The organism is Rahnella bonaserana (genome assembly GCF_019049675.1).
GTDB classification, from domain to species: domain Bacteria; phylum Pseudomonadota; class Gammaproteobacteria; order Enterobacterales; family Enterobacteriaceae; genus Rahnella; species Rahnella bonaserana.
In genome coordinates this window covers 57672-115342 of sequence record NZ_JAFMOW010000068.1, presented here as the reverse complement: position 1 = coordinate 115342, position 57671 = coordinate 57672, and the positions used below count along the sequence as shown (strand labels likewise).

The following is a 57671-nucleotide window of genomic DNA, read 5'->3' as shown; positions in this document are numbered from 1 at the left end:
ACGTGCGCCTAACGTAAAAACGGCAGGACTTTTTCCAGCAGCAGTTCCGGCTGTTCTTCGGCGATGTAATGTCCGCAAGGCAACGCCTCGCCCTGCACGTTTTCTGCCACCTTTTCCCACTCCGCCAGCGGCGCAAAACATTTTCCTACCGTGCCCTGCTCTCCCCAGAGGACCAAAAGCGGGCACTTCACTTTGCGACCTGCATTCAGATCCACTTCGTCGTGTTGCAGGTCGATACCCGCCGAGGCGCGGTAGTCCTCGCAAATCCCGCGTGCCGTGCCATCCAGTTGCAGACAACGCAGATAATCTGCGTAAGCTTCTTTGGTGAAAGGTTGCATACCGGCGCTGCGGCTGCCCATCACACTGCGCAGATAGAGATCGGGGTCGGCCTTAATTAACGCTTCCGGCAGCGGTGCCGGGCGGATCAGGAAAAACCAGTGCCAGTAAGCGCGGGCGAAGGTTTCAGTCGTCTGGCGATACATAGAAAGGGTCGGGGCGATATCCATCAGCACCAGCCGCTTCACGGCCTGCGGATGGTCCAGCGCCAGCCGGTGCGCCACACGGGCACCGCGATCGTGAGCGACTACGCTGAACTGATTAAAGCCCAGTACCGCCATCAGCTCAAACTGGTCCTTTGCCATTTCGCGCTTGCTGTAGTTCAGATGCTCCGCGTCCGGCTCCGGTTTGCCGCTGTCGCCGTAACCGCGTAAATCGGCAAGTACCACGGTGAACTGAGAAGTCAGATAAGGCGCGACTTTATGCCAGATCGCCTGAGTCTGCGGGTGTCCGTGCAGCAATAACAGCGGTTCGCCCTGACCGGCAATGCGGCAGGCAATTTCGGTGCCGTTAACGGCCATCCGCCTTTGGGTAAAATGTTCAAACATGGGTATCTCCTTTTTTACCCATCTTAGTCGCTGATGAACCGGCAACAAGGCCGCAAGTGGAGATTGCCGCTTCACGGATCGTGTTTTAACGCTCCACACTCAGCCCGTTGCCCGACACGTGTGAGTTTGCGACGCTGACGTTATCCACTTCGTTATCAGGGCAATGCAATGAAGCCAAGAACGCTATACGAAAAACATATCGACAGTCACACCGTGCGCACGCTCGACGATAAAGGCCACGTGTTGTTGTACATCGACCGGCAGGTGATTAACGAATACACCAGCCCGCAGGCCTTCAGCGGATTGCGTGACGCAGGCCGTCGCGTATGGCGTCCGGAAACGTCGCTGGCGGTGGTCGATCACGTCAACCCGACGGCACCCTTGCGTACGCGCCAGATGCCGGACGCCGGTGGCGCGCGTCAGGTTTCCTATCTGGCAGAAAATTGCCAGGAATTTGGCATTGAGCTGTTCGATATTCTCGACAGCCGTCAGGGGATTGAGCACGTTGTCGCCCCCGAACAGGGCTTTATTTTGCCGGGTATGGTGATTGCCGCCGGAGACAGCCACACCACCACATACGGCGCATTAGGCGCGTTCGGATTTGGTATCGGCACCTCGGAAATCGAACACCTTCTGGCGACCCAGACGCTGGTTTATAAACGCCTGAAAACCCTGCGGGTCACCATTAACGGTACGCTCGCCAGAGGTATAACCGCCAAAGACGTGGTCATGGCGCTGGTGGCAAAAATCGGTGCGGCGGGAGCCACCGGCTACGCCATTGAATTTTGCGGTGAAGGCATCGACGCGCTGAGTGTGGAAGGCCGCATGACGATGTGTAATATGGCGGTTGAAGCCGGTGCGCGTGGTGCGTTTATGGCACCTGACGACAAAGTTTTTGATTACCTGAAAGACAAACCGCGTGCGCCGAAAGGCCAGCAATGGACGGCGGCGGTGAATGCCTGGCGTAAGTTACACAGCGATGCGGACGCCGTTTTCGACCGAGAAGTTGAACTGAGCGCCGCAGAAATCGCGCCGATGGTCAGCTGGGGAACCAGCCCGGATCAGGCGCTGGCGATCAGCGGTCAGGTACCGGATCCGCTGGCAGAATCCGATGCCTCGCGCCGCAAGGATTTACAGCGTGCATTGCAATACATGGGACTGCAGGCCGGTCAGCCGCTGAAAAGCATCAGCATCAGTCATGCCTTTATCGGGTCCTGCACCAACGCGCGCATTGAAGATTTACGTGCCGCCGCCGAAGTGGTTCGCGGAAAAACCGTCGCACCTGCCGTTCGCGCGATGATAGTGCCCGGCTCAAGTCAGGTTCGCGCGCAGGCCGAGCAGGAAGGTCTGGCGGAGATCTTCACCCGCGCCGGTTTTGAATGGCGTCAGTCGGGCTGCTCGATGTGTCTGGCGATGAACGACGATGTGCTCTCGCCGGGCGACCGCTGTGCCTCCAGCACCAATCGTAATTTCGAAGGGCGTCAGGGCGCGGGAGCACGTACCCATCTGATGAGCCCGGCGATGGTGGCTGCCGCGGCGATTTCCGGTCATCTGACCGATATCCGGGAACTGTAAGGAGAAAAAATGCAGGCTTTTAACGTATTAACCGGCGTGACTGCGCCGTTACCCGCCGCGAATGTCGATACCGATGTGATCATGCCGAAGCAATTTTTAAAAGGCATCGACCGCAACGGGTTAGACCGCGGGGTATTTTTCGATTTGCGCTTTCTGGCAGACGGTTCACCGGACCCGGCGTTTATCCTCAATCAGCCTGGATGGCAAAACGCCAAATTTCTGCTGGTCGGGCCGAACTTTGGCTGCGGCTCCAGTCGCGAACATGCGGTGTGGGGATTAAAACAGCTGGGGATCCGTGCGCTGATCGGCACGACGTTTGCGGGGATATTCTTCGACAACTGCCAGCGTAACGGCGTACTGACGGTACAGCTCAGTCCTGAACAATGGCAACAGGTCGCGCAGGAAGTGACGCTTGCGGGCAGCAACGAAATCACCGTCGATTTGCCACAGCAAAAGATTGTTTTGCATAGCGGCAAAGTGACTGATTTTGCGATTGATGAACTGAGCAAGCTGTCTTTGCTTAACGGATTAGATGCTGTCGGTAATACGCTGCGGTACAGCGACGACATTCATCAGTTTCAGCAGTCACATCTGCAAAAAAATCCCTGGCTGGCCTGAGTCACAGATTTCATAAGCGCCGTGTAAAAACGGCGCTATGTGAGTAACTGACTGAACCGCTGCTGAAGGAATTCGACGCACACCCGTAATTTGGCGGAATCCGCAAGGCGCGTCGGATAAACCGCCCACACGCTGGCGGGCTGCGAACAGGCTGGCAATATCTGAACCAGTTCACCGCTTTTAAGATACGGCTGCACGTCCCATTGCGACCGCAAAATAATACCGTGATTTTTCAGCGCCCACTGTAAAACCACTTCACCGCTGTTAGAGGAAAGTGCACCTCTTACCCGCACGCGGTGCTCCTGGCCGTCAGCGGTGAGCGGCCAGATGCCAAACAGATTATCGCGCTCTTTGAGCACCAGACACTGATGCTGCGTCAGTTCATCCGGGGTTTGCGGAATACCCTGCGCCGCAAGATACGCCGGTGAGGCACACAAAATACGCTGATGCTGCACCAGCCTCTTGCCGATGTGTTGTTCGGGAATATCGTCACCGACCAGAATTTCGAGATCCACGCCTTCCGCCACCAGATCCACTACCCGGTCGAACAAATCCAGCCGCAGATTCAGCAGCGGATACTGTTCCGCCAGCTCTGCCACCGCCGGTGCAACGTGACAGCGCCCGAGACCGAACGAACTGCAAATGTGCACATTGCCACGCGGTTCAGTACGGGAGTCCGACAGGTCACCGATAAACTGATCGAAGTTATCCAGAATTTGCAGCGCCCAGTGCCGGGCTTTTTCACCCTCGTCCGTTAAGCGCACACCGCGTGTGGAACGGTGCAGCAAACGGGCATTCAGCGACTCTTCGAGGATCTGGATCCGCTTGCTGACATAGGCCGGAGACTGACCGAGTTCTGTGGCCGCGGCAGCAAAACTTTGTTTATTCACCACCGCCAGAAAAACCCGTAAATCTTCCGCCAGCGGCAAACGGTCGCGTTCACTTGTCATCATGATTACCCGCAGACAGGCATGTTGAGTTTTTCCGCCCTGTGCACGTCAGTGCTTTTCACCCCGGCGCTGGCGAGTTTTTCTTCCGCCTCTTCGAGGTCTTCCTCATCAATTTCCAGTGATTCCTGATCCTGGCCCTCACAGGGGGTCAGCGCCAGTTCCACCAGGATCGGGAAATGGTCTGATCCCATAAAACCAAGACGCTGAAGACTGACCAGAGTGAAATCTTTGCTATGGAAAACGTGATCCAGCGGCCAGCGCAGGAACGGATAACTGGCGTGAAAAGTATTGAACATACCCCGGCCACGGCGCGGATCGAGCAGGCCGCTGACTTTCATAAACAGGCGCGTGGTGCGCGACCATGCCACGTCATTCAGATCGCCGGTGACAATCGTCGGATAGGTCGCTTTCGCCGCTGTATGACCGACAGCAACCAGTTCGCCATCGCGGTCAGTGGATTCGTCGGCTTCCGTCGGACTTGGCGGCATCGGATGCAGGCAGTGCAATATCACCTGTTCGCCGGAAGGGAGTTCGGCGCGAAAATGCATCGATGGAATGTCGTCTGCCACCAGGAATTGAATTTTTGCCGAATGCATCGGCAGACGGGAATAGACGTGCATTCCGTAGAGATTATCCAGAGGGCAACGCAGGCTGTGCGGGTAATCCGCATCCAGCACTGCCATCTGATCTTCCCACCACTGATCCGTTTCCAGCAACACCAGAATATCCGGCTGATGCTCGCGGATTTGTGCGATCAGCGGACCGGCCTTACGGTTGGTGGTCAGTACGTTGCTGTTCATGATTTTGATACGTGAATGACTGCCGGAGGCGGTTTTCTTCACCTGCACCCGATAAAAAGGGGTGTAAGGCAAAATCCACCAGCTCTGATAGGCCATACAAGCCACAGTTAAGATAATGATTGTGGTGGATATACCGTCGCTTAACGGCATGATCATCAGCTCAGTCAGCAAAAATAGCAGACATAACGTCGCCATCTGTAAACGTGGAAAATCCCAGACCCGTACCCACCAGCGCTGATTGCGGGAAAAAGGCAGCAGCGTCAGCAAGGTCATGATGACCGTCAGGACACAAAGGGTAATTCGAAAAGCATGCATCGGTTATCGACCCTGATAAAAAATAGCAGAAGAGAAAACTCTCAATACCTTGTTAAGCGATTGTGACTTAAAAAACGGAGGGCGACCAGAAGGATGTCACCGCCCTTTCCATTGATCAGAAAAAGGCGGCATTTTTAGCGGTAATTATTTTGCAGTGGCGGCCTGATCAGGCACGTGGCACCAGTTGTGCTGCTCGACAATCCCGCCATTTGGCGAGGTGTAGCCGATACAGCCCAGAATGGTGTCGTACAGTTTTTCATGGAAAGCGGGTTTCTTTTCAGCAGCCATTTTCTGCAACTGTTCGAATCCTGCTTTGTTCTGATCGTTTGACAGGAATTTGTCTGACGCCCAGACCATGATCGGCACGGTACGTTGCTCAATCGGCGCGTGATCGCGTGGTGTGCCGTGGAAATGCATACTTTTGGAAATCGACTCACCGTGATCGGAGGCATAAAACACAATCGCATTCTTGTCGCGCAGCTGATCAAACACCTGCGACAGGAAATAGTCGGTATACAGCAGCGAGTTGTCGTAAGCGTTGATCATCTCTTCGGTAGAACAGGAATCATCAATGCCCATGCATTCCGGCTTATATTTGGCGAAAGAACGCGGATAACGGTCGGAATAAAGATAATGCGAGCCTTTGGTGTGCAGAATAATCAGGTGCTTACCCTGCGGATGGTTGTTCATCGAATCTTTCATTTCGTCGATGAGCAGCATGTCATCCACCGGTTTACCGGCATTACGCTTCTCAGAAGCAATGTTTTCACGCAGTGAATAATCGTCAGCGCGGGTTTTATTGTAGAACCACGCTTCGCTTTGCATGGAATACAGCTCAGAGCTCCAGCCGTTGCTTTTCAGAACGGAGAACACATTGGCTTCTTTCAGGGTGCGCTGCGGCTCTTCAGAGGCCCCGCCCTCACGGACGAACATGCAGCGCAGGGAAAGTTTGGTGGCGGTATCGCAGGAATATCCCTGCAACGCGACCAGATTTTTCTCTTTGTCGAGATTCGGCGTGTTGTCACGGTCGTAGCCGTACAGACCCATATGGTCACGACGCGCACTTTCACCAATCACAAACACCACATACAAATCTTTGGCATCAGCCGGTGCGGTGTAAGTGAAATGTTTGGCCGGATCGAACAGATTTTTGTTGTCTTCTGCCTTGCTGTAGCTGCTGTAAGTGTATAAACCCAGCGCGGAAAGCCAGTTGGACGGTGAATACGTACCGGCAACCACGCCGCCATAACTCGCCATCATGCGGTTATTGACGATGTCGTGACGATCCTGCACTTTGCCCATCAGACGCAGTGGCATATAACAAATCAGCCCGGAAACCGCGAGCAGCACGGTTCTTACCGCCAGCTTTTTGAAGGTGGTTTGTCTGAGCGCCGCACCCGGCATTTTGCTCAGCCACAGCAGCAGAACGGGGATCAGGCTGACCAGTACCGTCCAGGCGATGAAGTGCGTTCCGACGGATTCTTTTGATAAATCAATGGAGTCCGATGCCAGCGCCGCCGCCAAAATACCGTAACCGATATCGACGTTGAACAGGATCATGTAATAGCTTGCGGCAGCGGAGGAAATAACAATGGCCGTCATCAGCACACGGAAAACGGTTTTTCCGGTATAAGACAGCAGCATACAAAGGAAGTAGACCAGCGCGAAACAGGCGATCGCTTCAACAGCAATGGACAAAGCATTGTCATAATGGAGCTGTTCGAAACGACGGAAGAAGATCGGAAGGTTCAGTAAAATCCCAAGATAAAGTGCAATGAACAAAGAAATGCTCTGTTGCGAAAGTGATCGTAATTTATGCATTAGAAATAAATGGCTCTTTTGTGAGTCTGTTTACGTCGTAAAGACCGCTCGTACCGGAGAATGGAACATGCTCCTTAGGACACTTCAGACCCCGGAACGCCTATAATCGTTCAAAGTGATTCATGACTTCCAATGTGATAATGTTACAAAATTAACGAATTGCTTATGTTTCAATGCAATAGAAATGTGGCTTTCATACTTTTCCGACTCATTTTTTGAAATCTGTTGAGTAATTATTGAGAATGTTTATGACTGGCATCCGGAAATGACAGCGTAAAGCGCGTCTCTCCCTGCGCTGAACTTTCAACACTCACACTGCCCTGATGCAGCGCCATAATGGCCTGAACAATCGATAAACCCAGCCCGCTCGAACTGCCGCCTTCACTGCGCGAGGCATCCGCACGATAGAAACGGTCGAAAAGTTTTGTGAGCTTATCCGCCGGTATCGGATCGCCCTGACTGATAACGTGAATATCCATGCCTTTATCATGAGGTTCGGCGCGCAACACGACCTGGCTCCCTTCGTGGCCATAGCGCACCGCATTGGCAACCAGATTACTCAGCGCACGCTGGAACAAAATGGCATCGGCCTGTAATACACCGCGGCCTTCGCCGTGCAGCGTCATTTCCCGCTCTTCCGCCAGCCCTTCAAAGTATTCCTGAATGCGCGTAATTTCTGATGAAACATCAATACTGGTTATGTTGAGAACCGAACGCGCATCCGAAGCACGCGCCAGGAACAGGATGTTTTCGACCATCCGCGAGATACGTTCCAGTTCTTCCATATTATTAGCCAGCAGCGTTTCATATTCTTCAACCGTTCGCGGCTGATACAAGGCCACCTGACAGTGCCCCATCAGCGCACCCACCGGCGTGCGGATCTCGTGGGCCAGATCGGCGGAAAACTGCGTCAGGCGCTGATAACCTTCTGCCAGCCTCTCCAGCATGTCGTTGAAAGAATGGATAAGTTGCTGTAATTCCTGCGGCGCTTTATCGCTGCTCAGACGTGTCGATAAGCTTGCCGGATGGATTTGCGTCGCCTCCCGCGCCATATTACGCAGCGGCCTCAAACCGCGACGGATAACCAGATAACCCAGCGCCGCAATCAGCAGATACGAAAACAAGACTGCGCCGATAATTTCCCAGCGGAAGGTTTCTAACAGGCGCGATTCTTCGGTCATGAAATGGCCTGCGGTAATTTCAACCGTGCGTCCGTCCTGAATTTTTACCGCAGCACGGGCAAAACGCACCGGCGTGCCATCTGGCGCCTTTTGCCCGTGAACCGTTTTCAGCGTCAGCGGCTGCCCTTCAGGTACCGCTGCAAATGGCGGTAAAACAAGATGTGAGGGATTCACGTTGATTAACGGCGGCTCGCCGGAAAGGCTGAAAGTCAGGATATCGCGCTCATTACCGAGCATATTTTCAAACAGGCCGGGATTGCGGCTCAGTTGTGACAGAGGGAATTCATTCGCCAGCAGATGGCGAAAATACTGCACACGTCCGCTGACCTGATAATCCGCACGGCGCACCAGCTCTTTATCCATTGAATAATAGAGATAAAAGCCCACGGCACTGACCACCAGCGAGGCGAGCAGCGCAAAAAGTAATGTGGCGCGCAGCGTCAGCGACACGGCCCTTACAGGCTTTTTAGCGGATGTAAAATCAGTCATTACGCACTTCACAGACGTAGCCGATGCCGCGCACGGTATGGATCAGTTTCAGCTCAAAGGCGCGGTCAACCTTAGCGCGCAGGCGTTTGATGGCGACATCCACCACGTTAGTGTCACTGTCGAAATTCATATCCCATACCTGCGAGGCAATCATGGTGCGCGACAGCACTTCGCCTTCGCGACGCATCAGCAGCTGCAACAACATGAATTCTTTATTGGTCAGCGCGATAGTCTGATCCTGACGGGTCACGCGACGGCGCAGCACATCCAGATGCAGGTCAGCGACCGAGTAAATATCCGGCTCACGCGCTGCCGGGCGGCGCAGCAACGTGCGGATACGCAATACCAGTTCGGTAAAGGAAAACGGTTTGATCAGATAATCGTCAGCGCCCAGTTCCAGCCCGTGAATGCGGTCCTGTACTTCATCGCGTGCGGTGAGAAACAGCACCGGCACATCGCTTTTCTTGCGCAGAACTTCCATCACCTGCCAGCCGTCGAGGCCGGGCAGCATGACATCGAGGATCACCGTGTCATAGCCCTCTTCCAGCGCCAGAAACAGGCCATCGGCCCCGTTACGCGCCAGATCGACGCTGTAACCGGCTTCGGTCAGCCCTTTTTTCAGGTAATCGCCCGTACTGACATCGTCTTCAATCACCAGTATCCGCATTCAGGCCCTCAGCGCCGCAATACCATTCTCCCAAAGAATGATTCATGGGGAAGTTTATCAGTTTCGCCAGACACCTTTGATGACAATTTTGTCATCAATTTGTCATCAGCCAATCCCGGTTTATCGTCCACTCTTAATGAAGCTATTCATCACTGGCAGGGTCAGTGATTCTTCTAACCAAATGAAATAATGCCGGAAACTGGAGAGTTAATAATGAATACCACCAAACGTCTTGCGGGTCTGTTACTGGGTTCACTGCTGATGAGCAGCACAATGGCATCGGCTTTTGCCGCCGATAACGTGATCAAACCAACACGCGGAACCATTGATTCTGTTAATGACTCATCAGTACAAATCACCACCCGTCAGGGCGAAAAGCTCGACGTTAAGCTGACGGATAAAACCCGTATCAACTCCGTCACCAAAGGCCAGATCAGCGATATCAAAGCCGACAGCTTCATCGGTACGGCGGCAGTACCTCAGGCCAACGGCACACTGAAAGCGCTGGAAGTTCACGTATTTGCGCCAAGCCTGCGCGGCAGCGGCGAAGGTTTCAATCCGTTTGAATCGCCGGACGGCAAAATCAACACCATGACCAACGGCACCGTCGGCAAACTGGTTAACAGCAATGGCCGCACGCTGACTGTGAAATACCATGATGCAGAGAAAACCGTTGTCGTTCCTGACGATGTACCGGTCGTTCTGCTGGCACCGGGTGACCGCAGTCTGCTGAAACCGGGCACCAAAGTCGTGCTGTTCGCGATGAAAGATGACAAAGGCTCCCTGGTTGCACGCGGCATTTCTGCGGGCAAAGACGGCGTTACGCCACCAATGTAATCCGGCCTGACGGCCTTACCGGACAACAGGAGTTTTTCCGTGAAACCTCAGCCCTCTCCACTTCGCAAACGCAGGGTGCATTCCTGGCCGGTGCGCATTTGTCACTGGATTAATCTGCTGGCAATGATCGGCATGGTAATGAGCGGCTGGGGGATTTATAACGCCGACCCGATTTTCTCGTTTACCTTTCCCCAGAGCACGACCCTCGGCGGCTGGCTGGGCGGCAACATCGCCTGGCATCTGGCAGTCATGTGGCTGCTGGCGGCCAATGCCCTTTTCTATGTGCTGTGGGGCATGTTCAGCGGCCATTTCCGCCGCGACTTTTACCCCTTTTCGCCGCGCTCCGTCTGGCGCGATACCGTTCGCGCGCTGACATTCAAACTTCCCCACAAACTCGGGCAGTACAACGCCGTGCAAAAACTGATGTACAGCGGCGTGCTGTTGCTCGGCGTATTGCTTTTGCTTTCCGGTTTGTCCATCTGGAAACCGGTACAGTTCAGCGGTCTGGTGTGGTTGTTTGGCGGTTTTGATATCGCGCGTTATGTGCATTTTTTTGCGATGAGCGGCGTGATGCTGTTCGTCATTATTCACGTACTGATGGTTCTGCTGGTGCCAAAAACCTTCGTGGCGATGCTAACCGGCGGCAAAAAAATAAGTACGGAGGAAAGTGCCGATGAGTGATAAATCACGCCGGCCAAAAATTATTCTTGAGCCCGATCAGCGCAAGCAACTGGTCAATATTCAGCGCCGCATGTTATTGCGTGGCGGTCTCACGCTGGGCGCGGTATCAATGCTCACCGGCTGTAATCTGCAGGACGGTGACGAAGTCGATAAAGTGCTGTGGGCGATGTCACGCTGGAATGACCGCGTGCAAGGCTGGCTGTTCAGCGGACAAAAGCTGGCGCAAACCTATCGCGCTGACCAGATCACCACGCCGTTCCGCTTCAATGCTTATTATCCGGAATACAACGTGCCGGAAATAGACATTCCCAATTACCGGCTTGAAGTCTCCGGTCTGGTTCAAAAGAAAGCCTCGTGGACGCTGGAACAGTTACAGCGACTGCCGCAGGAAAGTCAGATCACCCGTCTGATTTGCATTGAAGGCTGGAGCGCAATTGGTCAGTGGAAAGGCGTGCCGCTGAAAACGTTTTTACAGCACGTCGGCGCAGATCTGACCGCTAAATACGTCGGATTCAAATGTGACGACCGTTATTATTCCAGCATCGATATGGCGACGGCGCTGCATCCGCAAACCATTCTGGCGCTGGATTTTGGCGGCAAACCGTTACCGCCGGATTTCGGTTACCCGTTACGCCTGAGAATGCCCACCAAACTCGGCTTCAAAAACGCCAAACACATCGGCGCGATTTTCGTTACCAACGAATATCCCGGCGGCTACTGGGAAGATCAGGGATATAACTGGTACAGCGGGATTTGAGTTGCCCGCTAAACCCCCTCCCGGCCTTCCCCTCGTAAGCGGGAAAGGTGAAAATAACGGTCGCGTCTCCACTACCCGCTGAAAAAAGTCATAAAAAAACCGCTCAGTTGAGCGGTTTTTGTTTTCGCGGGTGTGTAACGACAAAGCGTTACGCAGGGCGAAGAATTAGAAGCTGTAACCCACGCCTGCGATCCAGGTACCAACATCAACACTGCGGATGCGGGACTGTTCGTAGGACACGTCCAGAGCAACGTTCTGGATTGGGTTGAACTGCAGACCAGCACCGTAAGAGAAGCCGTAATCGCTTGAATCGTATTTTTCACGGCTAGTAGATGCCGCTGATTCGTTGTACTGAGTTTTACCGTAACCCACACCCACAACACCGTAGATGGAAGCCCAGTCATTCAGACGGTAAGCTGGACCAGCAGTCAGACCGTAGTACTGTGCTTTACGGTAGTCGCCAGATGCCGGTGTGCTGTCATCTTCGATGTAGGTGAAAGAACCGATAACGCCCAGTGGGTTGCTATCTTGTTCCCAGCGGTATTTTAAGTTGAAGCCGTTTGCTTTGTTAGCAACGCCTTGCATATCACCCTGAGCATAACCAGCGGTAACGGTGCTGGTGTCAGCGAATGCGCTTGATGCGCCCAGTGCAACTACACAAGCTAATGCGGAAAGACATGCGATTTTTTTCATCATAACCACCTCAAATAAGAAACCAAAGTAACCTTCACGTTCCAAAATATAACAAAAACTAGTGTGAAACTCTGCCTCATTTAAGATGTCCAAAGCATCATATGGTGTAACAGGAAGTTTCCAGCACACCCTATCCATCTAATTTAATTGGGATTTTCGTCAAATTAACTATAAGATAAACTTATTGAACTTTTTGAAATTAGCAGATAATTCCTAATTATCTGGGCAAAAAATGGACACTTTTCAGGCGTTTTTTCGCTTCTTTTAAAAAAACACGTTCTGAAAAAAACTTTTTATCAGGATTTTTTCTGTCCCGCTTTCCCTCTACACTGACCTTGCTTTACCTTTCTTTTCAAAACTATAAATCTAAAAGATTCTGAATTTATGGAATCACCTCAAAAGGCTCAAAGGATGACTCATTCAGGAAAGAACACGCCGGAAACGCAGACGACTCTGCCGCCTGCGACAAATAACAACAGCCCCCCGATCCCGGCGTTACCTAAAAAAGCGTCTCCCCTGGTGGCGATCCTGTTGCTGCTGATCGCCATGCTCTCATTACAGGGCGGCGCGTCACTGGCCAAAACGTTGTTCCCGGTAGTCGGGCCACAAGGCGTCACCGCGCTGCGACTGGGTATCGGCTCGATTCTGTTGCTGCTCTATTTCCGTCCGTGGCGCCTGAAAATGCGCGGCGGCAATCTGCGTTCATTGCTGATGTATGGTCTGGCACTGGGCTGCATGAATTACTCCTTTTATCTGGCACTGCGCACCGTACCGCTGGGCATTGCCGTTGCACTGGAATTTACCGGCCCGCTGGCCGTGGCGATGTTTTCTTCACGCAGACCCGTCGATTTTATCTGGGTCGTGCTGGCCGTCACCGGATTGCTGTTCCTGCTGCCGCTCGGCCAGAGCGCGGGCGGTGTTGATCTCAAAGGCGCGTGTTTTGCGCTGATTGCGGGTGCGTGCTGGGCGATTTATATTCTTGCCGGACAACGAGCTGGCAGCAGCTACGGCCCCGGCACTGCCGCGATGGGCTCGCTGATTGCCGCACTGATCTTCTTCCCTGTCGGTGTCATCCAGGCGAAGACCTCCATATTCAGCTGGGAGATCCTGCCGCTGGGCCTGCTGATCGCCCTGCTCACGTCTGCTATTCCTTATTCACTGGAAATGATGGCGCTGACCAAACTGCCCGCTAAAACTTTCGGCACGCTGATGAGCATGGAACCGGCAATGGCGGCGCTTTCCGGCATTATCTTCCTCGGCGAGTTTCTGACAGGAACGCAGTGGCTTGGGCTGGCGGCAATTATCGCAGCCTCGGCCGGTTCGACGCTGACGATTCAGCGTAAAACAAAAATAGAAACGGTCGATATCGCCGGGAATAATCCTTCCGGTAAATAGCCCTGCGTTTTTCTGTCAAAAAGCCACGTTCATCCGACGTGGCTTTTTCTTTTCTGTTTGTTCTTTTCTGTTTATTCTTTTTTATCAATGCATTGCAAATTACTTTCAATAATTTCGATTTTTTATCGTTTTTCCTGCATCCAAAAGCGGGGGTCCATTCGTATGTATAGATGTGAGGCAAGACCTTACCTACTCAACGACAAAGGACACCATCATGAAAACATTACTCCGTACCGCTATCTGTGCATCTCTTCTGCTGAGCACCGCGTCAATGGCTGCAATGATGTCCCAAAGCACCACCATGGTCGGTGGCGCTGAAATGTATCCTTCTAAAAATATCGTAGAAAACGCCCTGAACTCGAAAGACCACACCACCCTGGTCGCCGCCGTGAAAGCGGCGGGTCTGGTGGATACGTTGCAGGGTAAAGGTCCGTTCACTGTGTTTGCGCCGACCAATGCCGCTTTCGCTAAACTGCCAGCCGGGACTGTCGACAATCTGGTGAAACCGGAAAACAAAGCCACGCTGACCAGCATCCTGACCTACCACGTGGTGGCGGGTAAGTATGAAATGAAAGATCTGGAAAAACTGCTGAAAAAAGGCAACGGCACGGCGGAACTGAAAACCGTCAACGGCCAGCCGCTGTGGATCATGAATAATGGCCCGCACAATATTCAGCTGAAAGATGGCAAAGGGAATGTCGCCAATATCAGTACTTATGACGTCCAGCAGAAGAACGGTGTGATCGACGTCATTGATACCGTCCTGATGCCAAAATAATACCGACTATACTGAGGGCATGATTTCTTTATGAAACAGCACCTCAGTAAGTCAGGACGGGCGAATGCATGACAATTTTTTAGTTAAGCCAACACCAGAGAAAGCACAGGAAGTACAGCGTGAACTGATGAGCGCCATGGCCGTTGGCGACCGACAGGCATTTGAGCAATTGTACCGTCTGACGTCCCCCCGGCTGTTTGCCGTCGCGCTGAGAATGCTGCGGCGGCATGCCTGGGCAGAAGAAGTGTTGCATGACAGCTATATCACCGCGTGGAACCGCGCCGGATCCTATAATCCGGCGCTCAGTTCCCCGATGACCTGGCTCACCCATATTGTCCGCAACCGCGCTATCGACTGGATGCGCGGGAGCGACAACCAGTTAGATGAACTGGATGACAGCATGGGAGACAACGATGCCAGCGACAACGATGAACCCTTGCAACGGTTGCAGCAGGACAGCGAAGCCAAAATACTGGCCGACTGCCTCGCGCACCTTCCCGCCGAACAAAGACAAAGCCTGACCCTTGCCTATTATCAGGGCCTGTCACACGGTGAGGTGTCATCGCATTTACAACAACCTCTGGGGACGATTAAAAGCTGGATCCGTCGCGCCCTGGAACACTTAAAGAGCTGCGCAGACCTATGAAAAGCAGAAGCCATTATCATGCTGCCCTCGCGGCTGAATATGCGCTCGGCACCTTACGCGGCGCAGCGCGGATTCAGTTCGAGCAAAAAATGCGGGAAGACCCTGAACTGGCGGCTGAAGTCGCCCGCTGGCAGGAAGCTTTCACACAACTGGATAATCAGATTGTCCCGGTCATTCCGCCCGCTTCAGTGTGGAAGCGCATTCAGCACAACCTTGCATTACAACCGGCCAGATTACCGGTTACAGCTAAAAGACCGGTGCGCACATATCTTGGCTGGGCGCTGGCCGCCGGGCTTGCGGCGCTGTTACTCATCCCGCGCCTTCTGGTGCAACCTGAAACCCCGACACCGGTGGCTGTTCTCGCCAGCAGTGCCGGTGCGCAGAACGGGCAATGGGTGGTGAGCGTAGATATGAGTACCCGCAGCCTGATGCTGACGCCGCTTAAGGCGCAAGGTATCGCCGGCGACCATAGCCTGGAACTGTGGGCCATTCCGCCGGGCGGCAAACCCCGCTCACTCGGTCTGCTGAATACACAACAACCGACACAACTGGCACTGGCGGAAAAGATGCCTGATCCGGGTTATACGCTGGCAATCAGTCTGGAACCACGCGGAGGCTCACCGACCGGACAACCGACAGGCGCCGTGCTGTACAGCGGGGCTCTGGCGCTTTGATTCACTGCGGAACCCGGTGACCGGCTTTACGATAATATAAAACGGCAGGCTTTTCCTGCCGTTGTGCTTTCAAAGTAATAATTTATGGCGGTAATTATTTTCAGAGTATAAAAAACGTTCCGTGAACAAATTATTTCAGCCGCACAAACTACATCACAGATATATATCTCCACACTTCAACTTACATTTCATAATATCCATTAGCCGTAATGAAAATTATTATCACTGGCATGTCATAATTTACGCACTAATAAACACCGCTGTTCAGGAGGATTCCTATCCACCTTATAAATCAGCGTGATAAGGTGGTTCCTCGATTCCGAAATTGTCTATTAGACAGATGCTATCAAAACGATAGGAAACGCTGTCCTGCAAAATTTCGATTTATTGCTATACTGAATGCAGTTAAGAAACACGTTTGTAGCAATTAATTTTAATGAAACAAGGAGATATGAATATGAGTACCGCTAAACTGGTCAAAACGAAATCTTCTGAGCTTATTTATACACGCAACGATTTAGATGAAAGCGTCAAACTGAATACTATCAAGGTGCTGAACCGTCTGGTGACTGAATATATTGATCTGTCACTGATTATTAAACAAGCACACTGGAACATGCGTGGCGCAAACTTCATCGCCGTACATGAAATGCTTGATGGATTCCGTACCGCAGTTATCGATCACCAGGACACCATCGCAGAACGTGTGGTGCAGTTAGGTGGCGTGGCGCTGGGTACCGTGCAGGTCGTTAACGATAAAACGCCACTGAAAAGCTACCCGACCAACATCCATACCGTGCAGGAACATCTGAAAGCGCTGGCAGATCGTTTTGCCGTTGTCGCCAACGATACCCGTAAGGCGATTGGTGAAGTTGAAGATGAAGACACCGCAGATATTTTCACCGCCGCATCGCGCGACCTGGATAAATTCCTGTGGTTCATCGAATCAAATATCGAGTAATCAGAATCAGGTAATCCTTATCGGGTAAATGTTGCCCGATACCGCAGAATCAGGCTGCGGAACTCTGAGTGATTAATGCGAAAGGCCAGTGACGAAAGTCGCTGGCTTTTTTATGTCCGCTATCAAGCCCCGCTCCCCTCTTGTGAAAATTTGACTTAAAACCCGCCTCAGCCAGTAACTTTGCATCAGAATTTAATAATACCCCTGATGAATAGTTACAATTTCAACTAAATCTGCAACTTAAGTCAATGGAACCGGTTTCAATATCCCACTGAAAAACCAAGACTTTATTTATCCCCTCAGAGAATTCTTAAACCAATAGGCCGTATGAATGATTTAATACAAATTAATAGTTCAAAGCAATTTTACATAGGTGTGGTCACCCCTGAAACTTGCTGAAATATTTTTTCGCAACCTTTGCATTTTTGTGAAAAGGGTATCTCACTCTAACCTGATAAAAAATAGAGATATTTACCAGGGATGTTCCCCCGGCATCAGTCCTCTATACGCAACTTATGGATAAGTGACTCCCCCGCTCCTGACACATCTTTGATGTGTTATGCACAACCGACTCCCCACAATCCGACCCGTTCCTGAGCGCATTGGCTGCTGTAAGCCAGGGGCGGTAGCGTGGAAAAGTAAAATACTGGAAAAATCCGATGGCACGTAGTGGCTTAGAAGTTCAGAAAGCGGCGGTAAAAGCGCTGTTTTTGAGGGAAATTAAGACTCGTTTTGGTAAGTACCGGTTAGGGTATCTGTGGGCAGCACTGGAGCCGATGGCACATATGCTGATTATGCTGGCCATATTTGGTTATTTCATGCACAGAACAATGCCAGATATATCATTTCCAGTTTTTTTGATTAATGGCATTATTCCTTTCTTTGTTTTCAGCAATATTACCAACCGATCTATAGGCGCTATTGAAGCCAATCAAGGGTTGTTTAACTATCGACCTGTACGCCCAATTGATACTATCCTCGCCAGAGCAATCTTAGAAACCTTGATATACGCCGTGGTTTACATATTGCTAATGGCCATAGTAGGTTTGCTGGGTGAACAATTTGAAGTCACTAAGCTTATTACTCTGATTCTGGTCTGGGTACTGTTAGTTTTATTCTCTTGTGGAGTCGGGCTGATATTCATGGTTGTCGGGAAGTCATTCCCTGAAACCGAAAAGTTCTTACCTATTTTGATTAAACCGCTCTATTTTGTTTCCTGCATTATGTTTTCGCTGCACAACATCCCGAAAGAATACTGGCCGTATTTGCTATGGAACCCTATCGTTCACGTCGTAGAACTTTGCCGTGAATCCGTTGTTCCGGGTTATATCAGCGAAGGCGTCAGCCTGAATTATCTGGCCGCCTGTACTCTGGTTGTATTATTCATCGGATTAGCCCTCTACCGAAACCGTGAAGAGGCGATGCTGACATCATGATAAAAATCGAGAACCTGACTAAATCCTACCGCACACCTAAAGGCCGCCATTACGTTTTCAAAGATCTGAACGTTGAACTGCCCTCAGGCAAAAGTGTGGCGTTGATTGGGCGAAATGGCGCCGGTAAATCGACATTATTACGCGTTATCGGCGGCATTGACCGCCCCGATTCCGGCAAGATTCACACTGATAAAACCATATCGTGGCCGGTCGGTTTGGCCGGTGGCTTTCAGGGCAGTCTGACCGGACGGGAAAATGTAAAATTCGTTGCCCGCCTCTATTCCACACCAGACCAGTTACGCGAAAAAGTCGCCTTCGTCGAAGAGTTTGCCGAACTGGGTAAATACTTTGATATGCCAATCAAAACCTATTCCTCCGGCATGAAATCCCGCCTGGGTTTTGGTCTGAGCATGGCATTCAAATTTGATTACTATCTTGTCGATGAAGTGACAGCGGTCGGGGATGCCAGATTCAAACAGAAATGTGCCGACTTGTTTAAAGCACGTCATGAAGAAGCCAGCTTTTTGATGGTGTCGCACAGTCTGGGATCACTGAAAGAGTTTTGCGATGTAGCTTTGTTTATCGGAAGGGATAACAAAGTGAAGTACTTCGAATCGGTGGATGAAGCCATAACTACTTATAAGAATGATGAAGGGATCTGAATCCGGTTGTGTTTCTCCTCACAACGTAATAGCCCCGTCAGAGTGAAGTTGCGCAGCATATTGCTGACAGAAAAGAGTCGTTGCTTTATCCCTTAGGATTTTTTATCGAATGAAAAAAATCAAAAAATTTATGAAAAGTCCTGGAATTTTTTTCCGGGATTATTTTAACAAAAAATACCCGATTATCAGAAATGAAATTCAGTGCCCTGAGTTAGAAGAAAGTATTTTAATCAGGCATGATCTCGCGATCGAAAAGCTGCTGCACATTAATTTCCCCATCGATGTGGTATTTACCTGGGTTGATGACTCAGACCCGCAGTGGAAAGAAAAGTATTTGCGTTTCAAAGCTGAGATTGGTGCAGAAACTTTAGGCAATTTTGCTACCGATGATGCAAGATTTAGTAACCATGATGAACTGCGTTATTCAATTAAAAGTATCGAACGTTATATTCCCTGGGTAAGAAATATTTTTATTATCACTGATAATCAAAAACCCAAATGGTGTGAAGCGAACGACAAGATAAAAATCATTGATCATAAAGAAATCATAGATGATAAATACCTCCCAACTTTTAACTCACACGTCATAGAAGCAAACTTACATAAGATCCCAGGCCTTGCAGAGCATTTCATTTATTTTAATGATGACGTATTTGTCGCAAGAGAACTTCCACCGGGACACTTCTTCAAAAGTAATGGCATTTCATCTTTGTTCTTGTCACAGAAAAGCCTGACGGCAATGCAGGCACGGGGCACCAACACCCCCACCTTATCAGCATCTCAAAGGGCCTGTGGAATTTTCAAAGATGACTTTGAGTCCCTTATCGATACACCCTTAGTTCATACTTATGTACCGCTCAGAAAAAGTGTTTTCGAAGAAGCCTGGCGCGTATATGAGTCTGAAATAACATGTTTTTTGCCTAATAAGTTCCGCACCAATCAGGATATAAATTTAGCCACATTCTTTGTACCCTGGCTAAGTTATATTACAGGTAAAGCAACCCCATCACGGGATATTTGCTACTACTTTAATATCCGTTCAACAGCGGCGCGAAGTTATTTCAAAGCACTTAAAAAAGCAAAACAGGACGATGCCTCGCCTCATTCTTTTTGTGCAAATGATTTTAATACGCAAAAAGCATCGCTTGAAAATTATCAATTCCTTTTAAGTACCGCACTTAAATATCACTTTGAATCAGAGATTGAAAATGCTTAACAGAAAAGTAAAAAAACTAATTCGCGATCCTAAATTATTTTTCTCTGATATGGTAAAAAAACAGAAGAAAAAAATAAATAGCATACAACCTAAAGAATACAACGGCAATTATCAGTATACTGTTGTAACAGCTGTTTATAATGTTGGAAGATATCTTGATGAATATTTCAATAGCATGGTTAAACAACGCCTAGATTTTAAAAAACATATTAATCTAATTCTAGTAGATGATGGTTCTACTGATGAATCGGTGGAGATAATAAAATCGTGGAAAAAAAAGTACCCCAAAAATATCACCTATCTTTATAAAAGCAACGGTGGACAAGCTTCAGCAAGGAATATGGGGCTTCAGTATGTTAATACTGATTGGGTTACATTCATTGATCCTGATGACTTTTTAGATGTTAATTATTTCAAAGCAGTAGATAGTTTTGCAAAAACAAATGAAAAGAAGAAGCTTGATTTAGTGTCGTGCAATTTCATTTTCTATTTTGACGAAGTTAAATTGTATAAAGACACTCACCCATTAAAATATAGGTATAGTCAAGGTGATAAATTATTTGCTGCAAATAACCTTGGTAACCAATTGCAATTATCTGCAAGCACCGCATTTTTCAAAACCAATGTTATCTTGGATAATAAAATAAACTTCGACTCAAGGGTAAAACCAAGTTTTGAAGATGCCCATTTTGTAGCGCAATATTTAATACATTGTAAAGAAAGTAATATTGGATTTCTAAAATCTGCTAAATACTTCTACCGAAAAAGAGGTGACGGAACGTCTACTTTAGATAGTGCCTGGGAACACCCTGGATTATATGACTCGGTGCTGGAGCATGGATGCCTTGACATATTAAAAAAACATAGAGATTTGACCAGCGAAATTCCAAAAAATGTACAAATTACTATCCTTTATCATTTAATTTGGTATATTAAATCAATTGTAAACCATCCACAAAAGATTGCTTTCTTGACTGAGGAACAACAAGTAAGATTTATTTCTTTGGTTAAAGAAATATTCTCTTATATCGACACACAGACAATTATGGAATTCGGATTAGGTGGATGTTGGTTCTACCACCGCGTAGGATTGCTTTCACAGTTCAAAAATGAAAGACCTCCATTCCAAATAATTTATATCGAATCCTACGATCATAATAAAGGTCTTATCGAATTAAGATACTTTACTGGAACAAATGAGCTAGAGCATATATCAGAAAATAACAATGACATTATTCCTTATTTTGCTAAAACAATGGTACACACTCTGACGTCTGAAACATTTGTAAAAGAAAGAAGGATTTGGGTGCCTATTTCTGAAAAATCTAAGTTTAATGTTAAAATATCTGACATCCCCACACGAATATCATTTCAAGGTAAACAATACAAATCAGGCATCGATACTAATACCATTGTTAAAGGATTTCTTGGACAAATACCTAAATATAACAAAGTCAATGAATTTAAGAAATCTTGGTTATTGATGGATCGTGATAGTCAGGCCGATGACAATGCTGAACATCTCTACAACTATATTCAAAAACACCATCCTGAACAAAGTATTTATTTTGCATTAAGAAGGAATTCACACGATTGGGATAGATTGTTAGATAAAGGTTTTAATTTAGTTGAGTTTGGAAGTAAACGGCATGAAGAAATATTAAAAAGCTGTTCAAAGGTTATAAGTTCACATGTTGACAAATACATAACGAATTTACTAGGCCCGAAAATGCTAACGGGTAGGCATTTTGTATTCTTACAACATGGCGTAACTAAAGATGACATTTCTAATTGGGTAAACCAAAAAGAGAATATAGATGTTTTCGTAACTGCCTCAACAGCAGAATATAATTCCATAGTATCTAATGAGTCTCATTATAAATTCACTAAAAAAAATGTTAAGCTAACTGGATTTCCACGTTACGATAATCTTAACCAACCTCAAAGTGAGTTATATAAAAAGTCGATATTAATAATGCCAACTTGGCGGTCAAATATCGTCGGAACTACAAAAGGTGAAGGTAATAGTAGAGAAGTATCATCAGAGTTTATGAAGACAGAGTTTGCAAAACACTGGCGAGGTGTTTTACATTCGCCTTATCTCAAAAAAATATCAGAAAAATATAACTTTGAAGTTATATTTTTCCCTCATGCTAATATTTCACCATACATTGATTTGTTCGATGTTCCAAAATTCATAAAAATTTCGGATCATACAAAAGGCAGCATCCAAAACTTGTTTAAATCATCATCTATGATGATTACCGATTATTCGTCAGTTGCCTTTGATATGGCTATTCAGGGAAAACAAACTTTATACTATCAATTTGATGAAAAAGAAGTATTTTCCGGAGGCCATTTTTACAAGAAGGGATATTTTGATTATCGAGAAGATGGATTTGGCCCAGTAGTTGTAAAAGAATCAGAGTTCTTTTATGAATTAGAAAAAATAATTAAGGACGATGCATCTCCTGCCCCAAAATACCAAAGTAGAATAGATAAAACATTCCCTATTCGAGACACAAATAATTGTAAAAGAACTTATGAAGCTATTTGCGAGTTAGATAATCCTCTTGTTGATGGATATTGTGATCTGGAAATTCTTGAAGACTATGCAAGAAAAGCAACTTCCCATAGAAAATGGGGGATAGCAATATCTCGCTGGAAAATGCTTTTAGAGTTTGGTAATAGCCAACAAAAGCAGATTGCAAGATTGCGATTGATTCAAGCATGTCGTGAAGATGGAAAAATCAATGATGCAATCAATCTGCTCCAGCAATGGTCTGGTGTTGAGCATTCAACATATTTTAATGAATATAATATTGAATATGCACGAATATACATGGCATGCCAGCAATGGGGCCAGGCAATCGCTATCTGGAATAGTGTAGAAATAGATAATACTGAGGATGAAATTAATTATTATCGCTGTCTTGCTGAGATAGAAAACACTCAAGCATTAGATAACCTAAATGTTAATAAATATTCATTCTCTGATACACAACGAACAATAATCATGGCATATCAACTTGTTGCGCATAAAGACTGGGAAGCAGCAATTGAGCTAATTTTGGAAAAAATTAATACTTTTAATCAAAATGAATTACATGTTCTTAAATGTGAATTAATTCTTGCTCGATGCTATAGAGAAATCGGAAATTCTGAACAGTGTCATAATTATCTCAAAAGCTATGAGGTTTACGCGAAAAAGGATACCGAACTTAAATATGAAATTGGAAAACTTTCTTTTGATACATGCAAATGGTCAAAAGTAATTTCTCAATTTGATTCCGCAAATATAAAATTAAATCTGCTTTCAAATGATTTGGCTTTGATTTATGTTAGATCACTACGTTATCAAGGGCACTCATCAAAAGCTTTGTCATTCCTTGATGAAATGCAGTCCGATACTCTTCAGCTGATAGATTACAGAATAGAAGTAGGTGAGAATTACCTTTTAGAAAAAGAATGGAATTCAGCAGCTGAGGTTTGGATTGAACTGATCGGCATCACTGATTCAGCCCCCTATCGTCTTGCCTTAGCCTATAGAAAGCTTGGCATGATAGAGGAAGGGTTATCAGTATTATTTACGGATGGGATTCGTAGTCCAAAAGAATTAGAAGAGTGGATGCTCAGGGCTGAACTATCTCAGCTCTCAGGAAATTGGTCAGAAGCAAAGCATTGCTGGTCTTCAATTCTTCGCTATTATTCAGATATTGCACCTCAAGAAAGCTGGAGTCGCTTAAATCATGCGCAACTCATGTCTGCAATATATTCAACACAAAAATTAGAAAATGCTATGTGATTTTTTAATACGGATTAGTTGGGTAGGTCATCCATTTAGACCTACCTAACAATTAATACATGTAATAGTTAATTATGCTACCCAATTTTCTTTGAAACGATGATCACTAATATGTTCCCAAACTGGAAGTATTTCTCTATATAACACATTGGCAATATCTTCTTTACCAGCCATTTTGCAAGCTAGGTATGCATAGGCTCCACAAATGTAATTCTTCCTATCACTCATCTCAAAGCATCTTTGTAGGATATCAGCTAACAGTTCAATGGATATCAACTTGTTATTTATGAAGAAGTCAAAAACGTTTTTTTCTTTGAACTTAGAAATAAGAATAGATCTAGCCAAGTAATAAAAAATGAAATAATTACTGCCATCCATCTTAACCCAATATTCGATATACTTTCCTGCCATATCTATAACTTTTTTGTGTTCAAATGAAGTTGCACAAGCACGGAAGTCTGCTAAGGAAAAATTATCATCAAACTTAATTAAGTTATTCTGTTTTAATGACCTAGTCCAGCAAACATTAGATTTAACAACTCTTGCCGGATTTCCCACAATTAAGGATTTTTTTTCATAAAACCCGCTAGTGATAGCCCCCGCACCAACAACTGAATCACACTCTATATTTGTTCCTTTTAATATTAAGCAATCCGTTGCAAGCCATACTCTATTTCCGATCAATACATCCTTAGCTTTATTTAAACGTTGGCCAGTATCATCAGAAAATATCGAATGCATATCAGAATTAAAAATTTTCGGATTCGCGAAGAGGCAATCATTACCAATTGTTACTTTGCCATACTCTGCGATTTGAATTTTGATAGCATCATTACAGCTTAAACCATGCCCTATTTCTAAGGTGCAACCTTCACCAACAATTATCCGCCCCCTAATTTCACAAAAATTACCTATAGTTAATCTTCCGCCTTCCATAATCGTAACGTGCGCATTTACAAGCTTAGTATTTTCGCCGATAGAAAAATACGACAATTCATCACTTAACTCCAATGTGGAGGAAACCATGGATATCGATTTATTTAATTCATACTTACTCAAAAGAGTTTCAGTCAGCTTATCAAATTTAACCATTTTCATACGGCCTTATTATTAATTTTAGATATAATAATCTATCTATTTTGTATAAAAGATTAAATTAACTATTTGGAATCATAATATCTGTTTATATAATTGGCTTTTCCATCGTCAACCACTTTCGCGCTGACTCCTTCAAACTTATTCCCCTCCACCACATTATTATCCGCATAATCGTTAAAGTATTTACCGGAACTGTCCCTCGGTTTATCCCCGCAATCAAATCCTGATAAGTCCCGGTTCTGCCGGGATGCCAGCCAGATGCCAACGGGTTCATTCACAAAGGTATTGTTGCGAATGACGTTGTGGTCGCTGTGCTGCCAGCGGATCACGGATTTGCCTGTGCTGAAATGCTCGCCGCAGTTCTTATACAGAAACACGCCCCCTGCCCCGTTAGATTCGAACCGGTTGCCTTCGATAAGATTGTACGCCGACGAGTCTACCGCTAATCCTTCACGCTTTCCCTTGCCGAAACTCTCATGGCCGTTGCTGATGATCTGGTTATTGACGATTTTGTTATTGCGCGATGAATGTTCCAGGTAGATACCCGACATATACGAGTCGCGGACAATCGAGTGGCTCAGTGTGGAGTGGGTGACGTAATCGTCAAAGTAAATTCCCACGCGTCCGCTGCCGGTGACTTCAACGTTCTCGAGCGTTATCCGCGTGGGTGTCCGGCGGTAGTTCTCTTCGTGGTTTGGGCTGAGTTTGCTGGCTGCGATATCAGAAGTGATACGGATGCCGCTGCGGGTAAAGTGTCGCACTTTGCAGTTGCGGACAGTGACATCGGATAACGGCTTACCTCTGCTGTTGATCATTATGCCAAAAGGGCGTTCATTGTCCCCCTCCAGCACCGCTCCGTGGCAATCTAACGTCGTGTTGCTGCTGGTAATGATGACCGCTTCTTTATAAACGCAGTGAGGGGATAACGAAGTATTACCGCGCACCTCAGGCAATTCGCACTCATGAGAGTGCATCGAAGGAACGGCACCGGCGCAGCCGGAAAGAATTAAGGGGAGCAGTACAGGTAATGAGAAATATGCACAGAGTTTAATCAATAAACATTTTCGCATCTGAGCATATTCCTCAAAGGTGATCGTTATGAAGGCTGTTGTTTGATGTAATTCATAATCAGTTTCTGACTGATAAACACGGGCTGATACTGGGTATCTGCGGCGGTCGCGATGTCCACTTTATTGCCACCATAATACACCGCATTAATCTGCGTATTCTTCAGCAAGTATAGACGGAACTGTTTGAAAAGCTTCATGTCCGGCTTAAATCCTGAGGTCCAGAACTGGTTCAGATGTCCCTGATAGGTTATGCCTTTGATGTCATACAGCGCCCTGCCCATCACCTTCAGCGGCTTATTATGAATAAGCGCAGAGATCCCGGCGGTGCTGTTAATCGTGACCACAGCTTTTGAGTGGGTCAGCAGTTCAGGCATAGGCAGGTCGTGGACGTAAATCACCCGGTTATTGATGCCGTATTTTTTACCCAGCTGGCGGATAAGCGGTCCGTATAGACGGTGTCCTCTGTCCATCGGGTGATGCTTAATCACCAGAAACTCCGTTGACGGCGCTTTCTTCGCGAACGAGTGCATCACTTCATTGATGTAATCACGCACGTCTTTATACGGGCTGTGATTACGGATCTGGCTGTCGTTGTACACCTGTAAGATCGCCAGAAAATAGCGCTGATCCAGATCCGTCTGCAGTTGCTGCAACACATTGCGCTGGCGGAAGGCGTACAGTTTTTTACGCCACGCAGCACGGGTCCAGCAGCGCGCCTCATACCACGGCGAGAAGGATTTGTGATGTCGATACTTCGGGAAGTCATGGCGATAGCGCCAGCCGGCCAGATAGTACGTTATGGCATGACGGACGCGCTGCCAGCCTGAAGGTTTCAGGTGCTCGATTTCCGGCATGGTCATCGGTGGCAGGCTGCGGTAAAACTCAGCATCGCGCGGCAGGCTGGAATAGGCGTTCACGCCGTTCTGTTCCAGCGTGATGTAATGCGGGCGCAGATAGCCCTCTTCAAACGCGAGGAAGCGCACACCTTTAGCCTGCGCCCAGCGTTTAGCGGCCTGATGCAGCGGACGACAATCCCCGAAACACACGATGGTGTCGAAGTCGTATTCCTGCCAGGTGGCTTTCAGCCAGGTCGGAAACTCTTCAGGCGTCTGCTGGTACAAGCGGTATTCACGCTTACGCGAATACAGCCTGTCTCCGCCGTTGAAAACGACGTTCACCGCTTCCCGCCCCAGAGACTCAAGCCACTGCGCTAAATCGCTGAAGAAAGGTCCCATCGGGCCCTGCAACAGCAAATATTTTTTTCCAGAAAGTAATGTTGTAAGCGCCTTACTGTCCATTTCTGTCCGATTCCGTCAACGCCATTGGCATTTAGTAAGAAGCTGTTCTCAGGTGCTTAATGTCACCCGGATCAGCATGAGCAGTTTTCTGTAATAACGGACTATCCTGCCCGCTTTTATTCTTGTGAATTGCATTTTTGCCCGTGGGGTCGCAGCGAGAAGTTCAACCGCCTGCTCCGCCAAAATGGGCTCCCGACTTTGCGGGTCGATATACGACGGGTACGCGATCAGCGCCTGGTAAACCACGTCGTCTAAACTGAGGCTGCGCAGCCGGCGTGAACAACGGTGCTCATCCTGCGTCAGTCCCCATCCGGCATAAAACGGCATGCCGTAACACGTCACTTTTTTGCCATGTAATAAGGCTTCAAAACCTGACAACGACGTCAGGGTGTGCAGCTCATCAGCGGCCTGAATGCACTGAATAATGTCTGCATCCAGTGCCTGACTGTCGGCCCAGCGGCTGACATCTTCCGCAGGAATATGTCCCTGACGGTTGCCCACCAGAACATCCGGGTGCGGCTTATAAATGATGTAGGCGTCGGGATTGCGCTCCCGCACCGTGCGCAGCAAATCACTGTTGGTGCAAATCGACATCGTTCCCGTCAGGATCGACGCGTCATCTTCCACCTGTCCCGGCACCAGAATGACTGTTTTACCCGCCGCGCCGGCTGGCAAGGTAAACGCAGCGCCGAGGTTATATTTACTGACTTTACTGGCGACCAGTCGCTGATGCAGCGCGGCGGCACGTTGTTGCTGAAATGCCGTCAGCTGGCTGTGGTTCAGCAAGTGCTCAAGGTCGCTCGGACGCGTGGCATCGTAATAAATGCCCGATTTATCCAGCACCAGCGACAAAGGCGGATGCAGGTCAGAACCCAGACCGGCCGAGCGCAGAAAGCCGTCTTCCATACGCCATTGCGGGATCTGCTGTTGCGCGGTCTGCGCACCCCAGCGTGATTCGCCTTTGATCCCCCACACCACGCAGGCGATTTCACCGGCATAGCGTTTACTGAAATTCACTTTGTTGCTTCTGGTTCGCAGAAACGGCGCCAGTATGCTGCGCTTCCACAGCGTCAGCCCCGGCGACCATAAGCGTCCTGCCCGCTGCTGGTGATGACGTCGTTGCATCAAAAGCCAGCTCAGCACATCAAACAACGTGCCACTCTTGCCATTCACCGGATTGATGTACCGGCTGTAACGCAAACAGGCGGCGCTGAACAGGTCTTCCAGACTGGCTGTGCCACGCCGTGCTCTGAGCGATTCCGATTGCGCGTGACGGTCGTCGGTGACTCCCCAGCCCGCATACCACGGCTGACCAAACACGCTGACCGGTTTTCCTGCGATCAGCGCCTCAAAGCCATAATTGGACGTCACCACATACACGCGATCGACCAGACGCAGCAAAGATTGCGGACTGACGTTTTCCGCCAGTAGTTTGATCCGCGGCTCCTGTTGCGCCAGTCTGGCAATCTGCGTGAAATAGCCCGCTTTCTTACCGTGCAAAACGTCCGGGTGGATCTTCACCCAAATCTCAGACTGCGGATTGTCAGCTATCGCCGACCGCAGCATGTCATCAAACTGTTCAGCGCCGGCATTACCGTAAACCACCGCCATATCGCCGAAGGTCTGATCGACCACCAGCACCGCGCCCTGTTCCGGACGGGTCAACGTACACGCCGGTGCCTGGTTGTATTTCGACAGGTCACCGTCAACAATCATCTGCATGGCCTGACGCGCAGTGTCATGCAGTTGCAGGTTTTCTTCCCGCTGATGGATCAGCCGCTCAAGCGTGCTGGGTTGCGAGGCGTCGTAATACATGCCCTCTGTATCCAGCACCATCGAAAGCGGTGCAGCGCCGGTAACGCCCAGTTCGAGAGAACGGATAAATCCGTCCTCGAGGCGCAATACCGGCAGGCCAGATTTTGCGGCCAGCGCGACGGCTTTATCACCGGTTGGCCGGTATCCCCACACGGCAATCTGCGTGATGTCTTCCGGCACCGGCCGCAGCAGAGAAAGCTTGCGGCACGGCTGACCGAGAAACTCATCCAGATGCGGGATGCGCTGAATTCCCGCAGAAAAGATCCCAATCATTAAATTGTCAGAACCACTTTCGCGGCAACGGCCAGCTGATACAGGATCGTTGAAATACCGCGTGTAACTTCGATGTTCTTCGATTCGTATTTCGGCAGCACCATCAGCTCATCGCCAGGTTGCAGCGTTTTCACGTCTTCTGCGTTAATCGCTTCGCCGTTCTGTTTAATCAGGATGACTTTCGAGTTACCCGCTTTCTGCGTGTAACCGCCGACTTTCTCGATGTAATCCTCCGGGCTGAGACCTTTCTGCCAGCTCACCGCATTCGGGAACAGCACTTCGCCGTGGATCATCACCAGCGAGGTCTTCTCAGGAATATTGATGACGTCGCCGTCTTCGAGGATCACCTGATTGAGGTTAGTTTCGCTCAGAACCACTTCACCTTTTGGCACCACCTGACGGGCTTTCGCCACGAAACGGCTCACCAGCTGGGCTTCCTGCGCACGCAGACGCCCTTCTTCCTGCGTCGAGGATTGTGCGGACAGAGATGCTTCTTCCAGTTTCTGCAACGTCAGATCCAGCATCTCTTTCTGACGCAATGCGACAGAACGGCGATAAAGCTGGATGGAGTTAATTTGCGACATAGAGTTGGTGCGGATTTTCGGCAACAGCTGGCTCATGGTGGCGCCATACGGCAGCACGACGGCGTGTTCACCGGAATGCGCGCCTTCGATGCGCACCTGAATGGTGCCCGCGTAACGGTCAGAGCTGACAATCAGTTTGTCGCCATCCTGCAATGAGCGACCCGGCGCGGAGCCCAGCGGATAATACTCGCTGCGTTTCATGCTGCCCTGCTGGCGGATAATGGTCATGTGCGTCGCGCCCGGCTTCGGACGCGCCCAGCTCAGGGCTTCGCTGACCGGGATCGTGCTGTCACGGAATTCAAAGTCGTAGCTGTTAAAGACATCGCCTTCCACGCTGAACGTGTGTTGACGCGGCCCGACCACGATGGTATCGCCATCCGAGAACTGCGACAGGCGCAGGTCGCCGTTGAGCAGGAAATCGTACAGATTGATGCGCGAACGTACGCGGTCATTGTGTTTCACCACGATGTCGACGTAGCTGCCGCGTTCGGTATCCACGCCACCGGCTTTGCTCAGGTAAGAAAGCAGTGAGTCAGATGCCACGCCGCCGTACAGGCCAGGATTGGTGACATAACCGGTGACAAACACTTTCACCGGCTGCGCCTGAAGCAGCGAGGCGTACACGTTCACGTTGGCCTGATAAACCTGTTTCACTTTGGTGGTGATCACGCTGTTCAGCTGGCTGTTAGACACACCGGCGACTTTCAGCGGACCGACGTTCGGCAGGAAGATATTGCCTTTCGGGTCAACGGTCAGCGCGCCATCAAAATTGAATGCGCCCCACAGACGGATTTGTACCTGATCGCCCAGGCCGACAATGTAATTCGGGTTGAAACCGATGCTCGCCGCGTTATCAGCCGCCGCGCTGCCGGTAAATAACTGTGCACCAAACATACGGCTCATGACCGCAGGCACCGGAGGCGGCGGTGAATCATCAAAACCGGTATCAGAACCGGTCTGCTGTGTCTGCCCGGTTAAAAACGTCGGCAGCGGCGCTGCGCCGGTCATGTTCGGATCGGCGTTGATCCCGATGGCATTTGCCTGGGTAAGCTGGCAGGCCAGCAAAATTAAAACGGACTTCAATAATTTCATAACAAGCTCTGTGTGCGATTCTTCAGGCAAAAAGGGACAGCGGTACAAACCACATCAATCTTTATGGTCATCGATAACGGCCAGCAATAATTTAATCGTTCCGAATAACAGGCAGCACACCAGCAGCCAGCTGGCGATCATATAAGGGATATTCGGGAACGTGGTTTCTTGCGGGAGCTGCGGTGAGCTGATCACCGAGAGCACTTTCAGTTTTCGTGCCGCTTCAACACGGGTTTTCTCAACCGATGCCAGCGTGAGTTTGTAGAGTTCGGTATCAAACTCGACTTTCGATTTTATGCTTTCGAAATCCACCGCCATGCTGTTCAGCTGATGGCCGTCCGGCGCGGTGATTTTGCTTTTTTCCTGATCGATCTGCTTGCCCAGAGAAGTAATGGCGTTCTGAGCACTGATCACCTGCGGCGCATCTTCACGCAGGTAGGTCAGCAGGTTGCGCAGTTCCGCTTCCATCTGGATTTTTTGCCCCATCAGCGTATTCACCAGCGTGGTCGCTGCAATCGCCTGAGCCTGCGGATCGAGAATATTGTTGTGGTTCTGATACGCCAGCAGCTGGGTTTTACTTTCATCCAGACGGGCGCGGGCTTCACGCATTTCGTTTTCAGCAAAAGCCTGCTGGTCACGGGCAATCTTATGCGTGATTTCGTTGATGAAACGTTCGGATTCTTTGAGAACCGCCTGGTTAAACTTCTCGGCAAATTCCGGGGTAAAGCCCTGCGTGCCGATGGTCAGCATGCCGGATTTATCGTCATACGTGACGGCAATGCGGTCGCGGTAGTAATTCAGGAACTGCTCACTGCTCGCATCTTTTGGCAGGTGATACAGAAAATCCAGACCGCTTTTACCGAAAACGGAACGGAAATCGAGTTGCTTATCCAGCACAGCCAGCATGTCAGGCGAGTTGATGTATTCTTTTAAATACATGGCGTCCTGAGCGGTGCCGGGATTTCCGGCGCCCAGCAGCAGGCCAACGTTCAGGCTGGAACCGCTGATATCGTTAGAACTTTTGATCGCGACGGTTGATTCGCTGAGATAGCGCGGACGGCTGAAGATCACCAGATAGATGATCAGCAACGCCATCGGCAGACCGATCACAATTTTGCCCAAATTGCGGTTCAGCGTGGCCATATTAAAATGAGGAGATCGACGAACCCGGGCAATGTGTTCCCCCGGCCATGCGGACTTCAATTTTTCAATAAACATTTATTATCATCATGACAAACAGCACGTTTTTAGTGTCGTGCTTTATTAAAAGTACCGTGAAAACCTCATTTCCCTCGCGTAAGGATCACGGTGCGCAAAGTGTTTAATCGTGCTTTATCGTCAGTCGAAGATACGAACCAGTCCTGCGACGTTCTTTTCTTTATCCGTCACCAGCAGCACTGAAACGCGGTGCTTTTGCATCAGCATTTCAGCATCCGTAATCATCATGTCAGCCGGTAAGGTCAGCGGCGAACGGGTCATCATGTCTCTGGCACAGGCGCTGTCGAGCTGCGCATTCTTTTCCATATAACGACGTAAATCGCCATCGGTAATGATGCCGGCCAGCTGGTTCTGCGCATCATTCACCGCCACCATGCCCTGACAACCACAGGTGATCGCCGAGATAACCTGACGGAACTCAGTGTCTTCACTAATGGTCGGCACATTTGCCTGCATCACGTCGGAAACGCGGGTCAGCAAACGACGTCCCAGTGAGCCGCCAGGATGGTAACGGGCGAAATCCGTCGGCAGGAATTTACGCTGGTGGATAAGCGCCACCGCCAGCGCATCGCCGATCGCCATAGTCAGCGTGGTCGATGTCGTCGGTGCCAGATTATTCGGGCAGCTTTCGCTCTCCATCATCAGTTCAAGCGTGGCATCAGCGTGTTTAGCCAGCGTTGATTCGCAGCGATTGGTGATCGCAATAATGCGGTTACCAAACTGACGTAATGAAGGAATAAGCTTAAGAATTTCGTCGGTTTCCCCGCTGGCTGAAATCAGGATCAGCAGGTCGTACGGCGTAATCATCCCCAGATCGCCGTGGAAGGCTTCTGCAGGATGAATAAAGAAACTGGGGGTTCCGGTTGAAGCCAGCGTCGCAGAAATTTTGCGTCCGACATGTCCGGACTTGCCCATTCCGGAGAGGATCACGTGGCCTTTGCATTCCACCATCAGCTTCAGCGCTTGCTGGTACTGAACGCTGTCGAGGTGTGAAGAGAGACGATGTAAGGCGTCAGCCTGTTCAGAAAGCGTACTGCGCACCGAATCAATCAGACCGGGCTGTAGAGGTGCAAGACCCGAGCTTCCAACTACCTGATTATCTGCCACTTTAATACCCTGAATACCCTGTCCGGGATAAAACTCACTCAGCGACTACACTATAAGAGTGGTTATTTATTTTGGTTAGCCGATCAAGTAAATGCGCGGAGACGAATTCCATTTCCTGGTCTGGCCGGTCGACGCTGCCTGGCAGCTGGAGGGAATTGAATGAGAACAGCGAAAACCTGAGCAATGCAGAGGCTCGCGAGCAAAATTTGAAGTTACAAACACGCGAAAATTGAAACAGATTCACATGGGTTATTGATAACCGAAACACATTCATTCAATTCACGCGTTTTTTTAACATAGGGCACGAAATAACACAAACTGTATCGGACTCGTCTTAGGAATTTGTGACATTTCGCTATTTCGTTTTGACAAATAAAAATTATCAACCCCATGTTTTATAACCATTTACACTTAGCTAGCACGATTAATCATAGTGAATTAGCACTATAAGCAGCCTATTATTAACCAATAGAAATTTAGCCGTAAATTAATGTTTCAAATGTGTGTTTTAAATTAATGTTTCGTGGAGGAAATTATGGCAAGCGGATGGGCACAGGATGGCGCGGTACAAGATCAGATTGATTCAACAGTGAACGACGCGGTTGAACGTGCACGTCAGTCGCTCGGCCACGGCGAAAGTGCGCATTATTGTAAGGAATGCGGTGAACCTATTCCTCAGGCACGCCGGGAAGCACTTCAGGGTGTGCAATATTGTGTGAAATGCCAGGCGGAGATAGACAAAAAACAGCAGGATCATGCCGGATACAATCGTCGCGGCAGCAAAGACAGTCAGTTGCGTTAGCACTTTCCCTTATGACCCATTGCACCATTTTGGTTCAACCCCACCCTCTTTCGGCCAGAATTTCCTTATTCTCTCCGTAACATCTGCTTCAAAACTGAGCACTGGTTTTGCTCAGGTTCTAATAAAGTTAGAGCAAGTTATCATTTGCGCAGCACAGTTGTTAATTAATGATTGTTTAAAATACAACATCTGGTTAATGATGACGCCATGCACCATCAGAGAACATTTCAATATGTAACAATGCACCAAAATGGTGCCTGTGAACATTAAAATGCCGCTTGATCGGTTCAGCAGCGCGATAACTTATTGAATTCTAATATGCATAAAGTCTTGCATAAATTCTGGCATAAATTTTGCATTAAAGCGCCGTAACTCCATGCCGTTCCCATAATATGTACAAAGGAAATTCACTGATGAAGTCACTGTTAAAAGTTTCCCTGGCCGCGTTGACTCTGGCCTTTGCCGTTAGCTCCCACGCAGCAGACAAAAAACTGATCGTAGCTACCGACACTGCGTTTGTACCGTTTGAATTCAAACAAGGCGACAAGTACGTCGGCTTCGACATTGACCTCTGGGACGCGGTCGCCAAAGAGATGAAAGTCTCTTATGAACTGAAACCAATGGATTTCGGCGGCATCATTCCTGCCCTGCAAACACACAACATCGACCTGGCACTGGCCGGTATCACCATCACCCCGGAACGTAAAAAAGCCATCGACTTCTCTGATGGTTATTACAACAGCGGCCTGATGGTAATGGTTAAGAGCAATAACGACGCCATCAAAAGCGTTGCTGACCTGAAAGGTAAAACGGTTGCAGTGAAAAGCGGCACCAGCTCCGTTGATTACATGAAAGCCAACGTGCAGACCAAAGATCTGCGTCAGTTCCCGAACATCGACAGCGCTTACATGGAACTGGGCACTGGCCGTGCTGATGCGGTAATGCATGACACGCCGAACATCCTGTACTTCATCAAAACTGCCGGTAAAGGTCAGTTCAAAGCGGTCGGCGATTCACTGGCTGGCCAGCAATACGGTATCGCATTCCCGCAAGGCAGTGACCTGCGTGAGAAAGCCAACGCCGCGCTGAAAACCATCAAAGAGAATGGTACTTACGCAGCAATCTACAAAAAATGGTTCGATACCGAACCTAAATAAGCCGTTTTCAATTTAAGTCGTTCCTTTATTAAGAAAGAGCACTTGATAAGAAGCGCCTGTCAGAGGCATATCTGCACAGGCGCAGTTTGTTGTTTTACCAGGAGATAATCCATGCAGTTTGACTGGAGCGTAATTTGGCCCGCTCTGCCTATCCTGCTCGAAGGCGCTAAAATGACCCTGTGGATTTCGGTCCTCGGTCTGGTTGGCGGTCTGATTATTGGTGTGATTGCGGGTTTTGCCCGCGCGTTTGGTGGCTGGTTTAGCAGCAACATCGCACTGGTCTTTATCGAGCTCATTCGCGGTACGCCTATCGTCGTACAGGTAATGTTCATTTATTTCGCACTGCCGATGATGGTTCCCGATCTGCGTATCGACCCGTTCAGCGCGGCGGTGGTAACAATCATCATCAACTCCGGTGCTTATATCGCTGAAATTACGCGTGGCGCGGTGTTGTCGATTCACAACGGTTTCCGTGAAGCGGGTCTGGCGCTGGGTCTTTCGCGCCGTGCGACGCTGCGTTATATCATCATGCCGCTGGCGTTGCGCCGCATGTTGCCACCGCTGGGTAACCAGTGGATCGTCAGCATCAAAGATACCTCGCTGTTTATCGTTATCGGTGTCGCCGAACTGACCCGTCAGGGTCAGGAAATCATCGCCGGCAACTTCCGCGCCATGGAAATCTGGAGTGCGGTTGCTGTTATCTATCTGATCATCACGCTGGCTCTGAGCTTTGTTCTGCGCCGCTTAGAACGCAAACTGAAAATTATATGATTGAATTCAAGAACGTCTCAAAACACTTTGGTAAAACCCAGGTGCTCCACGACATCGATCTGAACATTTCTCAGGGTGAAGTCGTGGTTATCATCGGGCCATCCGGCTCCGGTAAATCCACACTGCTGCGTTGCATCAACAAACTGGAAGAAATTACCTCCGGCGAGCTGATTGTTGATGGCCTGAAAGTGAATGACCCGAAAGTCGATGAACGTCTGATCCGTCAGGAAGCGGGCATGGTGTTCCAGCAGTTTTATCTGTTCCCGCACATGACCGCACTGGAAAACGTGGCGTTTGGCCCGATCCGTGTGCGTGGTGCGTCGAAAGATGAAGCCAATAAACTGGCGAAAGAGCTGCTGGCGAAAGTCGGTCTTTCCGAGCGCGGTAATCACTATCCGTCAGAGCTTTCCGGTGGACAGCAGCAACGCGTGGCCATCGCCCGTGCGCTGGCCGTTAAACCCAAACTGATGCTGTTTGATGAGCCCACCTCTGCGCTGGATCCTGAACTGCGTCATGAAGTGCTGACGGTGATGAAGCAACTGGCAGAAGAAGGCATGACGATGGTTATCGTGACCCACGAAGTCGGCTTTGCCGAAAAAGTGGCTTCGCGCCTGATCTTCATCGACAAAGGTCGTATCGCCGAAGACGGTAAACCGTCTGACCTGGTGAACAACCCGCCAAGCGAACGTCTGCGCGAGTTCCTGCAACACGTTTCCTGATGCCAAAGGCCGCGGCAAGAGCGGCTTTTAACTCTGACCGGAATTATTTCGGTTTCTCAAGTGCGGTGATCGCTTAACGCGCTGCGCCGAAACCGCCCAAAAGGGGAAAGTGCTTTTCCCCTTTTGGATTCCCCCTCGCCTTTTTACTCCGCGCTTTCGCTTGCTGGCTATGTTCCAGTTACCACCGTGACAGGCTGGAAATCTTGCCGCTACGCGATGCCTTCTCTCGGTCCTGAAGCCTTTGGTCTTCAGGCCGCTCCGTTCAGCAAGATTTCTGAATCGCCCGTGAGTTTCAACACACTCCATCTGCCGATCATTCCCTTATGGCACGTCCCCCCACAACGTTTTGCCACAAATTATCTACAATACGGCCACTTATGCTTTACCCTTAGGCAGCTTTACGCCGATTAATTGCTATTTTTGAGAGAGGAACAATGCCGCATAACGACAGGACTCCGTTGGCTCACCGCATCCAGACAAACGTATATTCCATCTTGCTGTTCATCATGCTGGCCCTGTTCAGCGCCTTCAGTCACGCGGCAGAACAACCTGCCGGTGCCGATCAGCAAAAAGCCTCCTACACCGCACTGGCCGATATTCTTCAGGATGATAAAGCCCGTGCGCAGCTGGTCGCGCATCTGCGTGAAGCGGCAAAAAGTGAAACGCCAGCGCCTGCCGCTGAAAAGAACGAACCCAAGCCTGAACAGCTTTCCCTGATCGACGAACTGGTCGATACCACGCAAGGTACCGTCGCGCAGTTCAGACAGCGCGTAGAAAAACTCAAAGAGACTATCGATTCCGGCCCGCAGCACAGCTTTCGCGCTGACCGTTTTTTTGCGGCGCTGGGTTATTTCCTGCTCACCGTTGCCGTGACCTTTGCGCTGTTTCATCTGATCCGCAAACTGGTGGGTCCGCTGTATGTGCGCCTTGGGCGCTGGGGAAATAACGCGCGGCTGAAACAGGCGCACTGGTATCAGTTGCCCGCCAGTATTCTGGGTGCGTTCGTCATCGATTTAGTTATTTTGCTGCTGACCGTCGCCGCCGGAAATCTGTTCACGCAATATATGAACGGTGGCAGCGCACTGATTGCGCGTCAGCAGGCCTTATTCCTCAGCGCCTTTGCGGTCATTGAATTTTTCAAAGCCGTATTGCGACTGATTTTTGCCCCCGGCTTCAGCTATCTTCGCCCCTTCCCGCTGACTGACATGACCGCCAGATACTGGAATACCCGCCTGGCCTGGGTCAGTGGTCTGATTGGTTATGCGCTGATGGTCGGCGTGCCGGTAGTGGCGACGCAAATCAATTACACCACCGCCGCCGTGGTCAATTTTGTGGTGATGCTGGGGCTGACGGTCTATGCCAGCTGGCTGATCCTGCATAACCGGCGCACTATCCACCGCGAATTCAATCTGCTGGCTGAACGCTCGATGGCATTTTTCAGCGTGATCCTGCGTGCGCTCGGACATGTCTGGCATCTGCTGGCGGTGAGTTATTTCGTGGTGCTGTTTTTCCTGTCACAGTTTGATTTTGCCGGCAGCCTGCGGTTTATGATGACCGCAACGGTGAAAAGTCTGGTGGTGATTGCGCTCGGCGCCCTGATTTCAGGCCTGCTCTCCCGCTGGATCAGCCGCCGCATTACCCTGCCTGACGATGTGAACCGCCGCTATCCGTTGTTGCAAAAACGCATCAACTCGTACATTCCGGCAGGTCTGAAAATCATTCGCGTACTGGTCGTGCTCAGCGTGACTTTGTTCCTGCTCGATGCCTGGCACATCTTCAATCTCAATAAATGGTTCATGACCGAAAATGGCGAGAAGGTCATCAGCGGGCTGGGCCATATCCTGTTTATCCTGTGCTTCGCGATTGTCGGCTGGACGCTGCTTGCCAGCATGATTGAGCATCGTCTGGGGCAGGAACTGAGTAACGGCGCACGGCCAAGTGCCCGCGAGCGGACATTGCTGACGCTGTTCCGCAACGTACTCGCCATTGTGATTTGTACGATCACCGTGATGATCATGCTCTCGCAAATCGGGCTGAATATTGCGCCTCTGCTCGCCGGTGCCGGTGCGCTGGGTCTGGCGGTCAGCTTCGGTGCCCAGACGCTGGTCAAAGACGTCATCACCGGGATTTTCATCCAGTTTGAAAACGGCATGAACACCGGCGAATACGTTACCGTGATGGGGATCACCGGCACGGTCGAAAGCATGACTATCCGCTCGATTGGCCTGCGCGACATTTACGGCGTGTTCCACATCGTGCCTTATTCTTCGATAACCACCCTTTCCAACTACGAGCGCGAGTTCGGCGTGTACCGTGCCAGCTATAACGTCAGCCGCGATGAAGACGTGGATAAAGCCAATGACGTACTGCGTCAGGCGGTGGAAGAGTTGCAGCAGGATGAGAAAATCAAACCACTGCTGCTCGGCGAACCGACCTTCCAGGGCGTCGTGGGATTAGGCGATCAGTTCTTCACCATCCGCGTGCTGGTACGCACCAGAGCGCTGGAGCAATGGACGGTGCAATACGCGCTGGACAGACTGGTGAAAATTCACTTCGAGAAAGCGGGCATGGTGATGCCGAGACAGGCAGTGCAGATATATAAAGATGAAGCTGGCGGTGGGGGCACCTTACCGGTTAGGGCTGAATTGTGAAAATTTCGGTTTCCTCACTCGCCGTGGGGGCTTGATCGAGAATATTTCGGTTTTTTAAGCGCAGCGATCACTTAACGCGCTGCGCCGAAACCGACCAGAGGGGAAAGGCTTTTCCCCTCTGAACTCCCCTCGCTTTTTCAACACGCGCTAACGCTCGCTGGCTATGTTTCAGGTGTCGCAGTGACAGGCTGGAAATCTTGCCGCTGCGCGGTGCCTTCTCTCGGTCCTGAAGCCATAGGTCTTCAGGCCGCTCCGTTCAGCAAGATTTCTGAATCGCCCGCACGATCTTAAATTCAAAAGAAGACTGTTTTCCATCTTTTAAAGATGTGGATTGCCATTTTTGAGCGCGCCATTCGACAAATTCAAAAAACTATTCTCTTGATTTGTCGTGGAGATTTCTTAATGTCTTGCTGATGAGTTGGCCATGCGCATCAAAATAACGACTCGGCCAGATTTGTGCAGGTGAAACATTAAGTGCAGAAGCAATCAGCATTTCGCCTTTCGGCCATGAACGTGACAATGCATTGGAAAGAGTCGAGGAGGACAAACCCGCTGCGCGTGAAACGGCGGCAAGCGTTGTTCCTTGCTTACGCAGTGCGGCAATAATGTCGGCCTGATGCCAGTCAGTGTAGGTTTTCATTGGATACTTCCATGCCAGAGAACAAAGTGACGAAACGATCTCGTTGAACGTTCTTTACCTCCAGTAATCTGGGCCGCAACTCCCAACTGCGGATGAGCCGCAACGAAGTGATCATACCGTAATGACTTACCGCGTGCCAATTGCGAAATGATGAAGTTGAGAACTTGATTCAGAGTAAATTTAAGTCGTTACATGGAGTTACATCAGAGACAGGTTCTTTGCCCAAGGGCGCTTTCAGAAAACTTGCTGAACGGAGCGGCTTCGAGACCTATGGCTCGAAGACCGAGAGAAGGCACCGCGAAGCGGCAAGATTTCGCGCCTGTCGCTGTGATAACTGGAACATAGCCAGCCAGCGATAGCGCGGAGTAAAAAAGCGGGGAGAGATCCAAGAGAGGGGAAGCACTTCCCTCTCTTGGGCGGTTTCGGCGCAGCGCGTTGAGTGATCACAGCACGTGAGAAACCGAAATTTACTCAATCCAACTTTCACGGTGAGTGTAAAAACCGAAATTTTCACAATTCAGCCCTGACGGCGAGTGAATTTTACTTATCCATTGGCCGCCCCGTTGCTGCGGCCTCCTGCAACTAATGCCTCGTCTGCCCCTGATCCCCCGTGATAACGGAAAACTCCGCCATCATCCGTACCAGATCCTGCATACCCAGATTGACCTGATTGATCACATCGCCTGCATTGCGGCTCAGTGCCACGCCGCCGCCTGCGCGGTTAACACAGTTCCCCATGCCATCAATGGCTGCCATCACACCATCGCGGATGCTTTGCGTAAGCTGGTCAATTTCGACAGCGGCTTTGCGGGACTGATCGGCCAGCGAGCGGACTTCTCCGGCGACCACGGCGAATCCCCTGCCCTGTTCGCCGGCATGTGCTGCTTCGATAGTCGCGTTGATGGCCAGCAAATTGGTCTGCGAGGAAATCCGGCGGATGGTGTCCACCATTTCGCCAATACGTTCGGAGGTTTGTCCCAGTTGCCCGATGATCTCAGAGGTCCTGCGCGCCAGCGCTTCCACTTCCTGCATATCTTCCACTGCTTTCTGCACGATGGTGACACCTTCAGCCGCCGTTTTATCGGTGGTCAGGGAAAGCTCATGCACGTGCGTCATCATGCTTTCCTGCTGACGTTGCTGCGCCATCTGGCTGGTAATGTCCTGGGCTATTTTGACAATTTTCACCACTTTGCCATCGTCGTCGATGACCGGGTTGTAACTCGCCTCCAGCCAGATTGCCTGACCACGGCCATTGATACGCTCGAAACGCCCAAGAATAAACTCGCCGTTTCTGAGACGTTGCCAGTGGTTGCGGTAATCGTGCGAATCGCGGTATTGCGGCAGACAAAACATCGAATGGGGATGGCCTTTAATTTGTTGCAGAGAATAACCCATGACTTTCAGGAAGTTATTGTTTGCAGAAATCACGCGACCGTCGGGTGTAAAGGTGATCAGCGCCATTGAACGTTCCAGCGCCTGAAGAATTCCCTGGTGTTCGTGAGATTCATTAATTCTTTCGGAGACGTCACTGGCAATTTTAATTATTTCAGTGACTTTACCTTGTTTATTTTTAACAGGCACATAAGTAGCTTCCAGCCAGATTAAGTTCCCGTTTTTCTGTACGCGTTTAATATTTCCGCTGACCGACTTTCCCTGCCGTAATGCTTCCCAGTGCAAACGATATGCATCGCTGGCAACAAACTCCTGGGTACAGAAAATCCGGTGAGGCTGACCCATCACCTCATCCCTGTTGTATCCCATGCTGCTAAGAAACAGATCGTTGACCTCAAGCACCACGCCTTCCGGAGAGAAAGCGATCATCGGAACAGCCTGCTGAATAGCCGCGAATTTATCACGCCATGCCGTAGTAAACTGATGAGAAAATAATTGCATAGGACAGACACCCTGTGGCTGATAACGTGAATTAATGTGCAATCGCCATTAATTGAAAATAAACACGTGCTAATTCCCGCAGAGTATTAGTAAGGTCACTAATAAACAGCGAGAAATAGTCTGGCCCCTGGGTGGGTGGCAGGATGATTGCTCAGGCAGTCAAAACATTATGCGGTGAAAATATAAGTCACCTGCAAAATCATTACTCTGTTAATTAATCAACTTTCTTATAGTGAATTAAGCATAATTTATTCCGCTGAAAAAGAAAGGGGGACGCGGGAGTATTTTTGCAGCCTGTTTACCCTCAGATGAACAGGCTGAAATCAGGGCAATTTACATCGTGATTAAACTGACCAGCGTTTGATTGCCCAGCTTTTTTGCTGTGAAGGGGTCAGGAATGTCCAGGCAACAAAACGGCTGATCTTGTTACCGTGAACCATTTCGACAGTGCGGACATCTGTCGCACCCTCTTCGCGCAGCGCATCATACAGTAATGGCAATGTCGTTTTTTTAGAAACCAGCACCGTATACCAGAAACAGTTCTGCGCTTTACCGGCGCTCTCTTCCGCCATGCGGACCACAAACGCCTCTTCGCCGCCTTCACACCACAATTCGTTATGCTGACCACCAAAGTTCAGCTCTGCGGTACCGGCACGACGATCCAGACCAAGGTTCTGACGTTTACGCTGACTGCCAGACGCCGCATCTGCCGCCGAAGCATGGAATGGCGGATTACACAGCACCGCGTCATAACGCTCGTCATGACGGATAATGGTGTCGAGAATACGCTGCGGTTTTGCCTGTAAACGGAAACGCACCTGATTGGTCAGCAGCGGGTTGGTCGCGACAATTTTCTTGGCCGCAGCCATAGAAACCGCATCAATCTCACTGGCAGTAAAGCGCCAGCCATATTCACGCAGACCAATAATCGGATAAATACAGTTCGCGCCAACACCAATATCCAGCACGGAAATATCTTTGCCCTGCGGGATCTTGCCGTTGTTGCTGCCAGCCAGTAAATCAGCCAGATGGTGAATATAATCTGCACGCCCCGGAATTGGCGGGCACAGATAGTCGGCCGGAATATCCCAGTTTTCAATCTGATAGCAATCGCGCAGCAAGGCACGGTTCAGGGCTTTAACTGCCTGAGCGTTGGCGAAATCAACGGACAAATCGCCCCATTTATTTTCGACAACAAACGGTGCCAGTTCCGGGCTGCTGGCAATCAGGGCCGGAAAATCATAGCGGCTGCGATGACGATTTCGCGGGTGAAGACCGCTTTTTTCCTGAGGGAAGACTTTCTTTTTTTCCACCTGATTGACTCTCCGAAAGGTGTGCGCGACGCATAAAACATGCGATGGGGCGTTAGATATTCATGAATGGCGCACAAGATACCACAAAGTGCCGCCGCCTGCCGGATGCATCCGGGCTGATGCGGGCACATAAATACGGTCAATACCTGATTAAATCGGGTAATGTACAAATCATAGCCTTTATGAATTATTTGCTGAGGAAAATCATGAGCACTGATGATCGCTACTATTACGAACCGGACAAAGGCCACGGCCTGCCGCACGACCCGCTGAACGCTATTGTCGGCCCGCGCCCGATAGGCTGGATTTCCTCGCGTAATGCCGCCGGACAGCGCAATCTGGCCCCTTACAGCTTCTTCAACTGTTTCAATTACCGTCCGCCGATCATTGGTTTTGCCAGCAGCGGCTGGAAAGACAGCGTGGCGAATATCGTGGAAACCGGCGAATTTGTCTGGAATCTGACGACCCGACCGCTGGCGGTAAAAATGAATGAAAGTTCGGCCTCGCTGGAACATGGTGCAGATGAGTTTGATTTCGCCGGTCTGACGCCGCTACCCGGAACACGGGTCGCTGCCGATCGCGTGCTGGAAAGCCCGGTGAATTTTGAGTGCAAACTGACGCAGTGTATTCAGCTGAAAACCGCCGCCGGTGGCGATATCGATACCTGGCTGGTGCTGGGTGAAGTGGTTGCCGTGCATATCGCGCCGCATCTGCTGGTGGATGGCATTTATCAGACTGCGCTTGCCGAACCCGTCCTGCGCGCCGGTGGTCCTTCCGCTTACTACGGCATCTCTGAAGATCAGCGATTTGATCTTATCCGCCCGGATGCGCGCTGAGTTCAGCTCCTCACCCTGAAAAAAAACCACCGCGCAGTTCACACTGCCGGTGGCTTTTTATTAAGGGGAGTATTGCTGCTGTAACTATTTTCTTCCGTGGTTATTTTTTACCGTAGTTCTGCTCAACAAAATCCGCGAAATCCTGGCACATTGCATCATCACCGTCGCCGCTGTCTGCCAAAATCAACGCCCCATCCACTACGCGAATATGCACATTCAGGTCGAAATCTGCTTCGGGCTGCTCACGTTTTGATGCCCGTTCAATGGTCTGCTGCGCATCCTGCCACGCCGCATCCACCGTCTGATTACAGGCCTGCGCCAGATAATCGGGATTGAATCCCTCGCCGGTCAGGCTGCGCAGCGTATCGTCGTGGCTGACGCTGTTGCCCGGCGTCCAGTAATGCTTTGCCAGATCCGGGCCGATAGCCGGATTGTCGGTCAGATAGCCATCACGTTTCAGGAAGAAGGCACGGGTCTGTTCCACGGCCATCATCGCCAGCAAATAGCCCTGATAAGAACAGGCGGATTCCATGGAAAGCAAATGCGGAATGGCAAGCGTCGGACGCGGACTGCCTGTCACGCCGAGAATATGCGTTTCTACGTCACGCGCCAGCGCGATCATGGCTTCCGGTGTGCGTTTTTCATCCGGCCACTGATAAAGCTGCCACTCGAAATACGGCACCAGCAGAATGTGGCGCTCATTGAACGAACGCATCGGCTGACGGGCCTCGATACTGGCGCGGATCAGTTCGTCCGGCACCGGCTCACCGGCGGTATTTTTCGCGTAACGTTTCAGCCAGTCAGCGTCTTCGAGCAGGCTGTCGCAGAACATGGACTGCGTTTCGGCATACGCCATCGACGTCGGCGGGAACTCCTGTGAGAAGCACGGTGCATTCTGACGGATATTGGCGAAATGCGCCGCATGTCCTCCTTCATGGAACAACGTGTTCAGGCCAGTCGCGCCGCTGCCAGTCTGATCCGGTTTTGCCAGACTGGTGAAGTTAATCACCGCAGGCACCCATTTGCCGTTGTCATAGAACGGCGGCACCGGCCCGTGCATAAACCCGTTCTCGTATTTGCCTTCACGGACCAGCAAATCCAGCTGCATTTCTGCGCCGTTAAAACCGATATTCAGGCGTTTAAAGCTGTCAATCCAGCGACGCAGGGAATCGGCAAACGGGAAGTAAGGATCGAGCTGACGGGTGACGTCACCGGCGCTGGCGAAACGAATATTCCACGGCAGCAGTGCAGCATCACCTTCGCGTGCTACCAGTTCATTGAGACTGCGTGTGTTACTTTCGCGGGTTCGCTCTTCGAACCGGTCGAGGATAGCGAATAACTGTTCCGGCGACATACGCTCGGTTTTATTCACTTTATAGTCGAAATAGTTGCGGTAACCGAGCTGGCGGGCAAAGCGGTTACGCAGGCCGATCAGCTCAGGTAAGCCGTTGTGCAGCAACCAGTCTTCCAGGTCGCGCAACGCATTCTGAGAACTGCGGCGGTAGGCTTCATTTTCGTTATTGGCCTGATTAGTCAGCAGTTCGCCGAGAGAGGCATTAACGCGCTCACCTTTGCTGTTGATGTGCGTCATGCGGTACTGCTTACGTTTACCAAACAGCACGGATTCGGCCTGAATGATTTCATCCATCAGCGCTTGGGCTTTGGGGTCTTCAATCACATTACAGTCGAAGAAATTCAGCCAGCCGCGCAGACCGTGCAGCAACGCATCACGCTCGTCGCTGGCACTGTGTTTTTCCAGACTGGCGATAACGTCACGAATTTCCTGCGGACGGGAAGGTTGAGCGATAAAACGTTTGTAGGCAGTTTCGGCAGCGGAGAAAGCGTCGGAGACATTTTCATCACCGGTGCCCATGTAGTTTTGCCAGAACAAGTTTTCCTTGTCCTGATGTACTTTGAGGTAATCGCGATTGAGGGCGTTAAAATAGTCCTGAGCCTGTTTCATGTAATCTTCTCTGCTGAATGTTAAAGAGATTTTACATTGAGTGTATGTTCGCAAAGCGGTTATGTCGATATGGCAAAACCGCTTTTGAATGTCAGGCAGGATTGTGCGGAAATCAGTTTTTCTTCACGAACTCGGATTTGAGTTTCATCTGACCAAAACCGTCAATTTTGCAGTCGATATTGTGATCGCCTTCGACCAGACGGATACCCTTCACTTTGGTCCCGATTTTCAGCATCGAAGAACTGCCTTTTACTTTCAGGTCTTTGATTACGGTGACAGAATCGCCATCCGCCAGCAGATTACCGTTGGCATCGACCACTTTCAGCACGTCATCTTCCGCGCTGTTTTCACCGCTCATTGACCAGACATGTCCACATTCAGGACAGTTAAGCATTTCACCGTCCTGCCAGGTGAATTCGGACTGACACGTCGGGCAAGCTGGCAACGTTTCCATATTTAAATCTCCATAAAAATTTATAAAAAAACGAATAAAATCAGTAAATAGATTTCGTAGTTCCTTTATTTTAGCCTTTAACCACACTTTTGAACAGGGTAAGGGAGATTTTGGGGAGATGAGACAGCTATATGGAGTGAATTTCTCGATGATAAATATGGCTTTTTAAGCTCCCTCCCCTGCGAAGGGGAGGAGCTAACTGAGCTCATTCCCAGCTTTTAAAAAATCTGATCCACAATCATTTTCGCTTCGGCCATATCGGCACAAACCTCTGCTGCCACCAGACAACACGCCATTTGCGTGAGGATCGCCTGCGGAACAGCGCGTTCCCCCTTCAGGCATTCCTGAATGTAGTTCACGGTAGTGTCGACGTCTTTGGTAGCAGGTACATCCGCGGCAAAAATCTCTTCTTTTTCTGCCAGCACACTCAGTTCACCACCGGCGATAAAGTGCGTCTGCGGGAAGCGTGACGGGTTCGCATACACTTCGCCTTCCGTTCCTTGCGTCAGCAATGCGCGACCGTCAATCTGGCGGAAAAATGAGGAGACGCGCTGAATATACTCGGGGTGAGACACGCTGGATAAACGCAACGCATCCTGCCCGATAAAGGGCGTGATGAGCTTCGCCAGCGTATGGCTGCTGTTACGCACGCCCATCTGCCAGCGCAGCGCCAGTTGTTTTTCGATGGGTGCGCACATGACAGAAACCGGCACAAAGACCGGGCCGTTTCCGGCATCAAGTTGCTGCTGAGCCTGTTGCTGGTTTTGGGCAGCATCGATACCTGATGCTCGGAAAATCTCCGCGCTGGTGATGCGGGTGGGATCTTCATCCACGCCATGCACGACCACAGGCAAACCCAGACGGCTGAGCAGCATCGCCAGCAACGGCGTCAGATTCACCTGTTTGCGTGCGCCGTTATAGGTCGGGATGACCACCGGCAGCGGACGATTTTCCGGCGCCTGCAGGCGCATAACGCGCTCTTCCATTGCGGCATAAAAACCGAGCATCTCTTCTTCTGCTTCGCCTTTGATACGAAACGCAATCAGCAACGCACCCAGCTGTAAATCCGGCACTTCACCGGCCAGAATTTCGCGGTACAACGCAAGCGACTGCTCACGGTCCAAATCACGGGCATGATTTTTTCCACGCCCCACTTCTTTAATGAGTTTGGTGTAATCCATCGTAGCGTTACCTTCTCTGTGTAATGACTTTTCTTCAGGAAAAATTATCGCCGGCGGGCGCGACGGCGAACCGGATCTTTCTTCGCCGTTTTCAGGATATCAGGGCGTTTCACCGAACCGGGCACAGGCATTTCGCGTTGTTCAATCGGAAACACCGGTAATGCGGCGAGCAGGCGCGAACCGTAGCTTTTAGTCAGCAGACGCTTGTCATAAATCACGATTTCGCCGGTACATTCATGACTGCGGATAAGACGCCCGACCTGTTGGATGAGGTTGAAAGACGCACTGGGTAAACTCTGCACTTCAAACGGATAGCGTTTCAGCGTTTTCAGCCACTCGCCTTCGGTCAGGATCACCGGACTGTCGATCGGCGGGAACGCAATTTTATGGATATGCACCTGCGTCAGCAGTTCACCTTTCAGATCCAGCCCTTCAGCGAAGGATTGCAGACCGATCAGCACGCTGGTCGTGCCCGCGGCGACGCGCTTGCGGTGCTCCTCGACCAGCCGGTAACGGGGCTGATCCCCCTGCACCAGCAGCATCAGGCGTAAATCCGGCAGCAAAGAAACGAATTGCTGCAACGCACGGTTACTGGCGAATAACACCAGCTGGCCGGTGTGCTGCCCTTTTGCCAGTTCTGCGCGGAAGAAATCGGCCATTTCCTGCAGATGCGCGGCTTCATTCGCCATCAGCGGCTCCAGCGTCATTTGCGGGATCACCAGTTTACCCTGCGTGACATGGCTGAAAGGCGAATCCAGACTGACGAAAAGGTCGCCGGCTTTTTCCGTCAGGCCGGTCATTTCCTGCAAGCGGGAGAAACTGTTCAGCGAACGCAACGTCGCAGAGGTAATCACCACATGCGGTACTTTGCGCCATAGCATTTTTTCCAGCTGCTCGCTGACGCGGATCCCCGCGCAATGGAACACCAGATGCGTCTGGTTATCGAAATAAGTCCGCGTCACCCATTTGCCAATCGGCGCGTTAGAAGCTTTATCCAGCGCCGCCAGCCGCCACAGTTTGCTCATGGTTTCGAGATAACCCTGCATCCGGCTCATATGCAAAATTGCGCGATGCAGACGCATAATGTCGTGTTTGCCGGTCTTCTCGCTGAGGTCATTCACCATGTATTCCGCCAGACTGCGCAGACCATCGGTGAGTTTAAACAGGCGGCTGCATTGCTCTGTCAGTTCCGGTGGCAACATCCCCAGCTCGAAACGGTATTCCGCTTCCGGCTCATCAGGGGGTAAATACTGGCCCACGGTTTGTTCAATCGACAGCAGCAATTCGCGCATTTCCGCACAGTGATTATGCAGACGCTCGGCGTTGGTCAGCGGCGGCGGATTTTTCGGCGTAAACAGCGCCAGACATTGCTCAATCTGACGCACAAAATTATCGAGTTGCAGGTTGTTCCACATGGCGGTGATTTCCGCGTCGACTTCCAGCGCGTCGCGGGCCACTTCCGGCAGATGATGTCCTTCGTCGAGCACCAGCAGCAGGTCTTTCGCCGGAGGCAGCACCGATTCTGATTCCAGCGCGGCCATCACCAGCGCGTGGTTGGTGACCACCACATCGGCACTTTCAATCTCTTTGCGCGCCACAAAGTACGGGCATTCGCGAAAATAATGGCAGTTGCGGCTCAGGCAATTGGCTTTATCGGTACTGATTTTTATCCACAGCGGATCGTCGATGGTTTTCTGGTAGTGATCGCGTAAACCATCCCACTCGTAGCGTGAAAGCGCGGTTTCCAGTGTTTTACATAGCTTCTGTTCTTCACCGCTGGAAGGTGCCAGTTCGTCACCGAGAAATAATCCCAGATCACCCTGTGCGTTTTCATTGCTCATCGCCGCCAGATTTCGCGGACACACGTAACGACCACGTCCGAATGCGCCGGTAAATTTCAGGTCAGGGATAATTTTTTTCAGCAGCGGTAAATCTTTGCTGAAAATCTGATCCTGCAACGCCACGTTTGCCGTGCTGACAATCAGCGGTTTTTCTTCCTCACGGCTGACAGCAATGCCGGGAATGAGATAGGACAAGGTTTTCCCGACGCCGGTCGGCGCCTCGATGGCCAGATGCCGTGCAGAATCCCCCGAGAACGCTTTCGCCACCTCTGCAATCATCTGACGTTGCGGAGCACGGGAAATGAAATCCGGGATTTGTTGTTGCAGGGCTTTGTACCACTGGCTTATCTGATTTTTTACTGCGGGGGAAAGCGCCATGCATCTCTTTTTTGTTGGAAGTGAGACAGGAATGTCCCGGCTATTGTCCCACAGACCGGCTTCTGGCGCAGCCCGAAATCGCGGTTAAGGGCATTTCATGTGGTGTAAATTTGTGCAGAAAAAAAGGAGGACGTGTAAAAAAAGAAAAAGTTCATTTCTGGCTGTCATAAATTGATCACAAATATACGGTAAAAAACTCTCGCTGAGAAAAATCCGAGTCCATACGGAATGCACAGCAAAAATGATGATTAGCGTCTTTCCACAAGACTTCATATAAAGCTTTTATGAAAAGCTTTTAATAAAGAATGCAGGGTAAAATTCATGAAACGTAATATTCTGGCACTTTTAATTCCTGGTTTATTGATTGCATCAGGCGCACACGCAGCGGAAGTTTATAATAAAGACGGCAATAAACTGGACCTGTACGGTAAAGTGAAAGGTCTGCATTATTTCTCTGATTCTGCCAGCAATGATGGCGACCAGAGTTATGTGCGTTTCGGTTTTAAAGGCCAGACCCAAATTAATGACCTGATCACCGGCTACGGCCAGTGGGAATACAACGTCATGGCTAACCATGCTGAGTCTGACAGCAAAACGCCAAGCACCACCGGTACCAAAACCCGTCTGGGCTTTGCTGGTCTGAAATTTGGTCAATACGGTTCCATCGACTACGGCCGTAACTACGGCGCGCTGTACGACGTGGAAGCATGGACCGATATGTTCCCTGAATTCGGCGGCGACGGTTACACCAAAGCTGACCGCTTCATGACAGGCCGTACCAACGGCGTGGCCACTTACCGTAACCGCGGCTTCTTCGGCCTGGTTGATGGTCTGAACGTAGCTGTTCAGTACCAGGGCAAAAATGAAAACGACGGTCGCGGCAGCAGCACCGCCAACGGCGACGGTTATTCACTTTCTACCACTTACGCACTGGGTGATACCGGCGTGAGCTTCGGCGGCGCGTATGCGTCTTCTGACCGCACCACGGCGCAGAGTAATTCCCTTTACGGCAAAGGTGATAAAGCGGACGCATGGACTGGCGGCATGAAATATGACGACAATGGCGTTTATTTAGCGGCCATGTACGCTGAAACCCGTAATATGCTGGCCATTACCGTGCCTGGCGGAATTGCAGGCGCACCGGCGGGTAGCGGTTTTGCTAATAAAACCCAAACCTTCGAAGCCGTTGCACAATATCAGTTCGAAAATGGCCTGCGCCCTTCACTGGGTTATGTCCAGACTAAAGCAAAAGATATTGAAAACATCGGCGATGCAGACCTGGTTAAATATGTTGACGTAGCAGCAACCTATTATTTCAACAAAAACATGTCTGCGTATGTTGATTATAAAATCAACCAGCTGTCTGACGATAATAAACTGGCTCTGAACAACGACGACATTACCGCCGTTGGTCTGGTCTATCAGTTCTGATAATTAGTTCTAAAAACAGGCGCTTTACCACCTCATTATTATTCTCTGTCTTGAAATCCTTCGGCCGGACTCACCCTCCGGCCTTTTTTATTGCATCATTTTTCGGCACACCTCGCGTAAATTGCCATTTAATCTTTCACACTCCGCTGAATCTGCTACAGTTTTAACGATTTTCATGAATGCGAATCTTTCTTAACAAGAACAGGGATCACCAATGAATAAAATTTCGCTTTGCACCACCAGTGCCTTAATCATGCTGGCCCTCAGCGGCTGCGCGCAGCAAAAAACGGACGCCCAACAGAAACTGAACGATCAGTCGGTGATGGCGCTGAACTGGTTCCAGCAATCCGGTGAGTATCAGGCGCTGGCTTATCAGGCCTTTAACACGGCGAAAATGGCGTTTGATAACGCCCAGCCGCTGGCCGGACAGAAGAAAGCCGTCGTCGTCGATCTCGACGAAACCATGCTCGATAACAGCGCGTACAGTGCGTGGCAGGTGAAAGCGAATAAGCCATTCGACAGCAAAACCTGGTCCCAGTGGACGGCAGCGCGTCAGGCTACCGCCGTACCCGGTGCGGTCGAATTTGCTAACTACGTCAACACCCATGGCGGCACGATGTTCTATGTGTCTAACCGTAAAACCAGCGAATACGCTGCGACGCTCGACAACATGAACCGCCTGGGCTTTACCGGCGCGAATGAAAAAACCATGCTGTTGAGTTCAGACACGTCGAACAAACAGGCTCGTTTCGACTCGATTAAAGCCGCGGGTTATCACGTGGTGATTTACATCGGCGACAACCTGAATGACTTTGGCTCTGCAACTTATCATCAGGGTAACGAACAGCGCCGCGCCTTCGTGAATCAGAACCATCAGCACTTCGGCACACAATATATCGTGCTGCCAAATCCGCTGTACGGCGACTGGGAAAGTGGTCTGGCGAAGGATTACAACAAGCTGACACCTGAGCAGAAATTGAATGCACGGGATCAGAATTTGAAGGCGTGGAGCGGGAAATAGGCTTTTAGAAAGCTGACAAATTTCTCACTTGCAGTGAGGGCAACACCTTGGGCTCGCCGCCCAAACTGGCCCAGAGGACGCGTAAGCGCGCGCCCTCTGGACTCCCGCGCTTTTTAACTGCGCGCTGTCGCGGGTATGACGGACATGTTCTGTTGCATTGGTGAGTGGCGCAAAATGTCATCGCTGCGCGATTCCCGAATTTCAGGTTTCGAGCCTCTCGTCTCGAACCGTTCATTCGGTGCCATTTTTGATCACGCCAATAAACTTATCTAAAAGATAAATCCATTTCGTTTTTGAATTTAAGATCGTGCGGGCGATTCAGAAATCTTGCTGAACGGAGCGGCCTGGAGACCAGAGGCTCCAGGACCGAGTGAAGGAACCGCAAAGCGGCAAGATTTCAAGCCTGTCGCCGTGCTACCTGAAACATAGCCAGCGAGCGGTAGCGCGCAGTAAAAGAGCCGGAGATTCTTAAGAGGCGCGGCGACAGGCGCCTCTTAAGGCCAGTTTGGGTGGCAACCCAAGGTGTTGGTGTTGACCTTGAACTGGGCCCAGTTTGGGTGGCTTACCCAATGCCCCCCACCAATCCATCAATCAATATCTGCGGTGTCCCCTGCGAGCAACGCTCAATCCTGCCCCGTACGCCGTAAACGCGCGCCAGACTGTCGGCGGTGATCACGTCTTCCGGTTCGCCATCGGCAATCAGATTACCGTCTTTAAGCATCAGCACGCGGTCGCCATGGCGCAGCGCAATATTGATGTCATGCACAACTACCACGGTGACGATATTGCGTTTCTGCGTCTCTTTGCGTACCAGATCCATGACGTGGAACTGATAGTTAAGATCAAGCGCGCTGAGCGGTTCGTCGAGCAGCAGTAAGGAAGGCTGGCGGATCAGGGATTGTGCCAGACCGACCAGCTGTTTCTGACCGCCGGAAAGCTGATCAAGATAACTCAGCGCCAGATGCTCGATACCCAGCTGACGCAACAACGTCATCACTTTATCGGTGCCTTCCGACACTTTGCCCTTCCCGCCGGATGCACGCTGCGCCACGATGATCGATTCCAGCACATGCAAATGCACCCCCGCTGGCAGCGTTTGCGGCAGGTAAACGACCTGCTCCGCACGGCGCGCAAAAGGCATCGGCATTAAATCGTGCCCGTCGAGCAACAACTGCCCTTCCGCGCGGTTAAGCCCGGCGAGCGAACGCAGCAACGTCGATTTCCCGCTGCCATTTGGCCCGAGCAACACGGTGATTTTCCCACGCGGCAGCTTCGGTACATTGAGGTGGCGGATCACATGGCGCTTCGGATAGCCTGCATTGAAATCGCGGATTTGCAGCCCCTGCGTTGCGGCATGCAGTAAATCTTCAGGATGCGTTTCTAACATTGCGGACATCAGACGTTCCCCCGGTGACGAAGAATAATACTCAGGAAGAACGGCACGCCGACCAGCGATGTGACGATCCCCACCGGAATGATGACGCCCGGCACCAGATTTTTAGAGGCCACAGACGCCATTGAAAGCACCAGCGCACCAATCAGCGCACTGGCGGGCAGGTAGAAACGGTGGTCTTCACCAAACATCAGACGCGCAATGTGCGGCGCCACCAGACCGATAAAGCCAATCGGGCCGACAAATGCCACCGCCAGCGCAGAAAGAATACTGATGCGCAGCAAGGTACCAAGACGCAAACGGCGCACGTCGATACCAAAACTTACCGCGCGATCTTCGCCCAGACGCAGCGCCGTCAGCTTCCACGCACTCATCATCGACCACGGCAACAAGATCAGGAACGCCAGCAGCATCACGCCCAGCTTCACCCAGGATGCGCGCGCCAGACTGCCCATCGTCCAGAAAACCAGCCCCTGTAAGGTGTCTTCGGTGGCAATAAACTGCATCAGGGAAACCAGTGCGTTGAAGGTAAACACCAGCGCAATACCAAACAGCACCACGCCGGAACTGGCGACACGCGTCCAGCGCGTGATTCCATCCAGCATCAGCGCGGCCAGTAAGGCAAAAATAAAGGCGTTAGCAGAGATAAACCACTGGTCGGGAATGCCAGGAATACCGATACCCAGCACAATCGCCAGCGCAGCACCGAACGCCGCCGCAGAAGAAACCCCTAGTGTGAACGGACTGGCGAGCGGGTTGTTAAGGATGGTCTGCATTTCCGCACCGGCAAGACCGAGCGACATGCCGACGGCTACCGCCATCAGCGCATACGGCAGACGGATATCCCAGACAATTACGCGCGTACCAGGATCGGCTGCTGCCGCATTAAACAGGGTTTTCCACAGCGTACCGAGCGACAACCCCGAAGGCCCCATAATGAAATCAATCACCAGCGAGACGACGATCGCCAGCACCAGGACCAGCATGATTAACAGACGGCGGCGTACGATATTCTGGTATCGCCCCATCACGCCGTCCGGGGCGTTGCCTTTCACCGCCAGGGCGGGTTCGGTTGTTGCACTCATTTTCGCTTCAATCTCATTAAGTTAAAAACTTACGGCGGGAGCAGATGTTCTGCTATTCCCAAAGAAAGGGAATAAATGATAATAATTATCAATGTGTTTTGCAAAACCTATCAGACGCTGACCTTAAACAGAGCAGTAACAAAGCATGACGTTGTCAGTTCCCGGTGACTGAATTGCAGACATAAAAAAGCGGAGCCTGAGCTCCGCTTTTCAACGATATGATTATTTCAAAATCCCTGCCGGTTACTTATCGACGTGATCCGGGAATTCCATTTCGCTGTATTTCACCACTTTGGTGCCTTTGGTCAGCTTGTAGCCGAACCAGATGATCAGGAACAGTGGCAGGCCGATGTAGGTGGCTGCCACGCCGCCCCAGTCAATGGTGTCTTTCAGGAACGCCTGATAGTTCTGTCCCAGCGTAATAATCAGACACAGCACAAAGGCAAACACCGGACCGAACGGGAAGAAGCCCGAAAGATATGGCAGTTTCCTGAGATCACGCCCCTGTGAAACATAACCACGGCGGAAGCGGTAATGACTGATAGCAATGCCGAGCCAGGCAATAAAGCCAGTCATACCGGAGGTGTTCAGCAGCCACAGGTAGACAGTCTGATTACCAAACATTGAGCTCAGGAAGCACAGCGCAGCCACAATCGTGGTGGCATACAGCGCGTTACGCGGCACACCGCCTTTTGACAATTTGGCGAAAATACGCGGCGCTTTGCCTTCGCTTGCCAGCGTAAACAGCATACGGGTAGAGGCGTACATCCCTGAGTTACCGGCAGACAGCACGGCAGTCAGGATAACCGCATTCATCACCGCCGCCGCAGACAGCAGACCGGCATTGCGGAACACCAGCGTGAACGGGCTGACTGAGATATCGCCGACTTCGTTACGCAGCAAATTCGGATCGGTGTAAGGAATGATCAGGCTGATGACCAGAATCGCCAGAATATAGAACAGCAGAATACGCCAGAAAACCTGACGAACCGCACGCGGGATATTTTTGCCCGGATTTTCGGATTCACCTGCCGCGACGCCAATCAGTTCGGTGCCCTGGAAGGAGAAGCCGACGATCATTGCCACACCTATCATCGACGCAAAGCCACCTGCAAATGGCGCATCGCCGATAGCCCAGTTATGCCAGCCAGCCGTTTCGCCGCCGCGCATAATGCCAGTGATCATCAGTACGCCGACGGCGATAAAGATGATGACAGTGACGACTTTGATCAGCGAGAACCAGTATTCCGCTTCGCCGAAACCGCGAACAGAAATGTAGTTCAGCAGGAAGATCAGACCGAGGAACAAGGCGCTCCAGATCCAGCCCGGAGTGTCCGGGAACCAGTAGTTCATCACCAGCTGTGAGGCAACCAGGTCAACCGCGATGGTGACTGCCCAGTTGTACCAGTAGTTCCAGCCCAATGCGAAACCGAAGCCTTCTTCTACATAGCGGGAACCGTAAGTGGAAAATGAGCCGGAAACCGGCATAAACGCCGCCAGTTCACCGAGGCTGGTCATCAGGAAGTAGACCATGATGCCAATTAATGCGTACGAGAGCAGCGCGCCGCCCGGGCCTGCCTGTGAAACTGTCGCACCGGATGCAACGAATAAACCCGTACCAATTGAACCGCCGATGGCGATCATCGTTAAGTGACGTGCCTTCAGCTCGCGACGCAGTGTGGGAGCCACCTGCGCATTTTTTGTAGGTTGTTGAGCCATTTTTTCCCTATATCCGCTCGTCATGTGGAAATTTAAGCGCGGATTGTAGCAAAACCTGTGGCTCTGAATAGCAGGAACGACCTGTTATAAGACACCTTCATAACAGGCCGTGGATCATTAGCGAAAGACCGTTATTGAACTTCGCGGCAGTAGGTTAAAAAGCGCGATAACGCGCCGGAGATATGTTTCTGGCGATGATGTATCAGGTAAAGTTTGCGCACCAGTGGTGCAACCGGCAGGTGAATTTCTACCAGCGAGCCGCTCGCCAGCTGCTCTGCAATCACGCGCCGGGAGAGACAGCTGATGCCAATTCCGTGGCGAACGGCGTGTTTGATGGCTTCAGAATTACCCAGTTCCATCACCAGATTGAAATCAGGCAATTGTGGCAACAGCAGGTGGTCGAGCACTTCGCGGGTACCGGAACCGCGCTCACGTAAGATCCACGGTTCGCGCGCCAGCGATTCCAGCGAAACGACCTGCCCCGCCAGCGGATTTTCGGGGGCAACGAACACTACCAGCTCATCATCGAGCCAGGGTTGAGTGACAAGCTCCGGCATCTGACAAGGGCCTTCGATCAGACCCAGATCGACACGAAAGTCGGCCACCGCATTGATGACGTCATTGGTGTTGCCGACGTTAAGCTCGAGCGGCGTATTGGGAAAATCCAGCCGGTAATCAGCAATCATCCCCGGCAGCATATAGTTGCCAATGGTGCTGCTGGCACCGATGCGCAGCGAGCCGTTATCCTGATTAAACAGACGTTCGATTTCTCCCGCTTGTTCCAGTAACGCCAGGGCTTTCGGGTACAGCAAACGCCCGTGCTCATTAATCACCAGCCGCTTCCCGACACGGTCAAATAACTGCACGCCGAGCTGTCCTTCAATATCGGCCAGCGCCGCACTCACCGCCGATTGTGATAATGAAAGCACAACCGACGCCTGCGTGGTCGAACCGCTTTTCAGCACCTCGGCGAAAACTTCAAGTTGTCGCAATGTAATGTGCATAAATGTTCCGCTATTTTCACGCG

47 protein-coding genes are annotated in these 57671 nt (G+C 50.4%); 22 read left to right on the top strand and 25 right to left on the bottom strand.

Annotated elements, in window-relative coordinates:
• Positions 1-8: 8 nt before the first annotated feature.
• Positions 9-884: an alpha/beta fold hydrolase gene (locus J1778_RS22220; protein WP_217175005.1), complete on the bottom strand. Its 876-nt coding sequence runs from the start codon at positions 882-884 to the stop codon at positions 9-11.
• Between the two features lie 168 nt (positions 885-1052).
• On the opposite strand from J1778_RS22220, the gene leuC reads away from it, so the two are divergent.
• Both leuC and leuD read left to right on the top strand, forming a co-directional pair.
• Positions 1053-2459, top strand: coding sequence for a 3-isopropylmalate dehydratase large subunit (leuC, locus tag J1778_RS22215; protein WP_217175004.1), 1407 nt, complete (start codon positions 1053-1055; stop codon positions 2457-2459).
• Positions 2460-2468: 9 nt separating this feature from the next.
• Positions 2469-3077, top strand: a complete 609-nt coding sequence (gene leuD / locus J1778_RS22210) for a 3-isopropylmalate dehydratase small subunit (RefSeq protein WP_217175003.1) — start codon at positions 2469-2471, stop codon at positions 3075-3077.
• Positions 3078-3112: 35 nt separating this feature from the next.
• On the opposite strand, the gene J1778_RS22205 is transcribed toward leuD, so the two are convergent.
• The 5 genes from J1778_RS22205 to J1778_RS22185 all read right to left on the bottom strand — a co-directional run bounded on the left by J1778_RS22205 (position 3113) and on the right by J1778_RS22185 (position 9300).
• The gene (locus J1778_RS22205; RefSeq protein ID WP_217175357.1) at positions 3113-4027 is read right to left on the bottom strand and encodes a LysR substrate-binding domain-containing protein; all 915 of its coding nucleotides are present in this window, start codon (positions 4025-4027) and stop codon (positions 3113-3115) included.
• Between the two features lie 5 nt (positions 4028-4032).
• Positions 4033-5142, bottom strand: a complete 1110-nt coding sequence (locus J1778_RS22200) for an endonuclease/exonuclease/phosphatase family protein (RefSeq protein ID WP_217175002.1) — start codon at positions 5140-5142, stop codon at positions 4033-4035.
• A 144-nt stretch (positions 5143-5286) separates the two neighbouring features.
• Complete coding sequence (gene eptB, locus J1778_RS22195; RefSeq protein WP_217175001.1) at positions 5287-6963, bottom strand: kdo(2)-lipid A phosphoethanolamine 7''-transferase; 1677 nt, start codon at positions 6961-6963, stop codon at positions 5287-5289.
• Between the two features lie 233 nt (positions 6964-7196).
• Positions 7197-8633 carry a heavy metal sensor histidine kinase gene (locus J1778_RS22190; protein WP_217175000.1) on the bottom strand — a complete coding sequence of 479 codons (1437 nt, stop codon included), beginning with the start codon at positions 8631-8633 and terminating at the stop codon, positions 7197-7199.
• A complete protein-coding gene (locus J1778_RS22185; protein ID WP_120163935.1) occupies positions 8626-9300 on the bottom strand; it encodes a heavy metal response regulator transcription factor in 675 nt (224 codons plus the stop codon). The genes J1778_RS22190 and J1778_RS22185 overlap by 8 nt, the downstream gene beginning before the upstream one ends.
• Before the next feature lie 213 nt (positions 9301-9513).
• Here J1778_RS22185 and J1778_RS22180 point away from each other — a divergent pair, with 213 nt between their 5' ends.
• Genes J1778_RS22180 through J1778_RS22170 form a run of 3 tightly spaced genes read left to right on the top strand, consistent with a single transcriptional unit; the run spans position 9514 to position 11575 of the window.
• Positions 9514-10137, top strand: coding sequence for a hypothetical protein (locus J1778_RS22180; RefSeq protein WP_112289412.1), 624 nt, complete (start codon positions 9514-9516; stop codon positions 10135-10137).
• Between the two features lie 39 nt (positions 10138-10176).
• Complete coding sequence (locus tag J1778_RS22175) at positions 10177-10818, top strand: cytochrome b/b6 domain-containing protein (RefSeq protein ID WP_113877500.1); 642 nt, start codon at positions 10177-10179, stop codon at positions 10816-10818.
• Positions 10811-11575, top strand: coding sequence for a molybdopterin-dependent oxidoreductase (locus tag J1778_RS22170; RefSeq protein ID WP_129639003.1), 765 nt, complete (start codon positions 10811-10813; stop codon positions 11573-11575). The genes J1778_RS22175 and J1778_RS22170 overlap by 8 nt, the downstream gene beginning before the upstream one ends.
• A 165-nt stretch (positions 11576-11740) precedes the next feature.
• On the opposite strand, the gene ompX is transcribed toward J1778_RS22170, so the two are convergent.
• Positions 11741-12268 (bottom strand): outer membrane protein OmpX, encoded by a 528-nt coding sequence (gene ompX, locus J1778_RS22165; RefSeq protein WP_112289432.1) that lies wholly within the window; start codon positions 12266-12268, stop codon positions 11741-11743.
• Positions 12269-12754: 486 nt separating this feature from the next.
• Here ompX and rhtA point away from each other — a divergent pair, with 486 nt between their 5' ends.
• The 9 genes from rhtA to J1778_RS22120 all read left to right on the top strand — a co-directional run bounded on the left by rhtA (position 12755) and on the right by J1778_RS22120 (position 23841).
• A complete protein-coding gene (gene rhtA / locus J1778_RS22160; protein WP_369964440.1) occupies positions 12755-13663 on the top strand; it encodes a threonine/homoserine exporter RhtA in 909 nt (302 codons plus the stop codon).
• A 214-nt stretch (positions 13664-13877) separates the two neighbouring features.
• Positions 13878-14441, top strand: coding sequence for a fasciclin domain-containing protein (locus tag J1778_RS22155; RefSeq protein WP_095922755.1), 564 nt, complete (start codon positions 13878-13880; stop codon positions 14439-14441).
• A gap of 64 nt (positions 14442-14505) precedes the next feature.
• Positions 14506-15087 (top strand): sigma-70 family RNA polymerase sigma factor, encoded by a 582-nt coding sequence (locus tag J1778_RS22150; protein WP_217174999.1) that lies wholly within the window; start codon positions 14506-14508, stop codon positions 15085-15087.
• The gene (locus tag J1778_RS22145) at positions 15084-15761 is read left to right on the top strand and encodes an anti-sigma factor (RefSeq protein ID WP_217174998.1); all 678 of its coding nucleotides are present in this window, start codon (positions 15084-15086) and stop codon (positions 15759-15761) included. Before J1778_RS22150 ends, J1778_RS22145 begins: the two co-directional genes overlap by 4 nt.
• 457 nt (positions 15762-16218) lie before the next feature.
• Positions 16219-16722 carry a DNA starvation/stationary phase protection protein Dps gene (gene dps / locus J1778_RS22140; RefSeq protein WP_120131355.1) on the top strand — a complete coding sequence of 168 codons (504 nt, stop codon included), beginning with the start codon at positions 16219-16221 and terminating at the stop codon, positions 16720-16722.
• 659 nt (positions 16723-17381) lie between these two features.
• Complete coding sequence (locus tag J1778_RS22135) at positions 17382-18158, top strand: ABC transporter permease (RefSeq protein ID WP_217174997.1); 777 nt, start codon at positions 17382-17384, stop codon at positions 18156-18158.
• A complete protein-coding gene (locus J1778_RS22130; RefSeq protein WP_217174996.1) occupies positions 18155-18820 on the top strand; it encodes an ABC transporter ATP-binding protein in 666 nt (221 codons plus the stop codon). Before J1778_RS22135 ends, J1778_RS22130 begins: the two co-directional genes overlap by 4 nt.
• Before the next feature lie 109 nt (positions 18821-18929).
• On the top strand, positions 18930-20036 hold the full coding sequence (locus J1778_RS22125) for a Stealth CR1 domain-containing protein (protein ID WP_217174995.1): 1107 nt from the start codon (positions 18930-18932) through the stop codon (positions 20034-20036).
• Entirely contained in the window at positions 20029-23841 is a 3813-nt protein-coding gene (locus tag J1778_RS22120) for a CDP-glycerol glycerophosphotransferase family protein (protein WP_217174994.1), read from the top strand. The genes J1778_RS22125 and J1778_RS22120 overlap by 8 nt, the downstream gene beginning before the upstream one ends.
• 72 nt (positions 23842-23913) lie before the next feature.
• On the opposite strand, the gene J1778_RS22115 is transcribed toward J1778_RS22120, so the two are convergent.
• The 7 genes from J1778_RS22115 to J1778_RS22085 form a co-directional block, all read right to left on the bottom strand.
• On the bottom strand, positions 23914-24933 hold the full coding sequence (locus J1778_RS22115; RefSeq protein ID WP_217174993.1) for an acyltransferase: 1020 nt from the start codon (positions 24931-24933) through the stop codon (positions 23914-23916).
• A 68-nt stretch (positions 24934-25001) separates the two neighbouring features.
• On the bottom strand, positions 25002-25913 hold the full coding sequence (locus J1778_RS22110; protein ID WP_238484854.1) for a right-handed parallel beta-helix repeat-containing protein: 912 nt from the start codon (positions 25911-25913) through the stop codon (positions 25002-25004).
• Positions 25914-26035: 122 nt separating this feature from the next.
• Positions 26036-27307, bottom strand: coding sequence for a capsule biosynthesis protein (locus J1778_RS22105; protein ID WP_217174991.1), 1272 nt, complete (start codon positions 27305-27307; stop codon positions 26036-26038).
• A gap of 48 nt (positions 27308-27355) precedes the next feature.
• Positions 27356-29395: a capsular polysaccharide biosynthesis protein gene (locus J1778_RS22100; RefSeq protein ID WP_217174990.1), complete on the bottom strand. Its 2040-nt coding sequence runs from the start codon at positions 29393-29395 to the stop codon at positions 27356-27358.
• Complete coding sequence (locus J1778_RS22095; protein WP_217174989.1) at positions 29395-31071, bottom strand: polysaccharide biosynthesis/export family protein; 1677 nt, start codon at positions 31069-31071, stop codon at positions 29395-29397. The genes J1778_RS22100 and J1778_RS22095 overlap by 1 nt, the downstream gene beginning before the upstream one ends.
• A 54-nt stretch (positions 31072-31125) precedes the next feature.
• The gene (locus J1778_RS22090; protein WP_217175356.1) at positions 31126-32214 is read right to left on the bottom strand and encodes a capsule biosynthesis protein; all 1089 of its coding nucleotides are present in this window, start codon (positions 32212-32214) and stop codon (positions 31126-31128) included.
• A 195-nt stretch (positions 32215-32409) separates the two neighbouring features.
• The gene (locus tag J1778_RS22085) at positions 32410-33396 is read right to left on the bottom strand and encodes a KpsF/GutQ family sugar-phosphate isomerase (protein WP_217174988.1); all 987 of its coding nucleotides are present in this window, start codon (positions 33394-33396) and stop codon (positions 32410-32412) included.
• A gap of 535 nt (positions 33397-33931) precedes the next feature.
• On the opposite strand from J1778_RS22085, the gene J1778_RS22080 reads away from it, so the two are divergent.
• The 5 genes from J1778_RS22080 (at position 33932) to ybiO (ending at position 39496) form a co-directional block, all read left to right on the top strand.
• Complete coding sequence (locus J1778_RS22080; RefSeq protein ID WP_217174987.1) at positions 33932-34198, top strand: DksA/TraR family C4-type zinc finger protein; 267 nt, start codon at positions 33932-33934, stop codon at positions 34196-34198.
• A gap of 413 nt (positions 34199-34611) precedes the next feature.
• Complete coding sequence (gene glnH / locus J1778_RS22075; RefSeq protein WP_013574683.1) at positions 34612-35355, top strand: glutamine ABC transporter substrate-binding protein GlnH; 744 nt, start codon at positions 34612-34614, stop codon at positions 35353-35355.
• Positions 35356-35466: 111 nt separating this feature from the next.
• A complete protein-coding gene (glnP, locus tag J1778_RS22070) occupies positions 35467-36126 on the top strand; it encodes a glutamine ABC transporter permease GlnP (RefSeq protein ID WP_217174986.1) in 660 nt (219 codons plus the stop codon).
• Positions 36123-36845 (top strand): glutamine ABC transporter ATP-binding protein GlnQ, encoded by a 723-nt coding sequence (gene glnQ, locus J1778_RS22065; protein ID WP_217174985.1) that lies wholly within the window; start codon positions 36123-36125, stop codon positions 36843-36845. Before glnP ends, glnQ begins: the two co-directional genes overlap by 4 nt.
• A 458-nt stretch (positions 36846-37303) precedes the next feature.
• Complete coding sequence (gene ybiO / locus J1778_RS22060; protein ID WP_420804096.1) at positions 37304-39496, top strand: mechanosensitive channel protein; 2193 nt, start codon at positions 37304-37306, stop codon at positions 39494-39496.
• Positions 39497-39866: 370 nt separating this feature from the next.
• Here ybiO and J1778_RS22055 read toward each other — a convergent pair whose 3' ends face one another.
• The 3 genes from J1778_RS22055 to rlmF form a co-directional block, all read right to left on the bottom strand.
• A complete protein-coding gene (locus J1778_RS22055) occupies positions 39867-40136 on the bottom strand; it encodes a helix-turn-helix domain-containing protein (RefSeq protein WP_217174983.1) in 270 nt (89 codons plus the stop codon).
• Positions 40137-40718: 582 nt separating this feature from the next.
• On the bottom strand, positions 40719-42029 hold the full coding sequence (locus tag J1778_RS22050) for a methyl-accepting chemotaxis protein (RefSeq protein WP_217174982.1): 1311 nt from the start codon (positions 42027-42029) through the stop codon (positions 40719-40721).
• A gap of 344 nt (positions 42030-42373) precedes the next feature.
• Positions 42374-43342 (bottom strand): 23S rRNA (adenine(1618)-N(6))-methyltransferase RlmF, encoded by a 969-nt coding sequence (gene rlmF / locus J1778_RS22045; protein WP_217174981.1) that lies wholly within the window; start codon positions 43340-43342, stop codon positions 42374-42376.
• Between the two features lie 206 nt (positions 43343-43548).
• Here rlmF and J1778_RS22040 point away from each other — a divergent pair, with 206 nt between their 5' ends.
• Positions 43549-44178 carry a flavin reductase family protein gene (locus J1778_RS22040; RefSeq protein ID WP_217174980.1) on the top strand — a complete coding sequence of 210 codons (630 nt, stop codon included), beginning with the start codon at positions 43549-43551 and terminating at the stop codon, positions 44176-44178.
• Positions 44179-44278: 100 nt separating this feature from the next.
• On the opposite strand, the gene J1778_RS22035 is transcribed toward J1778_RS22040, so the two are convergent.
• The 4 genes from J1778_RS22035 to dinG form a co-directional block, all read right to left on the bottom strand.
• On the bottom strand, positions 44279-46141 hold the full coding sequence (locus J1778_RS22035) for a M3 family metallopeptidase (protein ID WP_217174979.1): 1863 nt from the start codon (positions 46139-46141) through the stop codon (positions 44279-44281).
• A gap of 112 nt (positions 46142-46253) precedes the next feature.
• Positions 46254-46595 carry a zinc ribbon domain-containing protein YjdM gene (locus tag J1778_RS22030; RefSeq protein WP_112287762.1) on the bottom strand — a complete coding sequence of 114 codons (342 nt, stop codon included), beginning with the start codon at positions 46593-46595 and terminating at the stop codon, positions 46254-46256.
• A 218-nt stretch (positions 46596-46813) separates the two neighbouring features.
• Positions 46814-47776 (bottom strand): DNA-binding protein YbiB, encoded by a 963-nt coding sequence (gene ybiB, locus J1778_RS22025; RefSeq protein ID WP_217174978.1) that lies wholly within the window; start codon positions 47774-47776, stop codon positions 46814-46816.
• Between the two features lie 44 nt (positions 47777-47820).
• On the bottom strand, positions 47821-49995 hold the full coding sequence (gene dinG / locus J1778_RS22020; protein WP_217174977.1) for an ATP-dependent DNA helicase DinG: 2175 nt from the start codon (positions 49993-49995) through the stop codon (positions 47821-47823).
• Positions 49996-50316: 321 nt separating this feature from the next.
• Here dinG and J1778_RS22015 point away from each other — a divergent pair, with 321 nt between their 5' ends.
• Both J1778_RS22015 and J1778_RS22010 read left to right on the top strand, forming a co-directional pair.
• A complete protein-coding gene (locus tag J1778_RS22015) occupies positions 50317-51426 on the top strand; it encodes a porin (RefSeq protein ID WP_217174976.1) in 1110 nt (369 codons plus the stop codon).
• Positions 51427-51640: 214 nt separating this feature from the next.
• Positions 51641-52447, top strand: coding sequence for a 5'-nucleotidase, lipoprotein e(P4) family (locus J1778_RS22010; protein WP_113877480.1), 807 nt, complete (start codon positions 51641-51643; stop codon positions 52445-52447).
• Between the two features lie 562 nt (positions 52448-53009).
• On the opposite strand, the gene J1778_RS22005 is transcribed toward J1778_RS22010, so the two are convergent.
• The 4 genes from J1778_RS22005 to yieE all read right to left on the bottom strand — a co-directional run bounded on the left by J1778_RS22005 (position 53010) and on the right by yieE (position 57648).
• Positions 53010-53843, bottom strand: a complete 834-nt coding sequence (locus J1778_RS22005) for an ABC transporter ATP-binding protein (protein WP_217174975.1) — start codon at positions 53841-53843, stop codon at positions 53010-53012.
• Positions 53843-54925, bottom strand: a complete 1083-nt coding sequence (locus J1778_RS22000) for a FecCD family ABC transporter permease (protein WP_217174974.1) — start codon at positions 54923-54925, stop codon at positions 53843-53845. The genes J1778_RS22005 and J1778_RS22000 overlap by 1 nt, the downstream gene beginning before the upstream one ends.
• A 243-nt stretch (positions 54926-55168) precedes the next feature.
• A complete protein-coding gene (locus tag J1778_RS21995; RefSeq protein WP_217174973.1) occupies positions 55169-56644 on the bottom strand; it encodes an amino acid permease in 1476 nt (491 codons plus the stop codon).
• Positions 56645-56775: 131 nt separating this feature from the next.
• Positions 56776-57648, bottom strand: a complete 873-nt coding sequence (gene yieE / locus J1778_RS21990) for a DNA-binding transcriptional regulator YeiE (RefSeq protein ID WP_217174972.1) — start codon at positions 57646-57648, stop codon at positions 56776-56778.
• Between the last annotated feature and the right edge of the window lie 23 nt (positions 57649-57671).

Coding starts and splice junctions, on each gene's coding strand:
- J1778_RS22220 (WP_217175005.1), bottom strand. CDS start 884: ATGTTTGAACATTTTACCCAAAGGCGGATGGCCGTTAACGGCACCGAA.
- leuC (WP_217175004.1), top strand. CDS start 1,053: ATGAAGCCAAGAACGCTATACGAAAAACATATCGACAGTCACACCGTG.
- leuD (WP_217175003.1), top strand. CDS start 2,469: ATGCAGGCTTTTAACGTATTAACCGGCGTGACTGCGCCGTTACCCGCC.
- J1778_RS22205 (WP_217175357.1), bottom strand. CDS start 4,027: ATGACAAGTGAACGCGACCGTTTGCCGCTGGCGGAAGATTTACGGGTT.
- J1778_RS22200 (WP_217175002.1), bottom strand. CDS start 5,142: ATGCATGCTTTTCGAATTACCCTTTGTGTCCTGACGGTCATCATGACC.
- eptB (WP_217175001.1), bottom strand. CDS start 6,963: ATGCATAAATTACGATCACTTTCGCAACAGAGCATTTCTTTGTTCATT.
- J1778_RS22190 (WP_217175000.1), bottom strand. CDS start 8,633: ATGACTGATTTTACATCCGCTAAAAAGCCTGTAAGGGCCGTGTCGCTG.
- J1778_RS22185 (WP_120163935.1), bottom strand. CDS start 9,300: ATGCGGATACTGGTGATTGAAGACGATGTCAGTACGGGCGATTACCTG.
- J1778_RS22180 (WP_112289412.1), top strand. CDS start 9,514: ATGAATACCACCAAACGTCTTGCGGGTCTGTTACTGGGTTCACTGCTG.
- J1778_RS22170 (WP_129639003.1), top strand. CDS start 10,811: ATGAGTGATAAATCACGCCGGCCAAAAATTATTCTTGAGCCCGATCAG.
- ompX (WP_112289432.1), bottom strand. CDS start 12,268: ATGAAAAAAATCGCATGTCTTTCCGCATTAGCTTGTGTAGTTGCACTG.
- J1778_RS22155 (WP_095922755.1), top strand. CDS start 13,878: ATGAAAACATTACTCCGTACCGCTATCTGTGCATCTCTTCTGCTGAGC.
- J1778_RS22150 (WP_217174999.1), top strand. CDS start 14,506: ATGCATGACAATTTTTTAGTTAAGCCAACACCAGAGAAAGCACAGGAA.
- J1778_RS22145 (WP_217174998.1), top strand. CDS start 15,084: ATGAAAAGCAGAAGCCATTATCATGCTGCCCTCGCGGCTGAATATGCG.
- dps (WP_120131355.1), top strand. CDS start 16,219: ATGAGTACCGCTAAACTGGTCAAAACGAAATCTTCTGAGCTTATTTAT.
- J1778_RS22135 (WP_217174997.1), top strand. CDS start 17,382: ATGGCACGTAGTGGCTTAGAAGTTCAGAAAGCGGCGGTAAAAGCGCTG.
- J1778_RS22130 (WP_217174996.1), top strand. CDS start 18,155: ATGATAAAAATCGAGAACCTGACTAAATCCTACCGCACACCTAAAGGC.
- J1778_RS22125 (WP_217174995.1), top strand. CDS start 18,930: ATGAAAAAAATCAAAAAATTTATGAAAAGTCCTGGAATTTTTTTCCGG.
- J1778_RS22120 (WP_217174994.1), top strand. CDS start 20,029: ATGCTTAACAGAAAAGTAAAAAAACTAATTCGCGATCCTAAATTATTT.
- J1778_RS22115 (WP_217174993.1), bottom strand. CDS start 24,933: ATGGTTAAATTTGATAAGCTGACTGAAACTCTTTTGAGTAAGTATGAA.
- J1778_RS22110 (WP_238484854.1), bottom strand. CDS start 25,913: ATGCACTCTCATGAGTGCGAATTGCCTGAGGTGCGCGGTAATACTTCG.
- J1778_RS22105 (WP_217174991.1), bottom strand. CDS start 27,307: ATGGACAGTAAGGCGCTTACAACATTACTTTCTGGAAAAAAATATTTG.
- J1778_RS22100 (WP_217174990.1), bottom strand. CDS start 29,395: ATGATTGGGATCTTTTCTGCGGGAATTCAGCGCATCCCGCATCTGGAT.
- J1778_RS22095 (WP_217174989.1), bottom strand. CDS start 31,071: ATGAAATTATTGAAGTCCGTTTTAATTTTGCTGGCCTGCCAGCTTACC.
- J1778_RS22090 (WP_217175356.1), bottom strand. CDS start 32,214: ATGGCCACGCTGAACCGCAATTTGGGCAAAATTGTGATCGGTCTGCCG.
- J1778_RS22080 (WP_217174987.1), top strand. CDS start 33,932: ATGGCAAGCGGATGGGCACAGGATGGCGCGGTACAAGATCAGATTGAT.
- glnH (WP_013574683.1), top strand. CDS start 34,612: ATGAAGTCACTGTTAAAAGTTTCCCTGGCCGCGTTGACTCTGGCCTTT.
- glnP (WP_217174986.1), top strand. CDS start 35,467: ATGCAGTTTGACTGGAGCGTAATTTGGCCCGCTCTGCCTATCCTGCTC.
- glnQ (WP_217174985.1), top strand. CDS start 36,123: ATGATTGAATTCAAGAACGTCTCAAAACACTTTGGTAAAACCCAGGTG.
- J1778_RS22055 (WP_217174983.1), bottom strand. CDS start 40,136: ATGAAAACCTACACTGACTGGCATCAGGCCGACATTATTGCCGCACTG.
- J1778_RS22050 (WP_217174982.1), bottom strand. CDS start 42,029: ATGCAATTATTTTCTCATCAGTTTACTACGGCATGGCGTGATAAATTC.
- J1778_RS22040 (WP_217174980.1), top strand. CDS start 43,549: ATGAGCACTGATGATCGCTACTATTACGAACCGGACAAAGGCCACGGC.
- J1778_RS22035 (WP_217174979.1), bottom strand. CDS start 46,141: ATGAAACAGGCTCAGGACTATTTTAACGCCCTCAATCGCGATTACCTC.
- J1778_RS22030 (WP_112287762.1), bottom strand. CDS start 46,595: ATGGAAACGTTGCCAGCTTGCCCGACGTGTCAGTCCGAATTCACCTGG.
- ybiB (WP_217174978.1), bottom strand. CDS start 47,776: ATGGATTACACCAAACTCATTAAAGAAGTGGGGCGTGGAAAAAATCAT.
- dinG (WP_217174977.1), bottom strand. CDS start 49,995: ATGGCGCTTTCCCCCGCAGTAAAAAATCAGATAAGCCAGTGGTACAAA.
- J1778_RS22015 (WP_217174976.1), top strand. CDS start 50,317: ATGAAACGTAATATTCTGGCACTTTTAATTCCTGGTTTATTGATTGCA.
- J1778_RS22010 (WP_113877480.1), top strand. CDS start 51,641: ATGAATAAAATTTCGCTTTGCACCACCAGTGCCTTAATCATGCTGGCC.
- J1778_RS22005 (WP_217174975.1), bottom strand. CDS start 53,843: ATGTCCGCAATGTTAGAAACGCATCCTGAAGATTTACTGCATGCCGCA.
- J1778_RS22000 (WP_217174974.1), bottom strand. CDS start 54,925: ATGAGTGCAACAACCGAACCCGCCCTGGCGGTGAAAGGCAACGCCCCG.
- J1778_RS21995 (WP_217174973.1), bottom strand. CDS start 56,644: ATGGCTCAACAACCTACAAAAAATGCGCAGGTGGCTCCCACACTGCGT.
- yieE (WP_217174972.1), bottom strand. CDS start 57,648: ATGCACATTACATTGCGACAACTTGAAGTTTTCGCCGAGGTGCTGAAA.